This is a genomic window from Paraburkholderia sp. RL17-383-BIF-A, from assembly GCF_046028015.1.
Taxonomy (GTDB): domain Bacteria; phylum Pseudomonadota; class Gammaproteobacteria; order Burkholderiales; family Burkholderiaceae; genus Paraburkholderia.
Genome location: NZ_JARESR010000014.1, coordinates 57,672 through 115,342 on the forward strand (window position 1 = coordinate 57,672; position 57,671 = coordinate 115,342).

The 57,671-nt window shown below is 59.1% G+C and carries 43 protein-coding genes and 1 pseudogene (2 of these 44 cut by a window edge); 21 read left to right on the forward strand and 23 right to left on the reverse strand.

Features of this window, described 5'->3' with window-relative positions:
- The 3 genes in view from P0D71_RS17825 to imuA are tightly spaced (at most 38 nt apart) and all read right to left on the reverse strand, a layout consistent with a single transcriptional unit that may run on beyond the window.
- On the reverse strand, positions 1-1,300 hold the 5' end (the start) of the coding sequence (locus P0D71_RS17825) for an error-prone DNA polymerase (RefSeq protein ID WP_408481405.1). Its footprint begins 1,832 nt before the window's first position; 1,300 of the gene's 3,132 nt are visible here — the first part of the coding sequence; the start codon lies at positions 1,298-1,300; the stop codon falls past the left edge of the window.
- Positions 1,301-1,338: 38 nt separating this feature from the next.
- The gene (locus tag P0D71_RS17830) at positions 1,339-2,802 is read right to left on the reverse strand and encodes a Y-family DNA polymerase (RefSeq protein WP_408481332.1); all 1,464 of its coding nucleotides are present in this window, start codon (positions 2,800-2,802) and stop codon (positions 1,339-1,341) included.
- Positions 2,732-3,439, reverse strand: coding sequence for a translesion DNA synthesis-associated protein ImuA (imuA, locus tag P0D71_RS17835; RefSeq protein WP_408481334.1), 708 nt, complete (start codon positions 3,437-3,439; stop codon positions 2,732-2,734). The genes P0D71_RS17830 and imuA overlap by 71 nt, the downstream gene beginning before the upstream one ends.
- Before the next feature lie 374 nt (positions 3,440-3,813).
- Between imuA and P0D71_RS17840 the strand changes: the two genes are divergently transcribed.
- Positions 3,814-4,773: an SOS response-associated peptidase family protein gene (locus P0D71_RS17840; protein ID WP_408481336.1), complete on the forward strand. Its 960-nt coding sequence runs from the start codon at positions 3,814-3,816 to the stop codon at positions 4,771-4,773.
- A gap of 71 nt (positions 4,774-4,844) precedes the next feature.
- Here P0D71_RS17840 and P0D71_RS17845 read toward each other — a convergent pair whose 3' ends face one another.
- Positions 4,845-5,573: an AbiV family abortive infection protein gene (locus P0D71_RS17845; protein ID WP_408481338.1), complete on the reverse strand. Its 729-nt coding sequence runs from the start codon at positions 5,571-5,573 to the stop codon at positions 4,845-4,847.
- A 109-nt stretch (positions 5,574-5,682) separates the two neighbouring features.
- On the opposite strand from P0D71_RS17845, the gene P0D71_RS17850 reads away from it, so the two are divergent.
- The 3 genes from P0D71_RS17850 (at position 5,683) to P0D71_RS17860 (ending at position 10,349) form a co-directional block, all read left to right on the forward strand.
- The gene (locus P0D71_RS17850) at positions 5,683-6,144 is read left to right on the forward strand and encodes a DUF2726 domain-containing protein (protein WP_408481407.1); all 462 of its coding nucleotides are present in this window, start codon (positions 5,683-5,685) and stop codon (positions 6,142-6,144) included.
- A gap of 43 nt (positions 6,145-6,187) precedes the next feature.
- Positions 6,188-9,481 carry a DEAD/DEAH box helicase gene (locus P0D71_RS17855; protein WP_408481340.1) on the forward strand — a complete coding sequence of 1,098 codons (3,294 nt, stop codon included), beginning with the start codon at positions 6,188-6,190 and terminating at the stop codon, positions 9,479-9,481.
- Between the two features lie 97 nt (positions 9,482-9,578).
- A complete protein-coding gene (locus tag P0D71_RS17860) occupies positions 9,579-10,349 on the forward strand; it encodes a DUF3431 domain-containing protein (RefSeq protein ID WP_408481342.1) in 771 nt (256 codons plus the stop codon).
- Positions 10,350-10,434: 85 nt separating this feature from the next.
- Here P0D71_RS17860 and P0D71_RS17865 read toward each other — a convergent pair whose 3' ends face one another.
- Both P0D71_RS17865 and P0D71_RS17870 read right to left on the reverse strand, forming a co-directional pair.
- Positions 10,435-10,803 (reverse strand): helix-turn-helix domain-containing protein, encoded by a 369-nt coding sequence (locus tag P0D71_RS17865; protein ID WP_408481344.1) that lies wholly within the window; start codon positions 10,801-10,803, stop codon positions 10,435-10,437.
- A 137-nt stretch (positions 10,804-10,940) separates the two neighbouring features.
- Positions 10,941-11,789: a hypothetical protein gene (locus tag P0D71_RS17870; RefSeq protein ID WP_408481345.1), complete on the reverse strand. Its 849-nt coding sequence runs from the start codon at positions 11,787-11,789 to the stop codon at positions 10,941-10,943.
- 539 nt (positions 11,790-12,328) lie between these two features.
- Between P0D71_RS17870 and proA the strand changes: the two genes are divergently transcribed.
- From proA to P0D71_RS17890, 4 genes are all read left to right on the forward strand, one after another.
- Positions 12,329-18,955: an anti-phage protein ProA gene (proA, locus tag P0D71_RS17875; RefSeq protein ID WP_408481347.1), complete on the forward strand. Its 6,627-nt coding sequence runs from the start codon at positions 12,329-12,331 to the stop codon at positions 18,953-18,955.
- A 111-nt stretch (positions 18,956-19,066) separates the two neighbouring features.
- The gene (locus P0D71_RS17880; protein WP_408481348.1) at positions 19,067-20,791 is read left to right on the forward strand and encodes an Ivy family c-type lysozyme inhibitor; all 1,725 of its coding nucleotides are present in this window, start codon (positions 19,067-19,069) and stop codon (positions 20,789-20,791) included.
- A gap of 273 nt (positions 20,792-21,064) precedes the next feature.
- Entirely contained in the window at positions 21,065-21,268 is a 204-nt protein-coding gene (locus P0D71_RS17885) for a hypothetical protein (protein ID WP_175151234.1), read from the forward strand.
- Positions 21,269-21,663: 395 nt separating this feature from the next.
- Positions 21,664-22,815 carry a GNAT family N-acetyltransferase gene (locus P0D71_RS17890; RefSeq protein WP_408481350.1) on the forward strand — a complete coding sequence of 384 codons (1,152 nt, stop codon included), beginning with the start codon at positions 21,664-21,666 and terminating at the stop codon, positions 22,813-22,815.
- Here the strand turns inward: P0D71_RS17890 and P0D71_RS17895 are convergent.
- The 6 genes and pseudogenes from P0D71_RS17895 to P0D71_RS17920 all read right to left on the reverse strand — a co-directional run.
- Positions 22,781-24,184: a site-specific integrase gene (locus P0D71_RS17895; protein ID WP_408481352.1), complete on the reverse strand. Its 1,404-nt coding sequence runs from the start codon at positions 24,182-24,184 to the stop codon at positions 22,781-22,783. The two genes, P0D71_RS17890 and P0D71_RS17895, sit on opposite strands and share 35 nt — an antisense overlap.
- A complete protein-coding gene (locus P0D71_RS17900; RefSeq protein ID WP_408481354.1) occupies positions 24,181-26,286 on the reverse strand; it encodes a helix-hairpin-helix domain-containing protein in 2,106 nt (701 codons plus the stop codon). Before P0D71_RS17900 ends, P0D71_RS17895 begins: the two co-directional genes overlap by 4 nt.
- Positions 26,287-26,689: 403 nt before the next feature.
- Entirely contained in the window at positions 26,690-27,148 is a 459-nt protein-coding gene (locus tag P0D71_RS17905) for a hypothetical protein (RefSeq protein WP_408481356.1), read from the reverse strand.
- 146 nt (positions 27,149-27,294) lie between these two features.
- Positions 27,295-29,631, reverse strand: coding sequence for a hypothetical protein (locus tag P0D71_RS17910; protein ID WP_408481357.1), 2,337 nt, complete (start codon positions 29,629-29,631; stop codon positions 27,295-27,297).
- Complete coding sequence (locus P0D71_RS17915) at positions 29,624-31,612, reverse strand: hypothetical protein (protein WP_408481359.1); 1,989 nt, start codon at positions 31,610-31,612, stop codon at positions 29,624-29,626. Before P0D71_RS17915 ends, P0D71_RS17910 begins: the two co-directional genes overlap by 8 nt.
- A 155-nt stretch (positions 31,613-31,767) precedes the next feature.
- Positions 31,768-32,034 (reverse strand): annotated as a pseudogene (locus P0D71_RS17920) (peptidogalycan biosysnthesis protein); the annotation flags it as partial.
- A 133-nt stretch (positions 32,035-32,167) separates the two neighbouring features.
- Between P0D71_RS17920 and P0D71_RS17925 the strand changes: the two are divergent.
- Both P0D71_RS17925 and glnK read left to right on the forward strand, forming a co-directional pair.
- Positions 32,168-33,856 carry an NAD+ synthase gene (locus P0D71_RS17925; RefSeq protein ID WP_091796247.1) on the forward strand — a complete coding sequence of 563 codons (1,689 nt, stop codon included), beginning with the start codon at positions 32,168-32,170 and terminating at the stop codon, positions 33,854-33,856.
- Positions 33,857-33,992: 136 nt separating this feature from the next.
- A complete protein-coding gene (glnK, locus tag P0D71_RS17930; RefSeq protein ID WP_006048444.1) occupies positions 33,993-34,331 on the forward strand; it encodes a P-II family nitrogen regulator in 339 nt (112 codons plus the stop codon).
- Between the two features lie 261 nt (positions 34,332-34,592).
- Here the strand turns inward: glnK and P0D71_RS17935 are convergent, their stop codons facing one another.
- From P0D71_RS17935 to P0D71_RS17955, 5 genes are all read right to left on the reverse strand, one after another.
- Complete coding sequence (locus tag P0D71_RS17935) at positions 34,593-35,744, reverse strand: porin (protein WP_408186081.1); 1,152 nt, start codon at positions 35,742-35,744, stop codon at positions 34,593-34,595.
- A 590-nt stretch (positions 35,745-36,334) separates the two neighbouring features.
- Complete coding sequence (locus tag P0D71_RS17940) at positions 36,335-37,114, reverse strand: ABC transporter ATP-binding protein (RefSeq protein ID WP_091796244.1); 780 nt, start codon at positions 37,112-37,114, stop codon at positions 36,335-36,337.
- A 45-nt stretch (positions 37,115-37,159) separates the two neighbouring features.
- Positions 37,160-37,873 (reverse strand): ABC transporter permease, encoded by a 714-nt coding sequence (locus P0D71_RS17945; RefSeq protein WP_091796242.1) that lies wholly within the window; start codon positions 37,871-37,873, stop codon positions 37,160-37,162.
- A complete protein-coding gene (locus tag P0D71_RS17950) occupies positions 37,870-38,559 on the reverse strand; it encodes an ABC transporter permease (protein ID WP_091796240.1) in 690 nt (229 codons plus the stop codon). The genes P0D71_RS17945 and P0D71_RS17950 overlap by 4 nt, the downstream gene beginning before the upstream one ends.
- A 300-nt stretch (positions 38,560-38,859) precedes the next feature.
- Positions 38,860-39,636: an ABC transporter substrate-binding protein gene (locus P0D71_RS17955; protein ID WP_408481361.1), complete on the reverse strand. Its 777-nt coding sequence runs from the start codon at positions 39,634-39,636 to the stop codon at positions 38,860-38,862.
- A 612-nt stretch (positions 39,637-40,248) separates the two neighbouring features.
- On the opposite strand from P0D71_RS17955, the gene P0D71_RS17960 reads away from it, so the two are divergent.
- Positions 40,249-40,959, forward strand: coding sequence for a pirin family protein (locus P0D71_RS17960; RefSeq protein WP_408481362.1), 711 nt, complete (start codon positions 40,249-40,251; stop codon positions 40,957-40,959).
- Between the two features lie 171 nt (positions 40,960-41,130).
- On the opposite strand, the gene P0D71_RS17965 is transcribed toward P0D71_RS17960, so the two are convergent.
- Positions 41,131-41,676: a Spy/CpxP family protein refolding chaperone gene (locus tag P0D71_RS17965; RefSeq protein WP_091796234.1), complete on the reverse strand. Its 546-nt coding sequence runs from the start codon at positions 41,674-41,676 to the stop codon at positions 41,131-41,133.
- Between the two features lie 220 nt (positions 41,677-41,896).
- On the opposite strand from P0D71_RS17965, the gene P0D71_RS17970 reads away from it, so the two are divergent.
- Together P0D71_RS17970 and P0D71_RS17975 are read left to right on the forward strand one after the other, a co-directional pair.
- On the forward strand, positions 41,897-42,622 hold the full coding sequence (locus P0D71_RS17970) for a response regulator (protein WP_091796232.1): 726 nt from the start codon (positions 41,897-41,899) through the stop codon (positions 42,620-42,622).
- Positions 42,606-43,925 (forward strand): ATP-binding protein, encoded by a 1,320-nt coding sequence (locus P0D71_RS17975; protein ID WP_408481363.1) that lies wholly within the window; start codon positions 42,606-42,608, stop codon positions 43,923-43,925. The genes P0D71_RS17970 and P0D71_RS17975 overlap by 17 nt, the downstream gene beginning before the upstream one ends.
- Before the next feature lie 115 nt (positions 43,926-44,040).
- On the opposite strand, the gene P0D71_RS17980 is transcribed toward P0D71_RS17975, so the two are convergent.
- On the reverse strand, positions 44,041-44,307 hold the full coding sequence (locus P0D71_RS17980) for a double-stranded DNA-specific endonuclease (protein WP_007175813.1): 267 nt from the start codon (positions 44,305-44,307) through the stop codon (positions 44,041-44,043).
- 144 nt (positions 44,308-44,451) lie between these two features.
- Positions 44,452-46,143, reverse strand: a complete 1,692-nt coding sequence (locus tag P0D71_RS17985) for a sensor domain-containing diguanylate cyclase (protein WP_408481365.1) — start codon at positions 46,141-46,143, stop codon at positions 44,452-44,454.
- A 709-nt stretch (positions 46,144-46,852) separates the two neighbouring features.
- Here P0D71_RS17985 and P0D71_RS17990 point away from each other — a divergent pair.
- Positions 46,853-48,604: an ABC transporter permease gene (locus tag P0D71_RS17990; RefSeq protein ID WP_091796226.1), complete on the forward strand. Its 1,752-nt coding sequence runs from the start codon at positions 46,853-46,855 to the stop codon at positions 48,602-48,604.
- Positions 48,605-48,623: 19 nt separating this feature from the next.
- Complete coding sequence (locus P0D71_RS17995; protein ID WP_091796224.1) at positions 48,624-49,970, forward strand: ABC transporter ATP-binding protein; 1,347 nt, start codon at positions 48,624-48,626, stop codon at positions 49,968-49,970.
- Between the two features lie 103 nt (positions 49,971-50,073).
- On the opposite strand, the gene P0D71_RS18000 is transcribed toward P0D71_RS17995, so the two are convergent.
- The 3 genes from P0D71_RS18000 to P0D71_RS18010 all read right to left on the reverse strand — a co-directional run bounded on the left by P0D71_RS18000 (position 50,074) and on the right by P0D71_RS18010 (position 52,600).
- Positions 50,074-50,643, reverse strand: a complete 570-nt coding sequence (locus P0D71_RS18000; RefSeq protein ID WP_408481367.1) for a hypothetical protein — start codon at positions 50,641-50,643, stop codon at positions 50,074-50,076.
- Complete coding sequence (locus P0D71_RS18005) at positions 50,640-51,218, reverse strand: hypothetical protein (RefSeq protein ID WP_408481368.1); 579 nt, start codon at positions 51,216-51,218, stop codon at positions 50,640-50,642. The genes P0D71_RS18000 and P0D71_RS18005 overlap by 4 nt, the downstream gene beginning before the upstream one ends.
- Before the next feature lie 323 nt (positions 51,219-51,541).
- Entirely contained in the window at positions 51,542-52,600 is a 1,059-nt protein-coding gene (locus P0D71_RS18010) for a sigma-54 interaction domain-containing protein (protein WP_091796218.1), read from the reverse strand.
- 372 nt (positions 52,601-52,972) lie between these two features.
- Here P0D71_RS18010 and P0D71_RS18015 point away from each other — a divergent pair, with 372 nt between their 5' ends.
- The 6 genes from P0D71_RS18015 to otsA all read left to right on the forward strand — a co-directional run.
- Complete coding sequence (locus P0D71_RS18015) at positions 52,973-53,290, forward strand: ElaB/YgaM/YqjD family protein (RefSeq protein WP_091796216.1); 318 nt, start codon at positions 52,973-52,975, stop codon at positions 53,288-53,290.
- Positions 53,291-53,337: 47 nt separating this feature from the next.
- Positions 53,338-53,607: a hypothetical protein gene (locus tag P0D71_RS18020; protein ID WP_091796214.1), complete on the forward strand. Its 270-nt coding sequence runs from the start codon at positions 53,338-53,340 to the stop codon at positions 53,605-53,607.
- Positions 53,608-53,914: 307 nt separating this feature from the next.
- The gene (locus P0D71_RS18025; RefSeq protein ID WP_091796213.1) at positions 53,915-55,315 is read left to right on the forward strand and encodes a sigma-54-dependent transcriptional regulator; all 1,401 of its coding nucleotides are present in this window, start codon (positions 53,915-53,917) and stop codon (positions 55,313-55,315) included.
- 134 nt (positions 55,316-55,449) lie between these two features.
- Entirely contained in the window at positions 55,450-55,719 is a 270-nt protein-coding gene (locus P0D71_RS18030; protein ID WP_408481369.1) for a hypothetical protein, read from the forward strand.
- A 153-nt stretch (positions 55,720-55,872) separates the two neighbouring features.
- A complete protein-coding gene (locus P0D71_RS18035; RefSeq protein WP_091796209.1) occupies positions 55,873-56,085 on the forward strand; it encodes a hypothetical protein in 213 nt (70 codons plus the stop codon).
- A 212-nt stretch (positions 56,086-56,297) separates the two neighbouring features.
- Positions 56,298-57,671: the 5' portion of an alpha,alpha-trehalose-phosphate synthase (UDP-forming) gene (gene otsA / locus P0D71_RS18040; RefSeq protein ID WP_091796207.1), read on the forward strand. Its footprint extends 54 nt past the window's final position; the window shows 1,374 of its 1,428 coding nt (coding positions 1-1,374); its start codon is at positions 56,298-56,300; its stop codon lies beyond the right edge, outside the window.

Sequence of the window (57,671 nt, forward strand, 5' to 3'; positions counted from 1 at the left end):
TCCCGCTTTCACGCAGCGCGCCGCGCGGTCGGTATGTGGATACCGCCGCTGCAATGGCCGCCCGGTCACGCCCGTACTTCCGGTAGATGTACTGGATGACTTCTTCGCGACGCTGGTGCTCGAAGTCGACGTCTATGTCGGGCGGCTCGCCGCGTTCCTTGCTGATGAAGCGCTCGAACAGCATGTTGCCGCGCGCAGGGTCCACCTCAGTCACCCCAAGGCAATAGCAGACCGCACTGTTTGCAGCGGACCCGCGCCCCTGACACAGGATGTGCTGGCTGCGCGCGAAGCGAACGATGTCGTAGACCGTGAGGAAGTACGCTTCGTATTCCAGTTCGCGGATAAGCTGCAGCTCATGCTCAATCTGCTCCTGCACGTTGTGCGGAATGCCATTGGGATAGCGCCGGTGCGCGCCGATGTACGTCTCCTGGCGCAGATACGCTTCGTGCGTGAAGCCTCCCGGCACAAGCTCGTCCGGATATTCATACCGAAGCTCGTCGAGCGAGAAATGGCATCGCTCGAGAACGTTGAGCGTCTCGTACAGCGCGCGCGTCGGATACAGGTTGCCCAGCCGGAACCGCGAGCGCAGGTGCCCTTCGGCATTAGGCGCAAGGTCATAGCCGCATTCAGCAACGGTCTTCCGAAGCCTGATTGCCGTCATCGTGTCCTGCAGCGGCTTGCGCGAGCGGACGTGCATGACAACATTCCCTGTCGCCACGACCGGCACGCGATACCGGTCAGCCAGATGTTCGACGATGCCGCGGTGGATGTCGTCCATCGCGCGCTGGTGCATGGTGAGTCCGACCCATGCCCGACCTGCGAATACATCGTTCATCCATTCGAGCTGGACCGCGAGCACGGCCTCTTTCGCGGGGAAGTCCGGCACCAGTATGGCAAGGCAGTTCGGCATGCCGCGGAGATGTGTGTGGCCTTTCTCGGGCTTCGAGATGTCGTGCGGCGTGAGCAGGTATTCACCCTTCGTTGCGCGCATGCGTCCCAGCGTGATGAGCTCGGAGAGATTGCCGTAGCCGTCGCGGTTCTGCGCCAGCAGGATGAGGCCGAATGCTGGTGTCCGGTCCGCATGCACGAGCCGAAAATACGAACCGATGACCAACGGCAGCTTCTCTTTCTTCGCCTCGACATGGGCGCGCACGACACCGGCGAGCGAACATTCGTCGGTTATCGCAAGTCCCGAGTATCCAAGCTGGGATGCACGTTGCACCAGCTCTTCCCCGTGCGACGCGCCATGGAGAAACGTGAAGTTGGTGAATGCAAAAAGCTCCGCATAATCTGGAAGCATTGACGATGGAAAGTCCACGAGCGCACCGTCCTATCCGCTCAGCCAAACAGGCCGTGTAGGAACCAGCGGACTTCCTCAGTTTTCACGACGGGCCGTTCGCGAAAAATCCAGTAGCAGCTTTTGTCGGCAGCTTCGGCGACGTAGTAGTCGCGTGTGACTGCTTCACTGTCATGCCAACCTGCCTCAATGCGCTCGCCCATCGAGACGAGCCTGAGCGGCGAGCCGTAAAACGGTCGATGATTCTTCATCATAAGCTTGATGGGTTCCTCAAGCAGCCAGGTCGGTCGCGGTAGTTCAACGGGCAGCGCCTGCGTCTTCGCGTCGTTCTGGATGGGCACCCAGCGGTTCGCCATCTCCGGTCTATGGTCGGATGTTGGCGCCGCGCGCTCCACGTTCTCGGAGCCGAGCCGCGCGACCAGCAACTCGATGAGACGGTTGTGGTCTTCGGCTGAACCACCCGGGTCTGGGAAAAGCGAATCGCTTGGCGGCTCTGCGGGCTGCACGCGGGATGCGGTCAGGCGCACTGCGAGGACGGCGGCTGGGAGTTCGATGCGACCAAGGCGCTCCTTCAGCAAGCGGACGAGATGCTCCTCGTGCCATGTCGGTTCTGCGAGCGCGACTTCGAGGGTGGTTGGCTCGACGGCTTCGCGGCCACGCTCATGTTCGAGCGACATGGTGGCGTGAGTGAGCGCGAGTTGCTGAGCGCTCAACCAGCCACACATCTGGACGATGAGGCGCTTCGCCGAAAACAGGATGGCTTCGGCGTGCTCGACACGGTCCGGGAGCTCGGTGCGCGCGCTGAAGGTCGGTGGCATCTCGAGCCATTGATACAGCTCTGGCGACAGGCCATAGGCACGGTCGAGCGCATCGAGTAAGCCTGCACCGCAGCGCTTCTTCAGCCCGGCGCGCGGCAAGCGGCGGACCTCCCCCAGCACCCGGCAGCCAAGTCCCTGGAACCAGTCAGCAAACGGACGCAGTTCCTGTACGACCGTGAACGGCAACGCGTTCAGGTTTCGCTCAAGCGACAGCATCTTGAGCACGCGGCAGCGGCCGCGCTTTGCGAGCAGCCACGCGCCTTGGCCAGTTGGGGCGACGCTCATGCGCACAGTCACGCCGATGGACTTCACCACGTCGCGCATCAATTCGCAGACGTGGCGGATGCCGCCGAAAAGACGCAGGCTGGCCGTGACGTCCATGACGATGGTTTCCTCATCGCAGACCGCGACCTGCGGCGAGAAGCGCAGCAAACCGAACGCGACCTCGCGTTGCATCTCGCGCTCGCGCTCGACGCTCCGGTCGTACATCAACGCATCGGGCGAAAGTGTCGTCACTCCGCCCCGTTTCATGCCGGGCAGCACACCGGCTTCCCGCGCCATCGTATCCGCCACCACAACCTTGTCGCGCTCGAGCACGACGCACCCGTGCTCAGTGCTAGACGACCACCTCGGACGGAACACCTCCAGCGAAAGCCGGGGAAGGAAGATGGCGACGAACACGGCCATAGGGGCTGAGCAGAATCGGTGACGGTTGCAGGGTAATGGACAGCATTTCGCTTCGTATTGGGCCCCGTCGCTTGACGACGTCGACGACGAGGCCACCGTCAGCTGGTCTGACTCCCAGCCGCAGCGCGGCAGGCGAGGCGTCCTGTGCGCTGGCCAGCGGCCGGATGAGTACAAGCAACGTTTCCGACGCCTGCGCCGCGAGGTGTAATCGCCGCAGCGCCTCGGTCCGGATGTGCTGCTGCCATAGGATGAGCGCACCACAACTCGCAGCCTGCAACACGCGCTCCGCACACCAGAGCGCATCTGCCGTCTTCGGCGCCCGCAATCTCATAAGACGGTCCACCGGTACGCCGAGATAGCTGAACGCCAGTGAATTGGGGACATGCGGCGGTTGCAGCAGCGCAATCGGCCGCGCGCTTAGCTCGGCGAGCGCCGGCTTCAGAAGCCGTATCTCGCCAATCCCGGGTTGCTGGACCAGCAGTTCCACCAGTGCGCCCAACGGCCAACCTCCACCCGGTAGCTCGGCAGACAGGGCTGCATAGCCCGTATCCACTGTCCTGCCATGCGCGCGCGCAAGCTGCGCCCCGCGCCACAGCGCTGGATGAATCGACTCGACGTGTTGGGGCAAGGCAGCCATTGTCGGAGAATACTGTATGGATGTACAGTATCGTATATCAAAAACCTGCTTTGTGAAGTGTCCCTTTTTGGGCGCGACGGGAGACGACGATGGATATGCCTGTACGCAAGCACCCGATGCCGGAGATAGCAGCGTTCGTGGCCGAATTGCGTCATGCGTTCGGGGATGCGACTATTGACGAGGCAGTCGCGCGCGGCAGAGCGGGCGAGCCAACGTTTTTCGCAAGCGAGAACGACCGAACGGTGGGCACCAAGTCACCTGGCGCCGCGAACAGCTGGCAAGTCGACGACAGCGTGCGGAACCGGCACCTCTGCCGCGGATGTGACGGGTCATGCGTTGGAACCGACGTTCGGTGCAGTCAACGGAGATGATGCATGTGCTATTCGGCTCAAATCTTGGCGGACTATCGCCGGTACGTTCGGATGTTCGGCGCGCACATGGACATCGCCGAGTTTGCGCGTCTCTACTTCCTGCAAGCAGAAGGGAGCAGCGCGAAGACACCGAAGGCGCTTGATGATGCCTTTCGCGACCCACAGAACGATAGTGAGCGTGAGATTTGGCAGCTCATCAACAAGACGCGCGCCGAGCAGAAGACTCGGCTCGAGCAGGAACTCTTCAAGCAGCGTACCCGCCTGACAGAAGCCGAGCGCAAGCTGGAGTCGAAGGTGACGAAGGCGGCAACGGAAAGTCGACGCATCGCCACCGACAAAATCGAGGCTGCGCTACGCCGCATCGAAGACATCAACCGGACCGAATCGAAGCCGCGCGACTCGCGCATCTTTCCCGGCACCTACGCGCCGGTGCTCGTGATGGAGAACGGCGAATACGTGGTCAAGCCGATGCGATACCAGTGCCGGATTGCGGGCAAGCCCGCGAACTACGATGTGAAATACCCCGGCACATATAACGCCCGCCGCGACAATCTGGAGGGATTCTGGAAACCGTGCTTCGGCCACACGCACGGCGTGATGCTCGTCGAGGTCTTCTACGAGAATGTGAAGAAGGCGAAGATAGAAGGCACGTTGCTGGAGACGCATGACAAAGACGAGAACGTCGTCCTTGAATTCCGCCCCAGTAACCGGCAGCTGATGCACGTCGTCTGCCTCTGGTCGCGATGGACCAAGCCGGGTGAGCCAGACCTGTTGTCATTCGCAGCCATCACCGATGAGCCGCCGCCGGAGATTGAAGCGGCCGGCCACGACCGTTGCATCATCCCAATCAAGCCAGAGAACATCGAAGCGTGGCTGAATCCGGAAGCATCAAGCCTAGACGCGATGTATGCCATCCTCGATGACAGGGACCGGCCGTATTACGAGCACAAGCTCGCCGCTTGAGATGATGACGTTTGTAGGATTTCGTGTAGTGCGAGCCTAGCTGCCACGCCGAGCGGCGGCTTGGCCCGACACTACTTGCTGTCAGGATTCGCCTTGTCGCTGGGCTGATGTATAGAGTTGACCAACTCGTCGATTTTCGCGAGGATGCCATCGGCGAACGCGCGACGCTCATCGAGATTAGTATGGTCTAACCCGTCCAGTCCCAGCTGCTTCAACAGCTGTGTTTGTAGCTCGAAAGTAGCATCGATGTTCTTCGCCCAGCCTTGCACAACGCTCAATTTCTGATGCATCATCGACAGAAATTCGGCATTGCGCTTCCGAATCTCATCGAGGTTTTCCCGTGTGACAACATCCTTCGGCGAGACGAACTTTCCATCGAAATCCACGTACAGAGACGCATTCTTGAGCGTGTTTGAATCTTTGTGGAACTGCGTCTGTATGTCTTTAAATGCTTTAGTCGCAGCCTCAACGTCGTTGTTCGTGCGAGCTAGGTTTTCTTCCTCCGATGTAGGCAAGAAATACGCGTTTGTCCGGTTTTTGCCTTCATGGCGTGAAAACGCGCGTTTCAACTGCTTCATGTCGATTACAGTCCCTTGAAGTGCCGAAAATATCGCGACGCAAAGCATTTCTGCCTTGCCACACTCTTCGAGTGAGATTTGATGGAGAAGCACCGCGCGCGGTAGCGAACCGCGCTCAGCAAGATAAGTGGCTTCGTTATACAGCTCTTCGGCATTGTCGAAAGTTTTCAGCAATCCATCCGTCAGGAGCTGTACCTGTTCGTCTCTCGCGTCTTTTGTCATGCTGCTTATCCTCTGATATTCAATACTTAACACAGTGGCCCGTACGTGGGTCGGAAGTTGGCGATGGCTTCAAGGCGTGGAGTTTGAGGTGGATAGTGTGTACCTGCCCATGCTAGCTATCGAGGTGGACAGCCCTTGGCATGATACCGACCGTCAGCAGGAACGCGACCAGCACAAGGATAGGCTCTTTTCTACGGCGGGCATTCCCTTCCTACGCTTGCGCCCGCTTGGCCGACCGACACCGGAAGTCGTGCGCGCTGAAGTTGCGTTTCACATAGCCGAGTTGGTGAGTGCGCTGCGTTCTGACATCCCGGGCTACGACCAAGCGCAAGGGCTATTGCGCGACTTGGCGGTGGCCAAGGGACTAAGTTGGAGCGAAGTCACTAGAGACCTAATCTTCGGAGAGGGCACAGGATGCTGTCAGCGTCACTTTCTCCGTTTACTTGTCAGCGATTCGAGATGGTTTGAAAAAGGCAAATATAATCAAGCCTCGAAGAAATACGGTGCGCTCGCATCGGGCGGTGAGAGACGGCCTGCACTAGATACATGGTGCGATGCGAGAACACGATAATTTTGATTTGACCATCCGCTAAAAATATTCCAAAGGCATAAAAATGAAGGTGCGGCTTCCGGGGGTTTTTGCGCTTCAAGAAAGAGTTGGGAAGAATTGGATTCGTCAGTTGGCCTGGCGGGGCGAGGAGGTAGAAGCAGAGGCAGTTCGTTTTGTCACGGATGGTGCCGAAGGCTTCGAGGTCTCGTCCAGCGCGCTTTCGATACCCGTTCGAATCCTTAAAAGCACGCCTCGCCAGCTACCAGCACAAGACGAAGCGGCTGTGCTCAGGTATCCGGCAGTCGCCATCGAGCCTGACGGACTGGACGCAATTGCAGGAACGTGGTTGCAGCATCCCTTGTTGCCTGCTGCTGGTGGGTCAACGACCGGCTCGAACGCGAAGGCTGCGACCGATTCATGGCGTGGTGTATTCGCATACGTACAGGAGGACCGCTCGAAGGGGACCATCGGCTTGCGTCCGCCGCAGGCTGGAGCTCTTCATGCGATACACGCTCACTGGTCGGTGAGTACCGAAGTTGCATCGGTGGTCCTTCCTACTGGAACAGGAAAGACCGAAACAATGCTCGGTGTCTTGACGTCTGCCTGTTGTGAACGGGTCATTGTCGTCGTCCCGACAGACGCGTTACGCACCCAAATCGCGGACAAGTTCGTGACGCTGGGCCTGCTGAAAGCGCCCGGCAGCACTATCCTTCCAAAAGTCGCTCACTATCCAGTCGTTGGCGTACTTGAGCACAATATTGCGAGCCTTGAGGCGTTATCGACATTTTTCGAGGCATGCAATGTAGTCGTTACGACTAGCCACATCGCGGGCAGCCTCGCGCCCGCGTTCCAAGCGCGTATCGCCGAATTGTGTACGCACTTGTTCATTGACGAAGCGCACCATGCGGAAGCGCCCACGTGGAAGCGGTTCAAAGCAGAGTTCAGCAAACGCCGCGTGCTTCAGTTCACCGCGACACCGTTCCGTGACGACGACAAGCCCGTTGATGGGACAATAATCTATCGGTATCCGCTCAGGCAAGCTCAACTTGATGGTTATTTTCGACCCATCATCTTCCGGTCGATTTTTGAGTTTAACGAGAGCAAAGCCGATAAGGCCATCGCCAAAGCAACTATAAAAGAACTGGATAACGACGCAACAGGGCTTCATGTCGCCATGGCGCGCGCACTGGACATTCCGCGCGCGAAGCAGGTCTTCGAAATTTACGAATCCATCGGCCGTTACAACCCGATTTTGCTTCACAGCAGACTTAAGCCGGCCGAACGGCGAGATGCTTTAAATAAGTTGCTGTCTGGTCAATCACGACTTGTGGTCTGTGTCGACATGCTTGGAGAGGGCTTCGACATGCCGGAGTTGAAGATTGCAGCGTTTCACGACACGCGAAAGAGTCTTCCCGTTACGCTCCAGCTTGCTGGCCGGTTTACACGCGCCCGCGAAGATTTGGGGAACGCAACGTTCATAGCGAACGTCGCAAATCCAGGTGTACGCGAAGAGCTTGAAAAGCTGTACAGCCAGGACCCTGACTGGAACGAATTGCTCCCGGATTTGAGTGACGCAGCGATAGACAACGAAATCGAGGCGCGTACGTTTCTCGCAGGCTTCGAGCCGTTTGCAGGCGAAATTCCTCTTCAGGAAATCAGGCCGGCTACCAGCATGGTCATTTATCGGACCCGATGCAGTGTCTGGACACCGAAGAACTTCCGGAAGGGCATCCCGGGTCTCACAGCCTCCGACAAGGTTCGGCAGACGGTCAATCGCAAAGAGAACATGCTCGTAGTCGTGGTGGGAACGACCAAGCCGGTGCCATGGACTGACATTGAAGCAGTGCAGGACTGGGAGTGGGAGCTACTCGTTGCGATTTGGGACAAAGAAAGGGAGCTTTTGTACATTCATGGGTCGTCGAAAAGCGGCGAATATCGTTCGATGGCCAAGGCGCTATGCGGCGAGGACGTGCAACTCATCCAAGACCCGGAACTATATCGCTGCTTTCACGGCGTTAAGCGCTTGCTGCTCACGAATCTAGGAATGAACGAACAATTCGGGCGCCAAATTCGGTACATCGCCCGCATGGGCGCAGACGTTGCGGCACGCCTGTCCGAGTCGTCCAAGAAGACTGCGCGGCGCGCGGTGGTGTCCGGAATAGGGTTCGAGGCTGGCGCGACAGCGACTATCGGAGCAACGAAGCGCGGTCGGGTTTGGTCCTTCCAACGATTGCGGCTCGAGACCTTCGCAAAATGGTGCAAGAACGTTGGCGCAAAGGTTGTCGACGAGACCATCGACCCGGAAGGTGTGCTCAAAGGAACTTTAATCCCGAAGCTGGTTAAAGTGCGACCGGAGGTAATGCCCATTGCTGTCGAGTGGCCAGACTGCGTCTATCAAGAGCACGAAAGCGTATTTTCGGTTCAGCTGGGAAAGGGTGCTGCGACCGAATTTTGGTACCTTGGAATCGAGCTCGTAAGTCCGGCGGAGACTGGCGACATTGTGTTTCGATTGTTCGACGACTCGGCGGAATTGATGCTCCGACTTGAGCTTGTGCCCCTTGATGACGATGCTGTTTCGACCTACCGATTCGTACCGGTATCCGGGCTTGACGGCACTATAACGAAGCGCCAAAAAGCATGGACGCTGTCCGAATACTTCTTTGAGAACCCGCCGCTCATCACGTTTGCGGACGGTTCCTATCTCGAAGGCAACATGCTCGTAGCGCTGCCAGACATCTACGCGCCATATGACCGTGAGCGGATTGTGCCGTGGGACTGGTCACACGTTGACATAAAGAAGGAGGCTCAAGGGGCTACACGCGAGGCTGATTCAATTCAGTTCAAAGTCATTGAAGACCTCAAAAAGGCGGGCGGATTTGACATCATCTACGACGACGACGGGTCGGGAGAGTCGGCCGACGTAGTGACCATCAAGGTAACGGAAGATGATGCCCGGACAACAATCAACGTTGATTTTTACCACTGCAAGTATTCACAAGACAGTTCGTCAGGAAGCCGCGTTGGTGACTTGTATGAGGTGTGCGGGCAAGCCCAGAAAAGCATAAGCTGGCTGCAGAACCAACTACGTCACACTGAACTTTTTATCCATTTGCTTCGGCGTGACCCGAAGGTCCGAAAGGGCGTGGAACTGTCGAGATACCAAGTCGGTGACCGCGATACACTGGCGGCTATCAGGAACCGGAGCCGAATGTCAGCTTTGAAATTGCGTGTTTTCGTCGTGCAGCCCGGGCTATCTCGCTCTAAAGCGACACCTGACCAGCTATCCCTCTTGAGCGTCACGGAAAACTTCTTGCTCGAGACCTACGGCGTCCCGTTTTGTGTCATCGGAAGCGCGTAGCGATTCTTTGCCATATCGTCCTCTCGAGGACGAAGCGTACGCGCTGACTGTTGTTACGGCTGCGGAAAGTAAAACAACATATACGGACAAGTCATAAGTGAATTTCGAGCTTTTCGAGAAGTATGAATCCGCAATACGGGGCTACAAAGGCCCCCAAGGCGACCCGCAATCTGCATCTCTACGCATGCATCGAAACGGCGGCCTTGAGGTGTATTACGCCCCATTCGAGTGGGTGAATCTCTCGGCGAAGGTTGTGCTCGTAGGCATTACTCCCTGGAAAGCGCAGGCCGACATTGCGTTGACCGAGGCGCAACGCGCGTTAGTTGAGGGTCTTCCGGTACCAGAGGTGCTTCGGCGCGCCAAATTAGCAGCCGCGTTCGCGGGGAGGGCGCGACTACGCCTCGTATCGCTCCTCGACCATATTGGCCTGCATCGTTGGTTGGGGCTGCGCTCGAGCGAAGAGCTCTTCGGCGAAGCGAGCGACTTGCTTGAGGCGACGTCTCTTTTTCAATTTCCTATCTTTAACAAAGGCGAGAATTTCAGGGGAGGGAAACATCCCGAAAGAGACCCAATGCTGCGCGGGCAGATGCGAGAGCACTTCGGTAAGATGGCCAAAACGATGCCAGATGCCGTCTTCATACCTGTCGGAGCGACAACATCGAAAGGCGTCCATTGGCTCACCAAAGAGGGCTTTCTGAAAGAAGAACGAGTATTCCATGGCCTTCCGCATCCCGGCAAAGAGGACAGCGAACACACTGCATATTTCCTTGGCGAGAAGAGGCGCGCCGACCTGTCCGTCCACACAAACGCCGACAAGGTTGACGCGGCGCGGGACTACCTTCGGATGGCGGTGGCAGCACTGAGCTGATGCTGTGCCCGGCGCAGAGGTCGATGCCGAGCGCCGAACGCACGATGCGTAGTGAAATGAATCCATCCTTCGCCGCGCGGGCCCATCAGTGCCAGAGAGCAAGCACCAACTGGGAGCTGCCCGACCCGAACATGGGCTTCACTTTCGCGCGGATGCTGTTGTTGGTTGCATTGGCGGCGAGCGTGTACAACCCGACATTGTGCGGACGCCCACACTCGGACGGCTGGCATACCCACGAGGTGACGATGCGATAACCCTCTTTGCGCAGTTCAACCACTCGCGCCCGGGGGTCAATGACGTCGAGGTATCGCGTGGCCTCCAGTGTTGTAATCCCCGCGCACAGCCTCATCGCTTCGAGCAAGCGCGCCCGCTGGTGCTCGGCGGTGTTGGCCGGCCAGTTGGCGATGATGCGGTCGAAGGACTGGAAATTCTGCGGTTTGATGTGTTTTTGCATTCGATGCAGTGGGAGTTGTGACAGGACGTATTGTTCACCTGTCGGCTCGAAACACTGCTACCGAAATACCAAGCCCGTTCAGCCGCAAAAAATCCGGAGGAAATAGACCGGAAAACGGGCCCAATTTCCGCAGGTTTTCACTGCTCGGCCGAATCCGGCTCTAACCCAAGTTCGGCGCTGGCGGCGCTGAGCGCGTCGTAAAGCACGACTGCCGCAGTCTCATCCGCGCACCCGCCCACGATTTCGAGAGCCTGAGCTAGCCGCTGAGCGTCGGTTCGCGTGTCCGGCGTCTGCGCCGCACGGTTACGCGGAACACTTGCGCGGCTCAGTGCCAGATGTGCTGTGTTCTCAACGTCGGCTTGGTTCCTGCGCTTCGCTTCGACGTGCGCTCGAATACTTACGCGTTCGACAGCGGTCAGCACATCGTAGACTTGGCGTTCCAGGGTTTCTTCCCAAGCGCGTGCGACGACCGCCGTAATGACTCGGATGGGAATTTCGTCACAAGCCTCGCAGATGGCGTGGGCGAGCCGGATAATCAGCGTTCGACGCTGCGTCATCGGCAAGCGGCCTGCAGTTCGGGGCGGCACAATCGACGGCATCGTCTGGAGCGTCCGCAGCGGCTCTTGGAAACCGCGCGTCCGGGCGCCCGGAGCGAGCCAAGAAGGGCGCGCCGCAGTCAGCTTGGTTGCCAAGTCTGTGGCGCTCTTCATGATGTCGTTGACTTCAGACCCGGTCGGTGCCAAGTCCGGTTCGCCTTCCTCGATGCATTCGACAATCGCGCGGGCAACCTGGGAAATCACTGTGACCTGCAAGCTCGTGCCCTTCGCGAGCAGTTTCTTCTTCTTGAAGAAGCTGCGAACATCTTTGTCGTCACGAAAGCTTTTGAACCAATCCGACTGCGCGCGAGCCGCCTGGTCAAGGTTCAGGAAGGCGCTTGCCTGTTCATACATAGAGGCAAGACGCGAATTCGTGGTCAGAGTCGTCATCGGCAATAACAAAGGCGATTCACGTAAGTTGTAGGCATATTGTAGCTGCGTGCTATGCGCCGACCGAGCGCACAAAGGAATAATCCCACGCGTGAGAGAGCGCGCGGCACCCCATCCGGCGCGCTTTTGCGCAGTCGGCCGCGGCAAATAACCGTTGTATCGGCACGATAAGCATCGACCACAGATGCTCAGCCGCGCCCTTGTCATGGCCCGAATGCGCTAGGGAATGCTCTCCAGTGCATCGCAATCGTTTGCTTCTTGCTTCTATTCGGTATTCCGGGGCTCTTCTGGCTGAATCGATTCGTTTTAAACTGGCCGCCAAGTGGGTAAGCAAACGCGGTTTTTTTCGGTATGCGCCATAGCAAGCAGCTTCGCCGATATGAGATTATGCAACGGGGCGCGAAACCCGCCGGAAGGGGTGTCACTCGATTCCATAAATAGCCCATACTCTGAATGCCTGTTCGGCGTATTGGGCGCGGCGGGGCGACGGCATAATCAAATTGAGAGAAGACGTACAAGCGGAAGGCTTTGGGGGCCAGATGGATGAGACTATTGTTGAGCCGGCTGAAATGCCGGAGGAGCCACGTTGCGTGCAGATTAAAGCCACGCTCGCTGGCAAAATAAATCTGGCCGATTTCCAGAATGCCATCCCGGTTGTCCACGAACTTGCGCTTGCCAACGAGACGACCGATGACATTAAGGAGTTGAAGCTTACCGTATCCTCCGAGCCGTCATTTTTCAAGCCGAAGACATGGCACCTCGACCACATCGCGACCGGAAAGGATGTACGCATCAGCGACCTCGACCTTTCGCTGGACGGAGCGCTTCTCGGCCGGCTGACCGAGTCGGAAAAGGCACTCATCACTTTCAAGCTGACGGCGGAGTTGGAAAGTCCCGTTGAGCTTGCCTCATTTGAGACAACAGTCGAGTTATTGCCACGTAACCAGTGGGGCGGCCTATCGGCGCTCCCCGATTTGGTCGCGGCATTCGTTCAGCCGAACGAGCAGGCGGTGGAACGGGTCTTGAAGAAGGCCGCAGACGTCCTACACAGAGCAGGCAAGTCAGGGGCTATCAACGGGTATCAGGAAGGTGCAAAGCGAGCTTGGGAATTGGCATCCGCCATCTGGAATGCCATCGGCTCGATGGGCATTGACTACGCGGTACCGCCGGCAAGCTTCGAGCAGTTTGGGCAGAAGGTGCGTAGCCCCAGCCAGATAGCCGACTCGGGCCTTGGGACCTGTCTCGACCTCGCTTTGTTTGTGTGTGCCGCGCTCGAACAGGCCGGTCTCAACGCCGTGCTCATTTTCACGGATGGACACGCGTTCCCAGGCGTATGGCTGAAACCCGAAGAATTCTCGACGTCCGTTATTGATGATGTTACGGCGCTCCGGAAACGCGTGAAATTGAAGGAGATGGTGCTGTTTGAGTCGACGATGCTCACGCATCGCCCCCATCCGGCATTCAGCTTTGCTATTGCGAACGGCGAGGAGCAGATTTCCGAAGAGGCGGAGCGAAAATTCCATTTGGCTGTCGACATCCGCCGCGCGCGAATGCAGCGTATCAAGCCGCTTGCCAGCGAGCAGGCGATTGAACGTAGCACTGTCGGGACGGAGGAGGTCAATCTCGAGAGAGGGTTCGAGGTCGCTCCGGATTTGCCAGAGGAACTGGACCGCTCCTCGGAAGACAAGGCTGTCGAGCGCCCGGAGGACCGGCTGACCCGTTGGCAACGTAAGCTGCTTGACCTGTCACTTCGCAATAATCTGCTCAGCTTCAAAGCCGGCAAGAAATCGCTGAAGTTAGACGCGCCAGACCCCGGCCAACTGGAAGATATTCTGGCCGAGGGGCACGCCATCAAGCTGCTCACGCGTCCCGACCTAATGGACGGCAATGACCCACGTAGCCAGGCAATCCACGAAGCACGGGAGCGCGAAAACATTCGTCGTTCCCATGCGATTGACGCATTGAAGCGAAGAGAAGTTTTCGTCGGGCTCTCACAAGACGAGATGGATACTCGCCTAGTTGAGCTTTTCCGGACTTCACGCACAAACCTGCAGGAGGGTGGTTCCAACACCTTGTATCTGGCGCTGGGCTTTCTTTCTTGGACACGTGAAGCGAAGGACGACAAGAAGTATCGGGCGCCACTCATTCTTGTTCCTGTGTCGCTTGAACGGCGAAGCGCGCGCTCAGGGTTCAGCCTGACTTTGCACGATGACGAGCCGCGCTTCAATCCGACACTGATTGAGATGCTTCGCCAGGATTTCGAACTGGAGCTGGGCATCCAGGACACCGAGCTGCCGAAGGATGATTCTGGCTTAGATGTCGCGGGAATCTGGAAAACCGTATCGAGTGCGGTCAAGGACATCAAGGGTTGGGAGGTAGTCGAAGAAGTCGTTCTCGCTACGTTCTCGTTCGCAAAGTATTTGATGTGGAAGGACTTGACTGAGCGAACCGAGCAGCTCAAACAGAACGCGGTCGTACGGCACCTCATTGAAACGCCTCGCGATTCCTATGAGAGCACGATTGAGTTTCCTGACGCCAGAAGGCTCGACGCAGAACTGCCGGTGAAAAACACCTTTTGCCCATTGCCGGCCGATTCGTCGCAACTTTCCGCGGTCGTGGCTGGAAGCAAAGGAAAAGACTTCGTCCTGATTGGCCCTCCTGGAACCGGGAAGAGCCAGACCATCTCGAATTTGATTGCGCAGTGTCTGGCGGAAAAAAAGCGTGTGCTATTCGTCTCAGAGAAGATGGCGGCGCTTGATGTCGTGTACCGGCGCCTCGCCGATGTTGGTCTTGGCAACTTCTGCCTCGAATTGCATTCCAGCAAAGCACGTAAGACGGAAGTGCTTGAGCAGCTACGTACTTCGTGGGATTCCGCTGCGGCCATGGAACCCGATGAATGGCATGCAGAAGCCGCTCGGCTGGAGGGATTGCGCAACCAGTTGAACGGGTATGTTGAACGTCTGCACCTGAGATACCCGAACGGGCTCAGTGTGTATGAGGCTATCGGCCGCGTTGTCGCCGGGCATGACTTGCCCGTCCTGCAGCTGTCATGGCCGTCCGCTCGGGTTCACGATTCAGTCGCTATGCGAACGCTGCGCGAGACGGCCGAGTTGCTAGATGTTCACGCGAAAGTGATGGGAGAGGGGCAGTTGACGTCCAGCCCGCTCGCTCACGTGGTTCAAACTGAATGGTCGCCGCTGTGGCAAGCCGCGCTGCTCGATTCGGCCCGCGCTATTGGCCCAGTGGTTGCCCGTTTTCAAGCCGCGACCGAGCAACTGCGTGCGGCCGTCGGTCTGCCGTCATCTGTTCTCGACACGCGTGGTAGGGAAGGCCTGCGTCTCTTGGCTGCGACTTTGCCGTCTGCGTCTGGGCACGATTGGCAGTTCGTTCTGCGTCCGGATGCAAAAACGATTGCAGACAACCTGCGTTTCGCGAAACCATTGGTCGAACGACACCGCGAGCTGCACGCTTCGCTGTCAGCGCCGCGGGGCAACCAGGTCCTGGAAGATTTACGACAAGGCATCGTTCAGCTCACTCGTTATCACGAACTTCATTCGCAGCTTTCGCAGCCGTGGAACGAATCGCTAAGGTCACGGCTTTCCGCTGGCATTGAGCTGCTGCGAAAGCGTCAGGACGTGATTAGCCAACTGTCGCTCAAATACAAAGACGGTATTTCGACGGCAACGGTTCAGCAACTCCAGCTCGATTGGAGGGAACTGCAGGATTCGTCCTGGCCGATGAGCATGATGCGCCGCCGCTCGCTTTCGAAGAAGCTCGTGGACCTGTCGACCGGCGGAGGCGAGCCAGACATTGGCGGTGACATCGAACGTCTCAAGCAGATTGATTCACTTCAGGAAGAAATCAAAGCGCTCGACGACCTGTCGCTACCAACATCGAACGCATGGCTGGGACTAAAAACGGAACTCGATGTCGCGCGGGCTTCGCTTGGTTTCCAGACCGCCCTCGAACAGGCTCGAGTACGCGCGGCTTGGGAAGATGTTGGGCTTGACCCAGTCAGCCGGGGGCAGTGTGGCGAGACGGCGCGCGAAGACCTCGCTCGCATCAGAGAACTTCGTCAGATTGACCAGATAATCCATCGCCTCTCCGGACTCGAAGAAGAGACAGACGCCGTATGGGTTGGATATAAAACGGATTTGGCTGTCGCGAAGACGTACGTCGTCTTTCAGGGTGCGCTGGCAGCAGCAGTGGCTGGCAGCTATTGGCAGGACGAGGGTTTCAGCGTTATCGAGCGGGGCAGTGCGGGTGCCGTCGCGTCGGCGGACCTCAAGAAGATGCGCGAGCTGGTTGCGCTCGGTGCTCGTCTCAAGGAGTTTGACGACCTCCCCGCGAAGACCGGCGGACTCTGGAACGGTTTGCAGACAAAACTGGAGGCCATCGAACCAGCGCTTGATTTCTTCGAGGCGCTGTCGGGCGCGCTTGCATTGATGGCAAATTCGCCTGAAGCGCTGGCGGCAGTAAAGAGCCCGATTGCTTTGCTGCTGGGCGATAGCAATGTTCTGCTTGAGCCGACGGGCGCGATTGCGGGCGCCGGGCGTATGTATGCCGAGGCACTACAGGCGTTTAATCAGGCAGTGACGCAATTCACGGTCGCGAGCGGCTTGCCGAGCTCTGATGTCGCGACTCTGGGTGCACTTCTCCCTGCCGCACTGGCCGCACGTGCAAGCGACGTCCTGGCTAGCTCGAACCGGTTGAATGCCTGGTGTGCGTGGCGCAAGACCCGCGCGGCGGCTCTTGCGTTGGGGCTTGCTCCCGTCGTCGCTGGCGTTGAACAGGGCGCAATCCAGCTCGGACGCGTAAAAGAAGCGTTCGAGACCGACTACTGTCGCTGGTGGTTGAATGCAGTTGTCGATGTGGACGACGTGTTGCGCACATTTGTTTCCGCAGAGCACGAGAAACGCATTCGGGATTTCCGGAAGCTTGACGAACGGTTCATCGGCTTGACACAAGCCTGGGTGCGTGCGCAGCTTTCGGCCGGGCATCCGTCGCCTGACCGTGTCTCACGAGGCTCTGAATGGGGCCTGCTGAGATATGAAATGCAAAAGAAGACTCGCCATCTGCCCCTTCGCGAGTTGATGTCTCAAGCTTCGGGCGCGGTGATGCGCCTGACGCCGTGCCTTCTAATGAGCCCGCTGTCGATTGCACAATATCTGCCGGCTGAGACGGCGAACTTTGATGTCGTCATCTTCGACGAGGCATCACAGATTCCAGTGTGGGACGCCATTGGCGCAATGGCGCGTGCGAAACAGGTCATCATGGTTGGTGACCCGAAACAGTTGCCACCGACAAGTTTCTTCGACCGCGCGGAATCGGACATTGATGACACTGATGTCGAGACTGAGCTCGAGAGCATTCTTGAGGAGTGTATCGGCGCCAACCTGCCGACAATGAAGCTGTCGTGGCACTATCGTAGCCGCCATGAAAGTCTGATTGCGTTCTCGAATCATCGTTACTACGACGGGGACCTGGTGACGTTCCCAAGTCCAGTCACGAACGACCGTGCCGTCAGCTTTAATCATGTCGCGAATGGCCAATACGAGCGCGGTGGGGCGCGAACAAATAAGCCAGAAGCGAAAGCGCTGGTATCCGACTTGGTCGGCAAAATGAAAGCGCCCGGCTTCCGTGACAGTGGCTTGACCATCGGCGTGGTGACCTTCAACTCTGAACAGCAATCTCTCATCGAAGACTTGCTCGACGAAGAACGTCGTAAAGACCCATCCATTGAGCACTTCTTCCTGGAAACGCAGCTTGAGCCCGTGTTTGTAAAGAACTTAGAGAGCGTGCAGGGTGACGAGCGGGACATCATGTATTTTTCAACCACCTATGGCCCGGGGGTTGACGGCACCATGCCGATGAATTTCGGCCCGATGAACCAGCAGGGCGGAGAGCGTCGTCTGAATGTTGCCATTACCCGTGCAAGGCAGGAGCTTCGAGTCTTCGGTAGCTTCCGTCCAGAGCAGATGGACTTGGCGAGAACTCAGGCGCTTGGAGTGCGTGACTTGAAGCACTTCCTGGAGTTTGCGGACCGCGGTGCACGCGCGCTCGGCGAGGCGGTTACAGGTAGCGTCGGAGACTTCGACAGCCCGTTTGAAAAAGCTGTCTCGAACGCGCTTACCGAGAGAGGCTGGACCTTGCATCCGCAGGTCGGTGTGTCGGCTTTCCGCATTGACCTCGGTGTAGTCGACCCGGACGCACCTGGACGATACCTTGCCGGTGTTGAATGTGATGGTGCGACCTATCATCGTTCTGCAACAGCCCGCGACCGCGACAAGCTGCGTGAGCAGGTCTTGCGTGGCCTCGGTTGGGACATCCTGCGCATCTGGTCGACCGATTGGTGGATTGACATGCAGGGGACGGTCGAGAAGATTCATCGTCAGCTCGAGGAGTTGCTCGCGGAACAGCGGGCAAAGCGAGCGCAGACCGAGCAGGACGCGACAGTCCTCGCGGAACAGGTTATCGCGGACGTAATGGCGATGCCGGATGAGCAGATGGACCAGTCGACAGACGCGACAACCGAGCCGTCGAGCGAGGTGAAAATCGTAACGGACGCTACCACGCTGCCCGTCACCTACGCTCGCAACGCCGTCGTTGCTCATTCCAGCGACCAAGTCGAGGGACGTTTTGCGGAGGTGGATTTGACGCTTGAGGGATACGCGGTCGATGCCAACTCGTTTTTCGACGTCGTCTATAACCCAACGCTTCTTCGGTTGATTGAGCACGTAGTACGTGTGGAAGGACCGGTTCGGGACGAAGTGCTGGCGCGTCGTATTGCGCGGGCGCATGGCTGGGTACGGACAGGCGCAAAAATCCAGGACCGGGTCGTCCGGTTGGCGTCGCAACACTTCCGCAGCGACCCAGAGGATGTGGGGACGTTTTTCCGAGCTAAAGGTGAATCGGCTGACGTGCAGATTCAATTCCGGCGGCCCATTGATGGCACCGCACGGTCAGTCGACGAAATTTCTCTTGCCGAACTCCGAGCACTCGCGTTCGACATGATGCAGGCAGGACATGACGAAGAGTCGGGCGTGCCGGCGATGGCCCGAGAAGTGGGCCTTCGCAAGCTTAACGCAGGCAGCAGAATGCGTCTGGAAATGGCTTGGTCAAATGCGACGAAGGCCACTTCTCCGGACGTTGACTCTCAAAACTAAAACAGCTTGACGGTCGGCATGACAGGTGTCCGGCCGGCTGCACAACTGGCAAAAATTTCCTTTCCGTACGGGCGACTTTAGTTCGCTCAACAAGGCATTCCGGGGGGCAACATGGGTTGGGGCTTCAGGAAAAGCATAAAAATCGCGCCCGGTATCCGCATCAATCTCAGCAAGAGCGGAATCAGCACATCCATTGGTGGAAAGGGCTTTACGTACAACACCCGTGGCCGCATCACCACAAGTATTCCGGGAACCGGAATCAGATATACGACAAGTTTGAAGGGCAGGAAATCGGGCCGTCGGAACAGTCACGGCACATCTGCGAGCACCGGGCCTGAATATATGAATACCGACAACTTATCAAAGAGAGAGCAGGCAACGCAGGACTTCGTCTATAAGGTGCAGTCACGCACAACGAATGCGCTACGACAGTATTTCATCTCCCATGGTGTTTATGTCGAAGATGATGACATCGGTGAAGCGGTCAAGCTCGAGGCGTTTCAACCGTTTCTCAATACGCTCGCTCACGATTTGGCGCTCACAACGAAAGCTATCAAGTTAGCCGTGGACATCGGTACGGTCTCGCTCGCAGAAAAAGAAAAGGCGATGCTGGCGGTCTACGAGATGGAGCACAAATGTGCCGCGGCGCAAGGACCTCGCGGTGAACTGCAGACAGCCGCAAGCGCTTTGATGGCTAGAGTGCAGGCATGGCCGAGTGCTCCTGGATTCGTTGGTCCTCTCTTTGCTGCGCTGTTAGGTTGCTTTCTCATGGCCGTGCTTAGCGTTCCCGTGGGGTTTGCTTTGACTGGATTCGCGCTTGCCTACGGTGGATACAAGACCCTCAGTTTCATGCGCAAGAAGTCCGTTTCCTCCCAAGCCATCAAGGAGGCGAACGAGTGGTTTCAGTCCAAACTAGCTGTGGAGGTCACGCCGCGACCAGCCATCCGTTCGAGTAATGACTATGTTGCCCTCAAGGCAGCGGCATCCGCAACAGTCACTGCGATGGCGGTCATCTACACCGTCATCGGCTATCCTCATCACTTAGCGTCGAATGGCAATGGCGAACAGAAAACGCTTCAGTCCGCCACAAGCGCAGTTGGTTCGAATGGCGTCGTGCCGGCCGCAGCTACTGCGACGACATTGAATACAGCTCATCCGGTTCCGGACTTTAGCTGGCTTGTGGGTAAGTATCCATCTGATGTCGTGAATGACAAACGATTCCGTTCTGCTTTCAACGGCGTCTCGCGAGCGGACTGGAAAAAAATCTCGGAGCGCCTTGCTGTGGTCAACTCTTCCGGGATTCAGATGCAAGACGGTTATCTGGTCGCGCAAGGGTGCAAAGAACATGAGTGCAGTACGGAGCAAGCCGCGTTTGCCATCAATGCAACATCCGGCAAAGGCGTGATGCTCGTCAAGCAAACCTCAAACTCTTCGGGTAGCGCCTCCATAAAGATGTTCCAGTGGCCTGACTTGCCCGTCGGTGTGACACCACTATCAAGCTGGGCGCAGGAGGGTGCAGGTACAGACGCCGCGCCTTCGGCCCAAACGGCTTCATTCCAGCAGACCAGCTTTGATTGTTCGAAGGCTCGTTCCGACGCAGAGCACATCATTTGTAGCGACGCTGAGCTGGCCTCAGATGACGTTCAGTTGGCTGCAATCTACGCCAGGGCCAAGGCAGTTGCAGACGACCCCGTAGCATTCAAAGAGCGGACTCGGGCGCAATGGAATTACCGCGAGCAGCAATGCCATGAGCGCGAATGCCTTATTCGGTGGTATGCCGACCAGAATGTTGCGCTGGCAGAGATGGCCGCGACCGGTAAGGTTGCTCAACAGTAAAGGAGCTCGACAAAGTCAGAAAGTTCGCCAAAGGAGTATTCATAGGCATGCGTCGATTGCGAGGGGCAGTTCCGGGCGAGAACGAGCACGCTCTAGCGGTCGATTGTGGAAAGCCCATGCATCGTCGGTCCGTTTGAAAGTGTAGGTCGTCTCATCGTGTTGACAGTCTCAAAAACGTTTTGTGTCGCCTGCAGTTGCCTCACGACCTGAGCATTTGCGCGGGAAATGAGGTCGTCCTGCAGTTCCCATGTCAGAATCAACTGGAGAGCAAACATGAAGCAGCCAGGACTCGATGGTCGCCATCGCGACAAGGACGGAAAAATTGACCAGAAGCACGGCAATACGATGAACAAGAATCTGCCGAAACCCATCGAGGGCTTCGGGCCAAATACGACTCTGAAGACCATGCGCGATAAAACTGGTGCTGTCAGCGAGAAAGACATTCGAGCTGCGGTAGCGAAGAAGCGAGGGCGATAAATTTTTTGCGGATGCTGTTCGACCGCTTTCTAGGACAAATGCGGTAGGCGTTCGGCCGATGTGTCCAAGATAACGTTGAACAGCAACACTTGGCGTCCGCCCTAGCGGTCGACCGGATGTTGCTCTGACGCATCACAGTTGGCATAGCCGCCAAAGTGCCATGGTCGGTCGAATCCGAAGGAACCTTCCTCGCCATACGGTCGCGTCTATGAAGACCAAGGTCGCGTTGACGCGTTGTCCGCTCACCTTGGCGCGCGGCGCTAGCAGCTCGAAGACTGAAATCCGGCACCCGGCTGCTCAGCGACTTTTGTTTAGCCGCCTGACGACTTTTCCTGTATGCGCGACAATGCTGCTTTGCGGCGTCGCGCCGCGTCGGAAAAATCGTCGGGGGCCGGGTGAGCAGCAAGGTCGAGATTCTGGTTGTCGATTCGCTTTCAGATGTGCCTGCGGAGGAGTGGAACGCGCTCGCTGCAGGCAATCCCTTCGTGGCGCATGAATACCTGTCAGCGATGCACGTTACGAATTGTGCATCCAAGTCGACAGGGTGGCAGCCGACCTACCTGCTCATGCGGCGCGGCGGCGAGCTTGTTGGCGCCATGCCGATGTACCTGAAATCACATAGCCGAGGCGAGTACGTCTTCGACCACGTCTGGGCGGATGCTTTCGCTCGGCATGGCATCCAGTATTACCCTAAGCTACTCTCTGCAGTCCCTTTCACACCTGTCACGGGTCCACGGCTACTAGCGCCGACTCACACTGACAGGGTGCTGCTGGCGCGGGGCGCCATCGAGTTCGCAAAGCAGCTCGAGGTCTCGTCAATCCACGTCTTGTTCTCACACGAAAACGACCTTGAAGCGCTGACCGACGCCGGCTTCATGCTGCGAGAAGGCGTCCAGTTCCACTGGGAAAATTTTGGGTACAAGACCTTCGACGAGTTTCTATCGAAGATGTCACACGATAAACGGAAAAAGGTCAAGCAAGACCGGCGAAAGGTTCACGACGCCGGCGTCACCTTTCGCTGGCTACGAGGACAGGAAATTGGCCAGGACGACCTCGATTTCTTTTACGAATGCTACGAGAACACCTACCGCGAACACTGGAATGCCCCGTATCTGACCCGCAAATTTTTTGGGCTTGTTCATCGGACGATGCCTGATGCACTGATGCTCGTTATTGCTGAGGCAGATGGCAAGCCGCTAGCGGTAGCACTGAACGTCGTGCAGGGCGATACCATGTACGGTCGCTACTGGGGCACCAAGGAGTTCGTCTCAGGCCTTCATTTTGAAACCTGCTACATGCAGGGTATTGAATATGGCATAGCCAACGGGTTGAAGAGCTTCGAGGGCGGGGCGCAAGGTGTGCATAAGATGTCGCGCGGACTCATGCCGACTCCAACATGGTCTGCGCACTGGATTGCTGACCACAGGTTTGCGCACGCCATCAGCGAGTTCCTGGACCAAGAGACGGCCGCAATGGACGAGCACATTGACGAACTCGAGGCACATACGCCGTTCAAGCGCCATCAATCTCGGCTATCAGAGTCATGACGTCGTGACGTAATGGAGAGTTTAGCTCTAAGGTCGCGTATGCTGTCGTCTCAAAACACTTTGCAAGAGTGTCGCGAAGCTTCGCAATCGTGCTCATCTGCATCGCGACTGTGTCATTGAGTTGCGCAATCTTGTTCTTCAGCACCTGTTCCACGCTAACCTTTCGCATCCTATTTAGGACTCTGTGATAAGCGTCCTGAGAAACAATCGACGCGTGGCCTAGGATGTCAGCTACGGCCATTGCGACATCCTCGTACGCCAAAGAAAGGCCCTGACGCTGGCGATATTCAATCTCCTCAGCCCATGTGGATTCAGCAAATTTGCGGCGGAAGGAATGTGTATTGGCGCCAATATCGCTACCAATCGCGCGAAACGCGGCTCGAAAGATTTCAGAGACCGCCGAATGTGTAAGGGGTAGTCCCGTATTCATCGAGAGAAACAATCGCCCCTGATGTATCTCAGTGGTATCTTCCATCAGGCCACGCTTTTTGAGCAACTCAGAACGTTCCTCCCGGATGTATCGCTGGATGGCCAAGGCAAGGTTTATTGGCACAGGAAAAGCCCGTTGATAGCCGAATTTTTGCTCGGGCGGTGTTATCGAAATATGGGTCTCGCCTGAGCCAACTGCCTTGTCAATAATTGCGTCTGAAAATTGGTTGACGGTGAGGCTGTTGACGCTCGCACGTCGCCAGCCGACGCCCTCAAATAAACGTAAGAACAGGTCGTTCCGCGAGGCGGTATCTGCACCACCCGTTGACCAGAAGAATTGGCGAATTGCTTCAAAATCTTCATCGGTTGCCCAATATTGCCTGTCACTCATACGTGATGAGGTGCCAACATTTTCGAATAGTTTCGGGTATTTTTGCTTGTCGCCTTGCAATTTCTTGTGGCTGACATTCCGAAGTTTCGGCAGTGATGACCGTATCGGGACGGTCGCCGTGTTACCGACAAGCGACTTGATGAGTAGCGCGTCCTCTTGCGCCCATGTCAAAAATTCGTAGATGACCCGTAACCGTGAGTTGGCTGTTCGTTCCGCACTCTCATCGTTTCTCGAACTCGGCTTATGCCTGGCTTCGTCTTTAACCCAGTTGCGGAATTCAACAAGACTGTCATCGGTAAGTTCTTGCCACGTTAGGTGCTTCCACGCGAGGAAGCGCGCAAGAGCGAGCAAGGCATAACCAACGTGTTCCATGGCGGAGCGGAAGGCTCCTTCCTTAGCGTTTGCGTCATGACGGTCGCGCGCGATTCGCAGTATGTAGTCGAGGAAGGGCTCCACTATATCGAGGCGTGCGTCCCTGATAACGGGAATATGTCGGCCTTCTTTCCAGTTGGCCCACATCATCGAAACGGGAAAAGTTTGCGATTTCATGTCTTGACAAGATTTAGAGAGGGTACATAGTTCGATTTTGACTCCCGACGCCCTAATGCATCTTCAAATGCTCTCTTCGGGGCCACCACTTCTATTTCTCCGTCGGCGCGTGATAGAGCACGCCAGCACCAAGAGTGATTCAGATTCTTAGACGGCTCCATCGAAACAATCACCTTGTTCCATCGCGAGAGTGCTGCGTGTTGGACCTGAACGGCGTGCCCTAACGACATCAATTCACATTCCTTGAGGCTGATGTCCACGTAGCCCGCCGTGTCGAACAGCACGCGCGCTACTGCTGCCGAGATTATGGAGGACCTGCGACGTCCGTCCGAACTTATCTGGGCGATTATTCCGCGGCTTCCAGGAAACAACCCTTTCGAATAGTCGCGGCCGAGATAGATGACCATATCTCCGACCGTGGCTTCCTGCTTATTTCGCAGCTTTATTATTGGAGGCTCAGGCTCCGTCGCTGTCGCTCTAACGTATTCGAGAAGTTCACCATGGATGCGATGGTTAATTTCCATCACCAGACTATGTTTGGATGCCACGATGATGCCATCATGAGGTGAGTCCTCGAAGACGGCCCTATAGGACTGGAGAGTAAAATCGATTAACTCATCGTGAGTGCTTGCCTCCACGCGCTGCACCAAGGCATAGCAATAGTCGTCGAGTGTCGAGAGTCCAGACAAAATTTCTGGGAGGCGTACGAGCGGGGATGCTCGTTCGTATTGTCCAAGAAAGGAGTTGACGTTCTCGTGAACTACATTGGGTTCGGACAAAAGCGCCGTGAATATCTCTCGTAGACCAGAGGTCCGACTCGATTCAGAGCTGCCGATGAAAATCAGGCGGCCGGCTTGTCGCACGTTGCGAAGCAGTTTGTTGACCAGCAACAGGTCAATCGACGAGCTGTCGTGGATGACAACGGTCGCTCCTGCTACGTCCTGACATGCTATGTCCTCGTTGCCGATAAATTCGCGCAAGAGGTACCAGTCGAGTTGAACTTTTCCGACCTTGGCAAACGTTGCGCCCGTTGGCGCAATGTGAATGGCTTTTGGGAAGCACTTTGCCAAGACTTGGGCCGCTACGATGCTCTCGGCGCCGGAAGCCTCGACGGTGGCTACATTCGCGCGGGTGAATGCCGCGAGGAATCGGAGCTCCTGCTCGTTCAGTTTGGCATTATGCTTGACTGCGTTTGATTGAAGGCGTTGTTCGGATTCCCGATAAAGAACCGACATGAGGTTATAACGCACGCATGACTCGATTTCCGCCATGCCAGCACCTTGGACAAAATCAGACCCACCCGTACGCACCAATCGAACGGTCCCTGTCCCAATGCTTGAGGCTATGGCGTCCTTCGGAGCGGTGACCATCCCCATATGTGCTTGGAAAACCTGTTCAAAGTCGTGAAGAGCCAGTGCCGATTTCCCACGGAGTACGGCCATATTGCAAATGGATTCACAGCATCCGCGGATTCTTCGCGGGCAATCAAGGTCAACAGCGAAGTACCGAATCGCGGCTGCGTCGACCGTGCCCCAATCGCTAAGGGCGGTCAACACGTATGGGTCAGCCGACACGACGTCGATTGCAGAGCTACCCCATAGGTCGACGGCTAGATTCGCAATTGTCGAGGTGATGCCATGTTCAAGCAAGAACCTGCAGGCTTGAACGCGAGTCTTATAGCTGTTCCATGCATCGATGATTAAATAGGCTGTTGCGGTTCCTATCCCTGCACTTTCGAGTGCAGAAAAGTCGCTGTTGTCGAGGACCGATAGTGTTTGCCTTCCAAACTTTTCCGAAATCGCGCGGATTCGGCGTTTGGCAATAGTTGTGAACGCGGGATGATTCAACAACAGTTCCGTCGTCGAAGATGTGTTGGGTAGTTCTGGAAGCGCGAATGTAATTAGAAATTGCTCTCCATACACGCCAAATTTGAAGCTACCCGTGAGCGTTAAACGCTCGCCGGGGTAAGGGGCGTCTTGCAGTACCGAGTAATCGGCTTTAACGCGAACTGGCTCATTCCGGGAGTCAGCTTGCAAGCGAAAGATTGCTCCCCCTGTTTGAGGAGCAGAGATAACGCGGCGGACTGTACCGGTAATGTTCATTGGTGGGCGCTACTCACGGATTGATAGACCCGTATCGTCCCGCCATTCGAGGCGTCGTACCTTGGCTCGGAGTGCCGCAATCTCGCCTTGGAGCGCGAGAAGCAGTTGCCGACATCCACTGCTATCGGGCTCCTTAATACGGTTGTCTCGAGAAGCCGGTGTCGCGGCCTCTCTGTTGAGCAGCGCAGTGTCGAGACCCTCAAACAACGCAGCGATTCGGGGATTACTCTGAGCAGTGGACCGTGAGGCGCCAATCAGCTTCATAATGGCCGTTCGCGATGCTCCACCAACCTGATTAGTTGGAACATTGTCTAGCTTTGTGGCAATAATCCATTCGCGCAGGCGCTTTTCGTTTGCTGAGGCCGTTGCAAAGGTGGAGGGTCGATGGGTGCCCATATGTGCCTCATCCCTTGAGTGGTGCAACCTTGGATAAAAGGTTGGTCAAGTTCGCTATCTTTGCGTTGAGGAGGTCCACTACCCGTGTGTGCTCGGAGGCATTATTTTCCAGTGCCAGAGTAGAGGCGCGTAGCTCTACCTCCGTTTTTGCCATTCGCTCTCTGAGCGCAACGATGTCGCTCTCCTGCTTCCTCGCTAGCATTTCCCAAGTATGGGCTTGCGACTCAAGCTTTTCCAAGAGCGATGTCTTGTTCGTCATCAGTAGCTGCTCATGACCTTTTGCACGGAGCACTTCGAGGACAGCATCGAGCTTATCTTGCAGGTCGGAATGAGAACCGGCTAACGTTGAGCGTCGTGTGGTTTTAAATGAGGATAGGCTCGGGAATAGAGCATGTGTCGCTTGACAGTTCTGCGTCCCGTCCCACGCCTCAAAATGAACCGAGCGCGTTGGGTAGAAGTCCAGCATTCGCTCTCCGTCTGCGTCGCGTACGTATCTTCCTTCGGTGTCCTGCAGCCACGGTATACCTTTGGCTGCCCATGTTTGCAAAACTTCTAGTTTGGCGTTGACGGCGGACCTGAACTGCTCTTTGGACCTCTGTGAGATATGGGAAGTCATTTTTTGGATTCCTCCTGAAGCTCCGACCAGTGCTTAACCAACTTTATGACGATTTCTTGGTTGCCAGTGGCGATTGTCTCGTCCGCTTCAAGGACCGAGTCAATCTCTTGCGCGTCTTTACGCAGACACCTTCGATGTTCCCGAGACAGTGACATGTTGTTCGCTTCTTCGAGTAGGGTGTCGCGTTCGGACCGAAGATGTTGCCGATAGCCTTCCGCAGTAAGTAGATTGATGCAACCATCGCAGAGCTTGGGACTAGCGCGCTCTGGATGGACCATCACGCCGTCTGAGCAGTGAGCTTTACGCATGGTGTGTCTTGCTGCCCCGGCAACGCACATGCCGTGCGCTTTCTCAACGCAGGCGAACCCACGCTTGTCCACCGTGTCTACGACAATCCCTGCTTTAACAGAGATAGGGCTAGCGACGAATTCCGCATCGGCGGAAAGGCGTGCCATCAGCTTGAGAAGGAGGCGCGCAAAAGAGCCACCAATGTTCTCGCCTCTAAGCAGGCGGACGACCTTATCGGCAAGATGCTCTTTTCTTACTTCAGATAGCGTCTTTTCAAAAGCTAGGTCAGCGTTTTTGAGACGCTTGAGGAGTTCGGCTGCCTTCTTACCCGGTTGTCGCCCGTGCGGGTCGAGTCCATAAATAGCTGTCTGGTGCACGCTGGAGTGGTCAAGATGATTACAGAGGGCAGCCAAGACGGGATGGTCATACCGGTTGACGTATACGATGCAATAGAATCGCCGAAGAATGTTCCGATTTCGGCCGAATATATCCTTACCGTTAACGCCAGCAAGTTTGAAGAAGAGAGCACTTCTTTTTGGGAGGTCGAAACCGATAACCCGTTCTTGCATGAAGCCCACATACGTAAAGTTCACAGATGAAAAGAGCTTACGGCCGCGAGCCATTTCCACGTTGTCTACGTATTGGTACTCTTCGGTAAAAAGTGGTCGAAACACTTGGGCGAGAGCCTCAAGCGCGAGAATGGATTCTGCTGCGATATTGGGTGCCCAATATTCTACGTAGTCGAAATGGGTTTTTTCTATATAAACGTCGTATTTGTATTCGTCAGAGTCATTGCTAATACGGCGCAAACATCCAAAATATAGGCCGTATTCCTTGTTGTGACCAACCAATTCATTTCTGCGTCGGGCGGTGCACGCATCAATGTTGAAGAACATCGCGACCTGAAACGTAGCCACAAGAGTTCGTATCGACGTCTCGCCAAATACCGGTCGCAAAGGTCCGCTGAGAGGTAAGTGATGGATTGACTGAAACTCCTGGAATACATCTTCGCACAGGCGATTCAAATATCTATAGTAATCAGATGAACCAATTCGAGCGGTCTCTGCAAAATCCTCAAGGCTAGTGCGTACCCGTTGCAGCATCGAGATGAGCGATGGGCCATAGTCGTACAGCCAACGCAAGGATTGCTCGATGATTTGGACGACCGTGGGGAGAGACAAATTGTCTGTTCGTCCATCACGGGCTGATGGTCTGCCGAAGAAGCTGTCGGCGATGCTGGCGGGTCGAGGGTACGGCTTGAAGCATAGAGAATCGAAGTTGCGCGCGCTGAAATACAGCTTATTGATTGCACCGAAGACCAGTTGGCATGACCCGTGCGACGAGCCAATGACAGCCAAATCATTTGTCTCTATGGGGCGCTTGTCTCCAGTGATTTCTACGAAAATGCGGTAAAACCAACGTGGAATCAATTGCGCTGGAATGGGAAGTCCGATAATTTGTTCCAATTCATCGACGCAAAGCGTTACGAAGCTAGTATGTCGGCTCTTTCCGATAATTCGGAGCTGTAGGGTTTGGTCAGTCTTAATAATTCGAATTGCGCGCCGGAGCATCATGTTATAGCAGCTTGCTTTCCACCATCCATGAAGTAAAATTCGGCGCTTGTAGAGTTCGACAGTTTCTCTATTCACATCGGATAGACGATAGATTCCGCGTCCAAGTAAAAAACTAAAGAATCTTAAGCAATGGTTGACGGCAGTTGTTACTTCAGTCTTTATCTCGACAGTTCTTTCCCAAAGGACGCGTCTGACGACTACTTTAACGGCTATGGCGAACTGCGGGAAGTCCACAAGGGGAACCACTCTTCGACGGTACATTCCCATGTCGCCTATACTGCATAGATACATAGCGTTTAGGTCAATAGTCTCGACTTTCGAGTTTCTGCTGCCCACATCTTTTGCCTCGAATCGGATCACGTTATCATCCCAATCACTCAGGTATCTCGCGTCCAGTGAGACTAAATCGTGTTTTTGTTCGGTTGAATTCGTAGACGATTCATCGAATTTTTCGAGGGTTGTCTTATCCATTGAAGTTTGCCTCGCAGGACCGAAGTTGGCCGCCAAGTGGGCTGCTCAGTATGAATCTATATAACGCCTCGCAAAATAGAATTCGGGGAAGGTGGTAGTGCTGGAATCTTTTCTCATCCGACGAGATAAGCTTTGCGGTGTTCTTCCGGTAATACTCGCGCTGATACATGCAATGCTTGATTTCTGGCAAACCGATTGAAAACGGTATTGCTCCATGCGACTCAAGCCACTTATCCGCCACGGAGTTTCCATCTTCCGGATGTTGCGGGGAGGATGGAAATAGCAATAAGGTTCGGGCGAGCTTTCTTTTCCGCTCAGAGGAATTGTCGTTGAAATGTAGCCGCCCGGCGGAATATTTGAATGCGGCCGAAAGGATGTCGCCGTAGTCTTTGATATTTGCTTCATGTGATAAGCGAAGCGCTGTTCCATCGACATAGCGAGTCGTGGTGCGTGGACTTGCGTGATTGGCTTTGGCCTGGGTAATTCTAATGTCTTGTCTATTTGCCAGATGGTATTGCGAATGAAACTGCTTTCTCAGGTCGTCAGCACGAAAGAGAGGATGATGGATGAAGTCGCAAAATTCCTTGATTTCCTCATGACCGAGGGCTACCCGAAAATGTCGGGAGCGCAGTCGGTCTAGTGCCAGCGTCACAAATAGGCTTGCAGTATCTGATTCACCGTATTTGTCTACGTTTGCACGATGCCGTAGAAGCATTTCGATAACCCTGACGGATGGAATGTCGTATATATCGAGAGCGTCATCCTCTTTTGGCTCGGCCAGGGTATCGAGCAGATTTTGAGTTTTTATTGGAGAGGCAGACGTATGCTGCTTTCTCCCTATGTCGACGTTTGCATCAACTATGTCCGTTTCATTTTGCCCTGACCGCGCTTTTAACCCTGACAGTTTGTACCCGTTGGGAATTTTTTGTACCCGGGCTTTGGATAGTGTAAGGACAGTGCTTTTATTCCAACCTGTCGAAAGCATTAAAATTGCAAAGCATGCAATGACTACAACCCGAGGAAGATAATATTCGCTTAACAATATGCTGAAGCGTTCTTCGTAGGTGTCGCGAATTAACAGAGGAGTAAATTGCTTTATTTCTGTCAGTTCAAGCTTCACGTGGTCATTCGGTCTGCACAGTTCATATACTTGAAGCATGTGTATTGCAAGGGCCAGTTGCGCAGATTCGGGAATATTCTTTGGCTTGTGTTGTTTGTACGCGGTTCCGCTTTTAAGCGCAGTCCAGGTCTTGGGGTGTATTAGGTCGTCAAGACCTCCCGACTTTCTCGTCTCGTTGATGCAAGCGACAATGCTGTCGTGTGCGTCGAGAACGCCGACGCATGACGACACAAGGATTTCTATCCTGCCGGTGAAATGGGCAAGTTGCTTCCTCTCGAGGTCCGCCATGTCAGCGAATTCGAGAGCGCTTGCGGGTGCCGCTAATTCGGAGTCTTTCAGTGTCGGGTGAGGGCGGTCGCTGAGGGTGTCGTTTGCTTTTGGCGATGGACGTGTCAGAGCGGTCTTGTACTCTACGTCGCAGAGCAAAGTTCCGTTGCCGATGGCACTGACGGGTTTGAGGAGAAAATGGCGACTGGTTTGCGCATACGTCACCGAGACGGGGAAACGAGAACGTACAGCGTGGTACGCGTCGACAGCGGCGAGGACGGTGACTACGTCCTCTTCAAGCAGTTGCTTTACTTCGGTATTTAGCAGGGTCAGCACTCCGCCGCTTTCAGCAAGGGCGACCAGCGTTTTGGTGAGCGGTGCTGCTTGCACGAAATGTAACTGATTCGGTGCAGCGTCAATTGCCTCGCTCAGCCACCCCCCGGGGACTAGCCCTAAGGCATGAGCGTCAACGATGAAAGTCCTATAGGTCGTTCGTCCATCAATGGTTTGCTTGGCGGCGATGCGCAGCTGACCGTCATCGCGCCAGCAATGTCTTTCAAGTGCGCCGGGCTCGGTCCAGTGTAGTGCCCCCATCTTCCACGCCTCCAGCCAAGCTTGTGCTCCAACGTATTCTGGCAAGAAATGCACGGAAAAGAAAGATAAGGATAAGGCCTATTTTTATGTGTAATATCAAATACTTATGGGCAATCAATCAGTCGCGCAATTTTTTGGCGCCCACATAATCAAAAGTACTCGCCGTACGAATGCCCCTTCAGGTATACCGGCGCGGCGGCCACCAGCTTGTCCGTGCGCGGGTCCGTCAGCGTGACGAATTGCGGCGCCCAGCCGGTATCGGCGACCGCGCAACGGGTCGCATGCAGCGCGCTCAGGAACTCGTGCCGCAAAAACGGCGTGGGTTGCGACTGCTGGGCGAGGAGGGCATTCCATTCGGCGGCGTCCACCTCGGAGGGCGACGCCAGAATGCCCGTGCGATAATCAAAGCGTTCCTGGTTCAATCTGTGTGACTGTTCCCAATGAGCGGCGCGGCGCATCAGGCGCTACGTCGTTCGTTTATCCGATTTGTCCATTCCGTCGAGCTAACCAGCCGCGGTACTCGCAAGCCACGTCGGCTTGCCTGTCGATCCTGCCATGAAGACCCGAATCGCTCTTGCCCAAATCAATGTCACCGTCGGCGACTTCGCCGGCAATGTCGAAAAGATTGTCGCCGCCGCGCGCACCGCGCACAACGGTGGTGCGAAGCTGCTGATCGCGCCTGAACTCGCGCTCTCCGGCTATCCGCCCGAAGATCTGCTGCTGCGTCCCGCGTTCTATGCCGCGAGCGCGGCGGCGCTGGCCGACCTCGCTGTGCAACTGAAACCGTTCGCCGGCCTGCATGTGATCGTCGGCCATCCTTTCCGTGACGTGGCGCACGGCCATGGTAATGCAAACGCGCCGATCGAGCGCGGCGTGCCGCCGGTCGATACGTTCAACGCGGCGTCGCTGATCGTGGATGGCGAAGTGCGCGGCACGTATCGCAAGCAGGATTTGCCCAATACCGAGGTATTCGACGAGAAGCGCTACTTCGCGTCCGACCCGCAGCCGTTCGTGTTCGAACTCGACGGCGTGAAGTACGGCGTGGTGATCTGCGAGGACGCATGGCATGCGTCGGCTGCGCAAATGGCGAAGGCGGCGGGCGCGCAAGTCGTGCTGATTCCGAACGGCTCGCCGTATCACCTGAACAAGGAAGCGGTGCGATTCGACATTCTGCGCGCGCGGATTCGCGAGACCGGCCTGCCGATGGTCTACGTGAATATGGTCGGCGCGCAGGACGAACTGGTGTTCGACGGCGGCTCGTTCGTGCTCGACGCGCAAGGCGAACTGGTCGCCAAGATGGCGCAGTTCGAGGAAGCGACCGCGATCGTCGAATTCGAAAACGGCAAGCCGTTGCCCGCGGCGATCGCGCCGGATCTGTCGATCGAGGCTCAGGTTTATGCGGCGCTCGTCATGGGCGTGCGCGACTACATCAACAAGAACGGCTTTCCGGGCGCGCTGATCGGCCTGTCGGGCGGCGTGGATTCGGCGCTGGTGCTGGCGGTTGCGTGCGACGCGCTCGGCGCGGACCGCGTGCGCGCGGTGATGATGCCGTCGCGCTACACGGCTGACATTTCCACGACGGACGCCGCCGAGATGGCGCGCCGCGTCGGCGTGCGCTACGACGAAATCGCGATCGCGCCGATGTTCGACGCGTTCCGCAGCTCGCTCGCGGAGGAATTCGCGGGCCGCGCCGAAGACGCCACCGAAGAAAACATTCAGGCGCGCATTCGCGGCACCTTGCTGATGGCGCTGTCGAACAAGTTCGGCTCGATCGTGCTGACCACCGGCAACAAGAGCGAGATGGCGGTGGGCTACTGCACGCTGTACGGCGACATGGCCGGCGGCTTCGCGGTCATCAAGGACATCGCGAAGACGCTCGTTTATCGGCTGTGCCACTACCGCAACCAGGCGACCACCTTCAGCAAGCAGGACATCATTCCCGAGCGAATCCTGACGCGCGCGCCGTCGGCGGAACTGCGCGAGAACCAGACCGATCAGGACAGCTTGCCCGAGTACGAAGTCCTCGACGCGATCATGCGCATGTACATGGAAGAGGACCGCTCGCTCGCCGAAATCATCGCGGCGGGCTACGCGGTGGAAGACGTGAAACGCGTCACGCGCCTCATCAAGATCAACGAGTACAAGCGCCGCCAGGCGCCGATCGGCATTCGCGTCACGCATCGCGCGTTCGGGCGCGACTGGCGTTATCCGATCACGTCGCGCTACACCGAACCGGTGGAGTGAGCCGCGCCGAATTCTCGGCCGATCGCTGCGGACTCAACCAAACCACGCGCCGGATTGCCGCAACGCATCCGGCGCGGCGTAGAATAAAAATCATCCATTTCCCTTTCACTCTTCCAGACACGAGACGAGGTCCGCCATGAAGCGCATCACTGCAGTCATCAAACCGTTCAAACTCGACGAAGTGCGCGAGGCGCTCGCTGAAGTCGGCCTCACCGGGCTGACCGTGACCGAGGTCAAGGGTTTCGGCCGGCAGAAAGGCCATACCGAGCTCTATCGTGGTGCAGAGTACGTGGTCGACTTTCTGCCGAAAGTGAAAATCGAAGTGGTGGTGGCGGATAACCAGTGCGATCAGGTGATCGACGCGATCATCGGCGCGGCGCGCACCGGCAAGATCGGCGACGGCAAGATTTTCGTCGCCGACGTGGAGCGCGTCATCCGTATCCGCACCGGCGAAGAAAACGAAGCGGCGGTTTGAACCGCCTGACTTCGTCGCTTCGAAGCAGGGACTGGGCGCGGCGGAATCAACCCACTGCGCTCACAAGCGCGACGTGAGCCAGGCATGCACCGAGGCGGTGCGCCAAGGCAGAAGGCAAAACCGTCCGCTCAAATAAAAAACGGTGCGATACCCTTGCGGACATCGCACCGATACGCGCCTCTCGCAGCAGCGTGAAAAAGATTCTCTTGAAGAATTCTTGACTACACCCCGGAGGAAGTCCCTCCGGGGAACACCGTTCGATTAGAACGAGTGTTGAATACCTGCGTACACGCCAGTCTGGCTATGACCCGGCAGCGGATTGTCCGTGCTGGTTGCCGTACCTGCGTTGTTGGCATTCAGGCCGTAGTTAGCCGTCTTGCTGTTTTGCGTCGTTGCAACCTGGAGGTCCAGCAGTGTGCGCTTGGACAGGTTGTACGAGCCGCCGACCGTGTAGATCGTCGCGTTGCCCGCGCCATTGTTGCCGTTCACGTGGTAGACCGCAGCGATCAGCGCCGCTGCCGGCGTTGCTTGCCACGTCACACCGCCCCATTCGTGATCGAGCGTGGTCGGCTGGCCCGGCAGAACGTTCTGTGCACCTGCCGAACGGACAGCCTGGTAAGCAGCCTGAATCTTGAACTGACCCAGGAACACGTTCACGAGAGCCGAATATTCACGCGATGCCGCGAACACGCCGTTACCGACGTTGGCCGTATTGACTGCGCTCGGGTTCGGGCCGTACAGGGTACCGTTAGTCGGATTGCGGATTTCGTCGTAAATACCGCGAACCTGGAACAGCGAGTTCGTGTAGGTGACTTGTGCGCCAGCTTCACGACCTTGCGGGGTCGTGCCGTTGCCGTTCCAGCTCGTTGCGTTCGACAGCGCGTATTGACCGTAGAAGTCAAAGCCTGCGATCTTCGGCGACTGGTACGCGAAGTTGTTGCTCGATTGCGGCCAGTTGCGGCCACGCACCAGCGATGCCGACGACCAGTTCGATTGACCGAACGGGTCGAAGTCCCACACGCCGTTCGAGATGTACAGCATGCGACCCATCGTGAACGTACCGTACTGGTCGTTCGACAGGCCGACAGTTGCCCAACGATTGAAGAGACCGCCGCCGCCAGGGCCTGCACCCGTCATGGTGTTGAAGGAGCCTTCCAACTGGAACAGGACCTTGTTGCCGCCACCAATGTCCTCAACGCCCTTCAAGCCCCAAAGGCTGGTACCCCAGTCGCCGCTTTCAGCGCGCCAGCGGTTCGTGCTGCCAGTTGCCTGACCATTTGCACCCACGCCTTGCGGAACGCCCGTCATGTATTCGATACCGGCGTCAAGGCGGCCGTACAGCGTCACGCTGCTTTGGGCGTGCGCAACAACACCGGCTGTCATCAGCGCAGCGGCGAGCAAAGCTTTCTTCATCTTCTCCTCCATACCCTGTCAAAAAGTGAAACCCAGTACTGCGAATGGTGCTCGGCCGCGAATTGCGCCGAACAGAAATCGGTACCAGGGAGATTAGCGGGTGGATTGGGTCTCCTGCCGTGACGTGTAGCCTTGGGGCTATCTGGTCGTCATGCCGATCCCTCGCCGACCGGTTCTCCTCTGTGCTTTGAAGTAAAACTACTTTTAATGAACTTTGTTTTGCTACTTTGGTTACTAATTTATCAAAAATACACTTCACTGGGAGAAGAAATTAGTACCGGCCTCGATTGATGTCTCCAAATTGCAATAAGAATATGGGCGACGACCCGTCGCAACACCGGCGAAAATCGTGAAAACCCTTATGCGACAAGGGAATCACGGTTCGGCACGGGTAGCGTTAAGGATTGCCACTATTGACGCCTTAGATGCGGCAGAGTAAGGCGGAAAGGCGAGGGTTCGAGGCGGGTGGGAGGCGGTTTTCGTGGCCGAAAACGCCAGAATGCACAGGTCACCGAAACAAAAAAGGCGCCGGTAAGCGCCTTGTAATACTACTTCGACTACAGCCCAGATAATGGGTTATTCGTGGGCCGTTATTTGAGGCTGCCGGAGAGGAATTGTTTGAGCCGTTCGCTCTTCGTGTTCCTGAACACTTCGTCGGGATGGCCTTCTTCTTCCACGCGGCCTTGATGCAGAAACATCACGTGATTCGACACGTTGCGCGCGAACGCCATTTCATGCGTGACGACGATCATCGTGCGGCCTTCTTCGGCGAGCGTCTGCATGACCTTGAGCACTTCGCCGACCAGTTCGGGGTCGAGCGCGGAGGTCGGTTCGTCGAACAGCATCACATCCGGATGCATGGCCAAGGCGCGCGCGATCGCCACGCGCTGCTGCTGGCCGCCCGACAGATGCGACGGGTACTGTTTTTCGAGGCGCGGCGCGAGGCCGACCTTTTCCAGGTATTCGCGCGCGCGCTCTTCGGCTTCCTTGCGCTTCAGTCCCAGCACGTTCACGGGCGCTTCGATGATGTTCTCGAGCACGTTCATGTGCGACCACAGGTTGAAGTGCTGGAACACCATCGAGAGCCGGGTGCGCACACGCTGCAACTGCTTCGGGTCCGACACGCGCAACGCGCCGTTCTTGCCGATCTGCGTGCGGACTTCTTCGCCATCCACGAAGATGCGGCCGGAGTTCGGCTGTTCGAGGAAGTTGATACAGCGAAGCATCGTGCTCTTGCCCGAACCCGACGAGCCGATCACGCTGATCACGTCGCCGGCGTTGGCCCGGAGCGACACGCCCTTGAGAACTTCGTTGTCGCCGTACTGTTTGTGAAGCTCATCGACGAAGAGCTTTTGCTTCTTGGTGTTCATCTGAATCCTTGGGCGTGCTGACTTACTGAGGCGCGGTGCCTTGGGTTACTTGCCTTGCGGCCGCAGGTAAGCGAGCCAGCGGCGCTCGGCGCGGCGGAACAGCCACACGAGCGCGAACGAAATGCACAGATAGAGCAGGGCGGCGATACCGAACGCATTGAACGACTGATACGTGGCGGAGTTCACGTCGCGCGCGATCTTGAGGATGTCCGGCACGGTCGCGGTAAACGCGACGGTGGTGGCATGCAGCATCAGGATCACTTCGTTGCTGTAGTACGGCAACGCGCGGCGCAATGCCGAAGGCAGAATCACGCGCCGGTACAGCGTGAACGACGACATGCCGTAAGCGCGTGCCGCTTCGATTTCTCCATACGGCGTCGCCTTGATCGCGCCGGCGAAAATCTCGGTGGTGTACGCGCAGGTGTTCAGCGTGAAAGCGAGCAGCGTGCAATGCATGCCGTCGCGGAAGAACGCGTTGGTGAGCTCGTGATTGCGGATGATCTCGAGGCTGTACAAGCCGGTGTAGCAGAGCAGCAGCTGCACATACAGCGGCGTGCCGCGGAAGATATACGTATACAGCCACACGAGACCGGCGAGCCACTTCTTCTTCGACACGCGGGCTACCGAGAGCGGAATCGACAGGCAGAAGCCGAGCCCGATCGACACCACCAGCAGCCACAGCGTGATCGCCACGCCGGTGATGCGGTAGCCGTCGGTATAGAGGTAATTGCGCCAGTATTCCTGAATGATCTCGATCATAGATCCGCCTTTCGCACGCCGGTCGAGTAACGCTTTTCGAGGTACATCAGCACGAAGTTGGACACTGTGGTGATGACGAGATAGATCGCCCCTGCGAACAGGGTGAAGAAGAAGAACCGCAGCGTGCCCTTGCCCGCGTCCTGCGAAGCCTTGACCACGTCGGCGAGGCCGATGATCGACACCAGCGCGGTGGCCTTGACCATCACCTGCCAGTTGTTGCCGATGCCGGGCAGCGCGAAGCGCATCATTTGCGGGAACATCACGCGGGTGAACACCTGCCAGCCGGTCATGCCGTAAGCCGAGCCGGCTTCGAGCTGACCGCGCGGCACGGCGAGAAACGCGCCGCGGAAGGTCTCGGTGAAGTACGCGCCGTAAATGAAGCCGAGCACCGCAACGCCGGCCACGAACGGATCGATGTCGATCTGATCCCAGCCGAGCAGGTCGGTCAGGTTGTTCAGCCAGATCTGGATGCTATAGAACAGCAGCAGCATTAACACCAGATCGGGCACGCCGCGCACGAGCGTGGTGTAGACGGTGCCTACGCCGTTCGAGATGCGGTTTTTCGACAGTTTCGCCGCCGCGCCGAGCAGGCCCAGCACGAAAGCGAACGCCAGCGACAACACCGCCAGTTTGACGGTTTGCCAGGTGCCGTTGAGGAGCAGCGGGCCGTAGCCTTGAAGGAACATAGGGGGTCCTTGACGATGCGTTTGCGACACACCGCGAAAGACGCGGCCAACTCTGCGCCGCGTTTGCCGCGAGCTGGTGGCTCGCTGTGACCGGCGGCGCACAGCGCACCGCTGTGCAAATCATGACTGCATGGCCGTTGCCGGTCTTGCAGCGCGCTTTTCGACTCTTGGGGTGAAGCTACGGGTGAATCTACTGCCGACTGTATTACGAAGCCTCGTGAAAGCCCATGCGGGCGTGCCCCGAGTTTCGTGGGTGCTGCTTCCGGTGTCCGGGCTCTGTGTCAGAGCCCGGCTTCGGACTCAATGCCCAGGATAGATGTCGAAGTCGAAGTACTGCTTCTCGAGCTTCCTGAACGTTCCGTCCTGATGAACCTGCGCCAGCGCCTGGTTGAACATCGCCTTCAGCTCGGCGTCGTCCTTGCGCAGGCCGATGGCCGTGCCTTCGCCGATCGTCTTCGGATCCTTCACTTCGGGGCCGGCCCAGCCGAAGCCTTTGCCGCGCGGCGTCTTCAGAAAGCCGGCGTCGGCCTGCACTTCGTCCTGCAACGCGGCGTCGAGACGCCCCGAGGCGAGGTCGGCGTACACCTGATCCTGATTCTGGTAGGGCACCACGGTCACGCCTTTGGGCTCCCACCATGCCTTGGCATAGGCTTCCTGCGTCGAACCCTGCTCGACGCCGACGTGCTTGCCCTTTAGCGAGGCCGCCGTGGGCAGCAGCGGTGAACCTGTCCGGGCGATCATGCGGGCGGGGGCGTCGAACAGCTTGTCGGAGAAGTCGATCTGCTCGCGGCGCTTGTCCGTGATGGTCAGCGACGACACGATCGCGTCGAACTTCCTGCCCTTCAACGCGGGAATGATGCCGTCGAGATCCTGTTCGACCCACACGCATTTCACGTTCATCTTCGCGCACAGGGCGCGGGTCAGGTCGGCGTCGAAGCCGACCACCTGGCCGTTGGGGGCCATGGATTCGAACGGCGGATAGCTGGCGTCCACCCCGATTCGCACGGTCTTCCACTCTTTGGCCATCGCGCCGGTGGCCATGACCGCCAAGGCCACGCACAGTGCGAGCTTCTTCATGTTTCTCCTGGGTCAAACTGATCGTCGTGGTGCTCCGATCTCGACGACCGCCGGTTCGTGGCCGGCCGTCGCTATTCTAGGCGGTCAAAATTGTCGCGCCGCCCGCTGATCCTGCTTCGCGGTGGGCCGCGTCCATTTGATGCCGCGATGGAGTCTGGCGCGGGTCTGAAACCCGCCGCTCATCCATCACGGTCCGCCGTGGCGGGCCCGCTGACGTGCCTTCGGCGCCCACGCAATCTCGAAAAGCGCGGTATTTTACCCGAACAGGGACGGGGCGCCAGTGCGGGGCGCCTGCGGCAGTGAACTGGCGGGTGCGGACGTTGTGCCAGCGCGACGCCGCTGTTCTTTGTAGACCGTGACCGGTCGTGCTTGCCACGAAACCGCGACGCGTGGGTCCCGCGGTCTGCGGGGCGCGTGGCGCAATTCAGCCCAGATTCGGCCTCGCAATCGCGCTATGACGTACCCTGCGCAACAACGAAACAGCGACGCCCACCGCCAACTGAGCCGATTGCACTCATTGATGAAACGATCCGGTGCACTCACGCCGATTGTTTAGCGCAGGCTCTGCCCATACATTCTCGACATCGCCATTTACTCACCGGGAGTTCCTCCATGTTCGAGATTCGCCGCTCCGAAGAACGCGGTCACGCCAACCACGGCTGGCTCGACTCGTATCACAGCTTCTCGTTTGCCGACTACCGCGATCCCCAGCACGTCCACTTCGGCCCGCTGCGGGTCATCAACGAAGACCGCATCGCCGGCGGACAGGGTTTCGGCACGCACGGCCATCGCGACATGGAGATCGTCACGTATGTGCTCGAAGGGGCGCTCGCCCACCGCGACAGCATGGGCAACGGCTCGACCATCCGCCCCGGCGACGTGCAGCGCATGAGCGCCGGCACGGGCGTGCAGCACAGCGAGTTCAACGCGTCGCAGGACGAACCGGCGCACCTGTTGCAGATCTGGGTGATTCCGCAACGCGCGGGCGACCAGCCGGGCTACGAGGAAAAGCGCTTCGACGCCGCCGACAAGCGCGGCCGTCTGCGCGTGGTCGCTTCGCCCGACGGTCGCGACGGCTCGGTGACGATTCACGCGGACGCGTCGATTTACGCGGCGCTGCTCGACGGCGCGGAAACGGCGAGTTTCTCGCTGCCCAAAGGACGGCTCGCGTATGTGCATGTGGCGCGGGGCGCGGTGACGGTGAACGGCGAAGCGCTGCGCGCGGGCGACGCCGCCAAGCTCAGCGAAACCGACACGGTGACACTGGAGAAGGGCGATAACGCCGAAGTGCTGCTGTTTGATCTTGGGCCGCTGAACGGCTAAGTCGCAAGCTGCCGGCTAGCGTGGCCGTCTTCGCATAAAGGACGATCGACGCGCGCGCTGCGAGCCCGCTGTGTAACAAAAGAAACGCCACGGAAGGCAACCTCCGTGGCGTTTTTGCATCTGGCAGAGCAGGCGGCCGCGCCAGCCGCTTGCCTGCCGTGAACTGTCTACTTACTGATTGGCCGCAGGCGCCGATGCCGGCCCCTTGCGATGCTCCCAGCGCTCGTGCATCTTTTCATGACGCGACTCCATCTTCGCAAAGCGCTGTTTGAGTGCCGTGCTGACGGTGGTCTTCTGCTGGTCGTTCAGGCCGTTATAGAACTTGAGCCACGCGTCCGTGGTTTGCTGACGCAGTTGCGTGTCTTTCTGCTCGACCTGCTGGTGTGCGGCGGCCATGGCGTTCAGGTCCAGAATCGGCTGCTGCTGCGCGGCCTTGAACTGGTCCTTGATCTGGTCATGGTTGGCGCGCATGGCCTCGTGGTTCTGCTTCATGGTGTCCAGCGCGGCTTGCCACTGCTTTTCCTGATCCGCGTTCAGCTTCAACTGGTCGTGCAGTTGAGTCAGTTCCTTCATGAAGTGGCCGTGCCAGCCGCCGGGACCGCCGGGGCCGCCGGGGCCGCCATGGTCAGCGGGTTGTGCGGCATAAGCAGCGCCCGCGCCGATGGCGAGAGCGGTGGCGGCAACGGCGAGAACGCGCGACATCTTTTTGGTGGACATGTGAGACTCCCTGTAATGGAATAGCCGACGATGCAACCGGTTAAAGTGAACGGCCTGCATTCGGTAAGACACAGCGTAGAGAACTGCGCGATTCGCTGTGTTACGTGGCTGGACGCGGACGTTACGGCACATTACGCATGCCTTTCACCGTAACACCCGGTAACCCTTGAGGCCCGTCTGAAATCGAAAACCCTTCCTGCTGCGCGTTAAACTTCATCCCATGGCTACTCAAATACTTGTTGTCGACGACGACGTCGAATTGCGTGATCTGCTGCGCGACTATCTGGCCCGTCAGGGCATCGAGGTATCGGTGCTGCACGACGCGGGCTCGCTCGAGCGCAGGCTCGAACGCGAGCGTCCCGATCTGATCGTGCTCGACCTGATGATGCCGGGCGTCGACGGGCTCACCGCGCTGCGCAAGCTGCGCGCGTCGGGCGACGACATCCCCGTGATCATGCTCACGGCGCGCGCGGACGACGTGGATCGCATCGTTGGTCTGGAGCTCGGCGCGGACGACTACCTCGGCAAGCCGTTCAATCCGCGCGAGTTGCTGGCGCGCGTGCAGGCGGTGCTGCGCCGCCGCCGCACGCTGCCGTCGGCGGCGGCGCCGGAACAGCGCGAGCCGTTCAACTTCGGCCGCTTCACGCTGGATTTCCAGTCGCGCACGCTGCATCTGGAAGACAAGCCGCTCACGTTGTCGGGCAGCGAATTCGCGCTGCTGAAGATTTTCGTCAATCACCCCATGCGCACGCTCACGCGCGAGCGCCTGCTCGAACTGCTGCACGGTCCGGAATACGACGGCACCGACCGCGGCATCGACGTGCAGGTCTGGCGTCTGCGCCGCATTCTCGAAACCGACCCGTCCACGCCGCGCTTCATTCAAACGGTGCGCGGCCGCGGCTACGTGTTCGTGCCCGACGGCGAACAGCATGCGCCGTCCCATTGATTCGCTGTTCGGACGGCTGGCGCTGCTAGTCGTCGCGGTCCTGCTGCTGTCGCATTTCGCGTGGTACTCGCTCATGCGCCTCGAGCGCAGTCAACTGCAAACACGCTACGCGGTCGAGGAAGCCACCTTCCTCGTCGACGCGGTGCGTCAGCACGTCGCGCGAACACCGGATCAGCCGTTGCCGTCACGTGTGAAGCTGGTCGACCCGGCGAGCCCGGAAGTGCCGCCGGAGAGCGCGGACATGCCGCCGCCGCTCGAACGTTTCCTCGAAGACGTGCGCGACCGCATGCCGTCCGGCACGCAGGTGCGCGTCGGTGTGCCGGGCCTTCCGCCCACGCTGTGGGTGCGTGCCATCTCCGATCGCAGCTGGATCGTGGTGCCGGTGCAGCCGTTGCGCACGCCGCGCTCGCTCGATCGCACGGTGTTGTGGCTTGCCATCATTTTCTCGTTCGCGGTCATGGCGGCGCTCTTCGCCGCGTGGGCGCTGCAGCAGCCTTTGCGCTCGCTCGCCCAGGCGGTGGCGCGCTTCGGCCGCGGCCTGCCGGTGCCGCCGGTGCCGGAGCGCGGCCCGCGCGAGTTGCGTCAGCTGACCCACGGTTTCAATCAGATGGTCCAGGAAGTGGCGCGCACGGAGAACGACCGCGCAGTCATGCTCGCAGGTGTCGCGCACGATCTGAAAACGCCGCTTGCGCGTTTGCGGCTGCGCGCCGAGATGATGGACGAAGTAAAGGTGCGCGACGGCGTGGTGCGCGACGTCGATTCCATGACGCATATCGTCGACCAGTTTCTGGTGTTTGCGCACGACGGCGCCGATCGCAGCGAGCCCGTCGAAGTGGATGCGCAGTGCGAGCGCGTGGTGCGCAGTTATCGGGCGGTGGCGTCCGGCGCGCCCACCGTGCAGACCGAACTCAACGCGGGGCCGGCGTTCCTGTTGCCTGCCGCCACGCTCGACCGGATTCTGTCGAACCTGCTCGACAACGCGCACGCGTACGGCGCGCCGCCGATCGTCGTGGCCACGGCGCGTACTGCGCAAGGCTTCACCTTGTCGGTGAGCGACAACGGCGGCGGCATCGCGGCGCAGGATTTGATCAACGCCAGTCGGCCGTTCGTGCGGCTCGATCCGGCGCGCGGCGGCAACGGCCATAGCGGCCTCGGGCTCGCCATTGTCGAGCGGCTGGTGCGGCGTGCGGGCGGGGAATGGGAGATCGGCAACCACGGCGGCCGTGGTTTGCGAGTCTTGATGAGCTTTCCGTTCGAAGTGTTGCCGCGGGTAGCAGCAACCTCGGAGAATGCCTGGTCGTGAATGGCGACTGGCGACTGGCGCCTGGCGATTGGCGGCGCGGCTCGGACTTGAGCCGCCCGCACCGCGCGCCGCGATCCCAACGCAAGGTTCGCAGGCGCGGACAGACGGTGGCGCGTTAATCTGAAAACAACGTATTCAGCGCATTCGCCGCGTCGCTATCCACGGTATTCCACGTCACCGTTTCGGCTTCGAAAATGTAATGCGTGGTGTACTTGCCGAGCCGCGCCAGGATCTCCTCCTGAATCAGTTCCGGCGCCACGTCCAGCTTCAGATACCACGCGGTGGACGACAGGCGCGTCTGGAACGCGCCGTATTCGGCGAGCAAATGGTCGAACGCGTCAGCATCCTGATCGCGACAGACGATGACCAGATTTCCCTTCATGCGAATCTCCGTAAGAGCGGTAGCGGCAACCTCGATATCAAGGTCGATCATACCTGCTTCACTACGAGACGCCCGAAGGCGGATCTTGCGTTGCGTCAGTTTCTTGCGTACTGGCCGAGGCGCCGGCGGCCACCGGCGAGCGCGTTACCAGACGTTGGCCACGGTGCGGGCGGGCGGCGCGGTGTCGTCGGGCGGCAAGGCTTCGGTGCGGTCGCGGCCGCCCGATTTCGCCGCGTAGAGGGCCGTGTCGGCGCGGCTCATGATGCGCTCGGGCAGATCGTCGGGCGAGAGTTCGGTGATGCCGATGCTCACGCTCAAGCCCACGGAAGCGGGCAACTTCGGCGAAGGCATTGCTTTCAGGCGCAGCCGCAGGCGCTCGACGACTTCGCGGCCGCCGGCCAGATCCGTGGCGGGCAACAGCAGGCCGAACTCTTCGCCGCCCAGCCGGCCGATCGCATCGGCGCCGCGCAACTCGGCGCGGCAGGTGTCGACGAAATGCTCCAGCGCACGGTCGCCGGCTGCGTGGCCGAAGCGGTCGTTGATCTGCTTGAAGTGGTCGAGGTCGGCGATCGCCATGCACAACGGCTCGTTGCTCACGTGCGCGCGTTCGATCTCATGACGCAGCAAGTCGAGGAAGTAGCGCCGCGACAGCGCGCCGGTCAGCACGTCGTGACGGGCCTCGGCCGAAAGCAGCGTGTTGGCGGATTGCAATTGTTCGGCAAGATCGCGGGTCGCGCGATGGTGGCGCCGCTCGCGCACGTACGACACCGTGATGACCCACGCCAGAGCGACCGTGCCGGCCAGCGTGAGGAACACCAGCAAATGATCGCGCTTGTGATTGCGCAGCAGTTCCGGCCAGGCCGCGAGCGGATCGACCAGATGCGCCGACAGCCCGGAGTTCAGGCCGCCGCGCGCCTGATAGAGCGACGGCACGGGGCGCTCGGACATGCCGAACAGTTGTCCGGCCACGGCGGACGGCACCCACGGCGCCTGTTCGCGCACCTGGGCGTCCACTCTGATCTGGATGTCGGGGAAGCTGTCGCGCAGATAGATGGTCTTGCGCTCGGCGGGACTCATCTGCGCGACGCGTGAGTTCGGCAACGCGCGGCCTTCGAGCGCGCTGTTGTGCGCCATGATGATGACGCCATTGTCGTCGGTGACGAAGGTGCCGGCATGCGCGACCCAGTGGCGCAGCCGCGCGATCCCGACCTTGGCGACGACCACGCCGACCAGCAGACCGTCCGCATAAGCCGGCGCGGCGATGAAAATGCCGGGCTCGCCGCTCGAGCGGCCGACGCCATAGGCCTCGGAGAAGGCGCCGAGCAGAGCGTTGGTCAGGTAGCCGCGCACGCGCATGTCGGTGCCGACGAACGAGCGCTCGGCCGCGAACGGGTTGTTGATCGAGTTGCTGGAGGCGACGCAGATGCCGTTTGAATTGACGAGCCAGATCTGGTCGAGTCCGGAGAAACCTTGTGCGTCGTGCAGGAAGTTGCTGACGGCGGTCATCTTCGCGTCTTTTAGCAGCGCGGCGCGCAGGACGGGTTCCGTCGTTTGGTCGTTCACGGCATAATTCTGGGATTGCACCAGAGCGCGCTGGACCACGTCCATTTCGGCCATGGTCGCGGGGATGGCCCGAGACATCGCGAGGTCGCTGGCGATCACCTCCGCCATGTTGTCGACGATCGACGTGGACATTTGCCGCTGCGCACGCAGGGCCGCGTCCAGCTCTTGCTGTACCATCCGGTCCGCGACCATGCCGGCCACGAACCAGCAAACCAGTACGATCAGCATAAAGCTGACCGGCCCGGTTGCCTGGCGCAAGGTTGTCCTGTTCATCGACTCTCTGATCCGTCTGGCTGTGACATGCAACTAGCTCATTCGTGGCAGCGCGCCGGCGCTGTTTCGCCCCTGCGCAAGCGCTCGGCAAAACGCCGCCGCTGTGGCCCGGGATAAATCGACGGCAGGCGTCGTCTTCTGATTTTAACCGTCATGGGGCCAGACGCCATTGTTATTGCGGGAAAGCGAACTACCCGCACCGCGCCCATCAGGTTCTTAACGGCGGCCCGGCCGGTTTCTTAATGGCAGTACGGGTTTTCCGGGGGCCGCCGATGCGATCCGGGTCGCCGCCGCCCCGGCTGAAGATGTGGCCTGCGCGCGACGACGAACGGCCTGCCGCTTGACGTGCGCGCGCGGCCCTCAAGGACGATAGCGGCACGTCCCCCGTTATTTATCGCGATTTACCGCGAAAGGTTGTGCCTGAAACATAGGATGGTGTAGTGTCGTGCCGTCCAAAACAAGGAAAGCTTGCCAGCCTACGGGCGGCGCCCGCGGCGACAGGAGTCGGGTTTGAGGGTTGCGGTCCTGGGCGGCTCGTCCACGGACACATCCTTCACCGGTCCACGTGTCTCCAACGCTAACGATTTACCGCGCACACGCGTTTTGCCATGCCTGATTTCCGCTTTCCGGACCGATCTTCAGACCGCCGCGCCGAAGCCGCGGCCTCCTTGTTGTTTGCGAACTGCTGGCTCGACGGGGAGGGCATCTGATGGATTTCAGCTTCAACCTCAAGCGCACCGCCAATGCGTCGGCATGGCGGGTGCTGCCCAATCGCTGGGACTTCGTCGCCTTCCCGCTGATCATCTGCGTGATCGCCATGGCGGCGATCGGTTTTCACGAGACCTTGGCGCCCATGTCGACGCTCAAGACTCAAACCATCTCGCTCGATCCGGCGAATCTGCCTGAGTACGCCATGCGCACTACGCTGCGCATGCTGGCGGCCATGGTCGCCTCGCTGATCTTCACGCTGGTGTACGGCACGCTGGCGGCCAAGAGCCGCCGCGCCGGGCTCGTGCTGGTGCCGATTCTGGACATCCTTCAGTCGGTGCCCGTGCTCGGCTACATATCGTTTACGGTCACCTTCTTCCTCGCGCTGTTTCCCGGCCGGGTGCTCGGCGCCGAGCTGGCGGCGATTTTCGCGATCTTCACGAGCCAGGCGTGGAACATGACGTTCAGCTTCTATCAGTCGCTGCGCACGGTGCCACGCGATCTGGACGAAGTCTCGCGCGGCTTCCACCTCACTTCATGGCAGCGCTTCTGGAAACTGGAAGTGCCGTTCTCGATGCCGGGCCTCATCTGGAACATGATGATGTCGATGTCGGGTGGCTGGTTCTTCGTGGTGGCCTCAGAAGCGATCACGGTCGGCAACCGCACGATCACGCTGCCGGGCATCGGCGCGTATCTGGCGCAGGCGATCTCGGACAAGAACCTGCATGCGATCGGCTGGGTGATCCTCGCCATGACAGTCGTGATTCTCGCGTACGACCAGTTCCTGTTCCGGCCGCTCGTCGCGTGGGCGGACAAGTTCCGCATGGAAAACACCAGTTCGGGCGACGCGCCGGAATCGTGGCTGCTCGATCTGATTCGCCGCACCCGCCTGATCCACCGGCTGCTGGTGCCGCTCGGCTGGATGTTCGCGCGAGCCGCGCGCGTGCCGCTGCGGCTGCCGGCCATCCAGGGTCCGCGCTTCCAGATCCCGCAGATGCAGAAAAGCTCGCGCGTCGGCGATATCGTATGGGCGGCGCTGGTGCTGCTCACCACCGTCTACGTGGTGTACCGCGTCTTCATGTATGTGCGCACCGGCGTCTCGCTGGATGAAGTCTGGCACGTGTTCGTGCTCGGACTCATTACGCTCTTGCGCGTGGTGGTGCTGATCGCGCTGGCCTCGGTCGTGTGGGTGCCGGTTGGTGTGCTGATCGGCTTGCGCCCGGCGCTCGCCGAAAAGATCCAGCCGCTCGCGCAGTTTCTCGCCGCGTTCCCGGCCAATCTGCTTTTCCCGGTGTTCGTGATCGCGATCGTGCGCTTCCACCTGAACCCGGACATCTGGCTGTCGCCGCTGATCGTGCTCGGCACCCAGTGGTATATCCTGTTCAACGTGATTGCCGGCGCGACCTCGTATCCGAACGACTATCGCGAGGCGGCCAAGAACTTCCATATCCGCGGCTGGCAGTGGTGGCGTCAGGCGATTCTGCCGGGCATTTTTCCGTATTACGTGACGGGCGCGATCACCGCGTCGGGCGGCGCGTGGAACGCGAGCATCGTCGCGGAATTCGTGCAGTGGGGCGACACCAAAGTGGCCGCGCACGGCTTGGGCGCTTACATCGCGCAGTCCACCGCCGCGGGCGACTATCCGAAGATCATCGTGGGCATCGCCGTGATGTCCCTGTTCGTGACACTGTTCAACCGCCTGCTGTGGCGTCCGATGTACGCCTACGCCGAAGCCAAGCTCCGGCTTGATTGAAATTTGAAGGCAAAACGCGATGCAAAATCCTAAAGCTGCTATGACCGCCGCGCCGATCCAGACGCCGCCGAAGCCGCCGCGCCTCGGCGAAGAGATCCTGCGCGTCAAGGACGTGTGCCGCGGTTTCAACAAGTCGCAGGGCGAACTGCTCGTCCTCGACGACGCGAACCTGTCGTTGCGCGAAGGTGAGATCGTCGGCTTGCTGGGCCGTTCGGGCTCGGGCAAGTCGACGCTGTTGCGCATCATCGCCGGTCTGATCGAGCCGACCGATGGCGAAGTCACGTATATGGGCAAGCCGCTCAACGGTCCCGCAAAGGGCGTCGCGATGGTGTTTCAGACCTTCGCGCTGTTCCCGTGGCTGACCGTGCTGCAAAACGTGGAAGCGGGCCTCGAAGCGCAAGGCGTCGGCGCGAGCGAGCGGCGCACGCGCGCGCTCGCCGCGATCGACCTGATCGGTCTGGACGGTTTCGAAAACGCTTACCCGCGCGAACTGTCGGGCGGTATGCGCCAGCGCGTCGGCTTTGCGCGCGCGCTGGTGGTCGACCCCACGCTGCTGCTGATGGACGAACCGTTCTCCGCGCTCGACGTGCTGACCGCCGAAACGCTGCGTACCGACCTGCTCGATCTGTGGACGCAAGGCCGCATGCCGATCAAGGCGGTGTTGATCGTCACGCACAACATCGAGGAAGCGGTGTTCATGTGCGACCGGATCCTGGTGCTGTCGTCGAATCCGGGCCGCGTGATCGCCGAGATCAAGGTGCCGTTCAAGCATCCGCGTAATCGTCTGGACCCGGCGTTCCGCCGGCTGGTGGACGAGATCTACGCGAAGATGACCGCGCGTCAGACCGACGAAAAGACCAAGAAGGGCCTCGAGTTGCACAGCTGGCTGCCGCATGTGTCGACCAACCTGATGGCCGGTCTGATCGAAACATTGGCCGCGGCGCCGTACCACGGCCGCGCCGACATGCCGGAAATCGCCCGTTCGCTGCATCTGGAGGTGGACGATCTGTTCCCGGTCGCCGAAGTGCTGCAGCATCTCGGTTTCGCCGACGTGCGCGAAGGCGATATTTTCCTGACGCCGCCTGCGCGCGTGTTCGCCGAGTTCGGCACGCAGGAGCGCAAGATGATGTTCGCCGAGCATCTGCTGCGGCATGTGCCGCTCGCCGCGCGAATCAAGAAGGTGCTCAACGAACGGCCGGGGCATCGCGCGCCGCGTGTGCGCTTCGAGCAGGAGCTGGAGGATTTTCTGTCGGACAGCGCCGCGGAAGAGACGCTCGACGCGGTCATCAACTGGGGCCGTTATGGCGAGATCTTCTCGTATAACGACCAGACCGAAATCTTCAGTCTGGAAGACGTGGAGTCTTGAGCGCGCTTGAGTAGCGTTCGAGCCGATCGGATCGAACGTCGCGCCTCGCGCTGAAGCGAAACAGGAACGGCAGGAGACCCTGCCGTTTTTTATTGCCGCGCGCCTATTGCAGATTGCCCCAGCGCGGAACGGCCGGTTCGGCGGACGCCCACTTCCAGCCCTTGTCCTGTTGGCACGCGCTCGCCGTGTACCAGTCCTCATGCGCGCTCGGGCCGTCGCCGTCCTGCACCGAGAACACGAATTCCTTGCAGAGCGCGAGGGCCGAACCGAATGCGCGCGTCACGCGAACCTGGCCGTGGCCGTTCTCGATCGGCAGCGTGTGCTTGACGGCCCAGGGGCGCGTCTCGCCGACCGGCATGGCGCCCGCCAACGCGGCGATCATGTTCTGCTGATCGGTGTGCATGGTGCGCATATAGTGGCCCACGGCCTCGTCGGTCGCCGCCTGTACGGCAATGCCGACACCGATGCCGATCGCCGGATTGGACGTCACGAGACCCGACGCGACACCGGCCGCCGCGCCGCTTGCCGCGCCGACCGACGAGCAGCCGCTCGTCATGACACTCGCGCCGACGCACAGCGCGCCCGCCAGCACGAGCCGCAACCGGCTGCTGGACCACGTCGCGAGGCGCACGCGGCGCGCCTTGAATCCAGCCGTATGCGAACGCGCCGTCATTGCAACGCGCCCCAACGTTCGGTGGCGGGTTCGGCCGATGCCCATTTCCAGTTCTCGCCGTCGCGGCAGATCGAGGCGACATAAAACGCGCTGCTGGCCGGCACATTCTTGGTGGCCGTCTGGTCGACGGAGAAGACGATTTCCTTGCAGTCGAGCGCGCCCGTGCTGATCATGCGGCTCACGGTGACGCGGCCGTGTTCGTCGTCTTCGATCGGCACAGAGTGGGTGACGCTCCATGGCGCCACTGCGCCGACGTCGAGCGGCCCGGCGATTTTGGCGATACCGTCCTGCGTATTCGTGTGAACCACGCGTTCCGAATACTGCACGCCGGCCCGCGCCGCGGCGACTGCGCCGAGGCCGATGCCGGTCGCGACAGCCGCGTTGTTCGTCACTTTTGCCGCGAGCGCGGCGCCTGCGATACCGGCGCCGGCGGTGGCGCCTTCCGAGTAGAGCGAGCTACAGCCGCTCAACGCCGACGAGATCGCCACGACGAGAGCAACGAGTGCCGTGGCATTGGGACGACTACGCCCGGCGGTTTGTTTTGCCCATTCGGCCCAGACCATACTTTTTTGCATTTACCTGTCTCTGCTCCTGCAAGTGCCTTTCGTTCACGCTCGATAAACACCGAATGAACGAGTAACACGCGTTCCCCACCTAGCAATGCGTGTGCCGCATTTTGCAGGATGCTATTCGTAATTGGCAGAGGGAAAATGCAAGCAATTGCAAAAGATGGTGCGAGCAAAATCGGTTTCTGTTGGGCGTAAATCGATTTTGATTGGTGGTGCGAAGGGATTGGATTCGGAATTCAACGCGCGCAAGCAAGGGCTTTTTGCAAGCGTTGTCGATGCACGATATCGGTACTCACGCGGCTTTTCCACGTGAGTACCGTGTCACGAAGTTATTGCTCGGACTCGTCTTCCGCGCTTTCGTCGCCGTATGCGCTCAAGCGGTTGTACAGCGTCTTGAGACTCACGCCAAGGGCTTTGGCCGCACGCCGTTTGTCGCCGCCGCAATATTTCAGCGTGCCGAGAATGATCTGTTTTTGCGCGTCGGCGAGCGGCGTGCCGATCCATACGCTCATCGCATCGCCTTGGGTCATGGGCTTTTTCACCCGCGACGCGAGATGCGGATGCGGCAGCTCCACCGTCTTCTCCGCGAGAATGAAGGCGCGATACACCGCGTTCTTCAACTCGCGCACGTTGCCTGGCCACGACCAGGTGCGCAGCGTTTCGATCGATTTTTTGCTGAAGCTTTTGCTCGTGCCTTCCTGCTGATTGAGCAGCGCGAGGAAGTGCTGCGCGAGCAGTTCGCGATCGTTCTCACGCTCGCGCAGTGGCGGCGCGCGTAGCGGGAAAACCGCGAGCCGGTACATGAGGTCTTCACGCAGACCGTTTTCCTTGACCGCGACCGCCGGGTCGCGATTGGTCGCGGCGATCACGCGCACGTTGCCGCTGATCAGGTCATTGCCGCCCACGCGATAAAAGGTGCCCGTTTCGAGCGCGCGCAGAAGCTTGACCTGACGCACCGGCGCCATTTCGGTAATCTCGTCGAGGAACAGCGTGCCGCCGTTCGCATGTTCGAAGTAGCCGATGCGGCCTTGCACCGCGCCAGTAAAACTGCCTTTTTCGTGGCCGAACAGTTCGGCTTCGATGAGTTCGTCGGGAATCGCGCCGCAGTTCACGGCGACGAATGGCGCGTCCTTACGGCCGCTTTGATCGTGAATCGTGCGGGCGATCAATTCCTTGCCCGTGCCCGATTCGCCGATGATCAGCGCGGTCGCGTCGGTGCCGGCGACGCGTTCGATCTGCTCGTACAGATCCAGCATCACCGGCGACGAGCCGTACAGCAGGCCGTACGACTTCAGTCCCGCGATGCCGTCCGCGACGCGCTGCTTCGCCTGTGCCGAACCATTGCCGCCGGCGGAGACGGCGGGCGAGTCCAGGTCGATTGACGCCATAAACGGGGGTCCTGTGCAAATGTGTTCGTTGTTGCGGCGCGCAGGCCTGGGAACGAGATAAACCAGTCAAGCCGCTATCTCTCAAAGATTGATTTAACCACTTTGGCACCGTTTTCGGCAATCGATGTGAAGGCCTGCGGATACATTCGTTTCTGGTCGGTCGAAAGTCCCTCGCGCAGCGACCGCCTTCGGATTTAAGGTCAAAGTTACCGGGCACGGTGTTTGCGAATTCCACCCGACACGCGTGTGCTTTTTCTCGCGATCCGATGCCATTCGATGGCTCGTCACTGCGGGTGGCGCTTGCCGATCCGCAGGCCCGGCAGGCTCGCCGGAAAGCACACGCGAACGCCGAACTCAGACCAGGAGTGAATGATGACTGACACCACGCAACAGCTTGCACTCGGCGGCCAGAAGATTGTCGAAGATCTGCGGGTGCTGCTGAAAGACTCGGAAGAAATGCTGCGGCTTGCCGCCAACGTGCCTGGCGAGGGCGTCGACGCTCTCCGTGACAAGCTGGGTACGCACGTCGAAACCCTGCAATCGGCGCTGGGCGACGCGCAGCAGAATGCGCAGCGTCGTTACCGGACAGCCACCGTCAATACCGAACGCTACGTGCGCCACAATCCTTGGCGTTCGATCGGCATTGCCGCGGGCGTCGGCTTCGTGCTCGGCGTCCTGACGACGCGCTAAACGCGCGTTCCGGTACCAATCCGCTTCATGAAGACAAGGAGTTCACGATGGCACGACCTAAAATCGGCATCTTCGGCGCGCTGATGGCGCTCGGTGGCTTTCTGGCTATCCGTTATGTGCAGCGCAGCCGCGCGGCTCAGATTCCGGTGGCGCGTGAATTGAGCCGTTGGGAAAACGAAGGCGGTACGGTGGCGGCGCCGGCAACCCCCGCGGCCAATGCGGCTCCGGCGGCCGATGTGAGCCCGGGCGCGCATGGCGCCAACGGCTCCGCGTATCCGAACGGCAACGGCGGCGCATGGCCGTTTCCTCGCAGCTGACGGCACTGTTTAAACAGCGTCGCCGGTGTGCCGCCCTAGCGGGCGGCGCCCGGGTGCCTTGTTAATTTTGCCTCGATAAAGCCGTATAATAGGTAAATAGACAACAATGTCGGTTTATACCGGGGGTTTTGGCTCGATATTGTTGCAATATTGAATCAAGTCGGTGGTTGGCGTGTTTCGTTCAGGTTGGTGGGCGCTCACATTGGAGCACCTGGCAGCCCGGCAAAGCGCCAGGCCGTCGGCGCGCTTTTAAGCATGCGCCTTAGCATGTATTCCCACACCCACGCTTGCAGGCTTTCGAGACGCGATGCCACATGTACTGATTGTCGATGACGATGCCGGTACCCGCGAGGCGCTTTCCGCCATCATCGGGGAAGACGGCCTGACCACTGCCACCGCGGGCGATTTGCGCGAAGCGCGCATTCAATTGGTCCGGCAGATGCCGGACGTTGTCTTTACGGACCTGAAGCTGCCGGACGGCAGCGGGGTCGATCTGTTCGAAGATCTGGATCCGCGCTCCGGCGTGGAAGTGATCGTGATTACCGGCCACGCCACGGTCGAGTCGGCGGTCAACGCGCTGAAAATGGGCGCCACCGACTATCTGGTCAAACCGATCAACATGCAGCGCGTGAAGGCGATCCTCTCGCGCCTGCCGCGCGCCGGCGACCTGAAAGCGGAAATCGGCACGTTGCGCGGCGAGCTGCGCCGCATGGGCCGCTTCGGTCTGATGCTCGGCAATTCGCCGGCCATGCAGGAGGTCTATGACCAGATCGGCCGCGTCGCGCCGACCGCGGCTTCGGTCATGCTGGTGGGCGAGTCGGGCACCGGCAAGGAAGTCGCCGCGCAGACGCTGCACCAGCTCAGCTTGCGCCGTAAGCACGCGTTTCTCGCGGTGAACTGCGGCGCGATTTCGCCGAACCTGATCGAATCGGAGATGTTCGGCCACGAGCGCGGCTCGTTCACCGGCGCGGACCGTCAGCACAAGGGTTATTTCGAGCGCGCGAACGGCGGCACGCTGTTCCTCGACGAAATCACCGAAATGCCGATCGAGTTGCAGGTCAAGCTGTTGCGCGTACTGGAAACCGGCATGTTCATGCGGGTCGGCACGACCAAGGAAATCGAAACGGACGTGCGCCTGATCGCGGCGACCAACCGCGATCCCGAGCAGGCCGTGCTGGAAGGCAAGCTGCGGCTCGACCTTTACCATCGGTTGAACGTGTTTCCGATCAGTTTGCCGCCGTTGCGCGAACGCGGTAAGGACGTGGAACTGCTGGCGCAGGCTTTCCTCGACGAACTCAACGAACGCCACAGTACCAAAAAGCATTTCCCCGCAGCCGTGAAGGACATGCTGATGTCGTACCCGTGGCCGGGCAATGTGCGCGAGTTGAAGAACTACGTGCAGCGCGCGCACATCATGTCGGGTTCGGATTCGGACAGCACGGCGACCGTGCCGCTGCAGATCACGCTGTCCAAGCCCGCAGCCGGCACCGCGATTACGATTCCGTTCGGCACGTCGCTTGCCGAAGCGGACCGTCAACTGATTCTGGCGACGCTCGAGCAGTGCGGCGGCGTGAAGACGCGGGCCGCCGAGATCCTCGGCATCAGCCTGAAGACGCTGTACAACCGCCTCGTCGAGTATGGCAACGACGCGCGCGAAGACGGCGATGCCGCCGACGAATCGCGCGCACTGGGCGGCGCGGACGCTTAATCGTCACTGCGTGTCAGCGGCGTGCCGCCTGCGCCGCTGACACCGTTCAGACCGCCGATGTGGTCCTGCCGGGCGCATCCGTAACGGCACAGGCCTTGCTGCATTCCAGTGGAACGCAAACGAGGACAAACAACATGCTGGAATACGCTGCCGCTCCCGTGCTTCCCCTGCCGATGCATGCTCACCGCCCCGAGCCGATCGAGCCGCCATCAGCTCCTCCGATTGCGCCACCGAGTCCCGGCGAGCCCGACACCATTCCTGTTCCGAGTCCCGATCCGGGGCCGCAACCGATCGAACCCATCGAACCAGTCGCTCCGCCGATTGGCGATCCGCCGCCGCAGCCCACGCAAACGCCACAAGCCAGTCAGGGGTGGCCGTCACCGTCGCCATGCATGCAACTCTGACGCGTTCCGTGCGTTGCGGCACAGTCCGACGTCGAGAAGTTATGTACTTGTTACAAAGCCGGCGCATCTTTTACCGGCAAATTACCTTGGCGGCCCCTAGACTGTATTGATGCCGCAAAACTGGCGGCAGGCTTCCCCTTGGAGGCGTGGATCATGAGACATCCAGCACTGCGACGTTCAGCGCGTCATTCGAAGCGCGATTCCCGGCCGGGCGGCAGCAAGGACAGCGCAACGGCGTCGCCCGATCCGGCAGGGCAGAACCGCGTCGCGCCCGATGCGCCGCCAGACGGCGAGCACAACCAGGGCGGCGTGCGGCCGGAAGGGCTTGAATATCAGCGCGACCTGGGCTCGGAGCAGGACGCCTGAGACGGTTCGACGACCGGTAAGAGGCGTTCCGGTTTCGTCAGATAAAGCAGAAAAAATTTCTTCGTGGCGGAGCGGCGCTGCGCGTTCTTGCTCGCTCGTCACATTTGCATACATTTTTATTTCCAACATCTCAAAAAACGGCACGCGACTTGCATGCACCTTTTTGGCACATATCCGTATGCAACGAAACAACTGAACTAGGTGGAGCACCAATGAGCAGACTGATCGTGGTATCGAATCGTGTCGCGCCGACCCAGGAAGGCCGTCCCGCAGCGGGTGGCCTCGCTATCGGCGTGCTGGACGCGTTGAAGGAAACCGGCGGGGTCTGGTTCGGCTGGAGCGGCGAGACGGTGAGTGAGCCGAGCGCTCCGGTGATCGAGAAACAAGGCAACGTGACGTACGCGACGGTGGGTCTCACCAAGCGCGACTACGACCAGTATTACCGCGGTTTTTCCAATGCGACGCTGTGGCCGACGTTCCACTATCGCAATGACCTGTCGCGCTACGACCGGCAGGAATATGCGGGCTACCAGCGTGTGAACGCGACGCTCGCGAAGCAACTCAAGGAGTTGCTCAAACCCGATGACATCATCTGGGTCCACGACTATCACCTGCTGCCGTTCGCGCGTTGTCTGCGTGAACTGGGCGTGAAGAATCCGATCGGCTTCTTCCTGCATATTCCGTTTCCGGTGCCGGAAGTATTGCGGACCATTCCGCCGCACGAAGAACTGGTCAAGGCCATGTGCAGCTATGACGTGATCGGCTTTCAGACGGAGGCGGATCGCCAGTCGTTCGTCGACTTCATCGAGCGCGGCCAGCACGGCACCTCGAGCGAGGACGGCATGGTGCACGCGTACAACCGCTTCCTCAAAGTGGGCGCGTATCCGATCGGAATCTATCCGGACGCGATTGCCAAGGCCGCCGAACAGTTCACCGACCGTAAGCCGGTGCGCAGCCTGCGCGACGGCATGCGCGGGCGCAAGCTGATCATGAGCGTGGACCGTCTCGATTATTCGAAGGGTCTGGTGGAACGCTTCCAGGCCTTCGAGCGGCTGCTGCTGAACGCGCCGGGTTGGCACGGTCGCGTGTCGCTGGTGCAGATCGCGCCGCCGACGCGCGCGGACGTGACGACTTACCAGCGGATTCGGCAAACGCTCGAGGGCGAAGCCGGCCGCATCAACGGCCGGTTCGCGCAACTCGACTGGACCCCGATTCAGTATCTGAATCGCAAATACGAGCGCAATCTGTTGATGGCGCTATTCCGCCAATCTCAGGTCGGCTACGTGACGCCGCTGCGCGACGGCATGAATCTCGTCGCGAAGGAATATGTCGCCTCGCAGGATCCCGCCGATCCTGGCGTACTGGTGCTGTCGCAATTCGCCGGCGCCGCCGAGCAGTTGCCGGGCGCGCTGGTCGTCAATCCGTTCGATCTGTCGCAGATGGCCGAAGCACTGGAGCGCGCACTGTCGATGCCGCTCGCCGAGCGTCAGGCGCGGCATGCCGACATGATGGCGCCGATGCGCGAGAACAATCTGTCCGTCTGGCGCGATACGTTCCTCGCCGATCTGCGCAACGTCGCGACGGCC

Excerpts from the sequence above, each read along its gene's own strand:
- P0D71_RS17970 (WP_091796232.1), top strand. The coding sequence starts at position 41,897 with ATGGCTACTCAAATACTTGTTGTCGACGACGACGTCGAATTGCGTGAT.
- P0D71_RS17845 (WP_408481338.1), bottom strand. The coding sequence starts at position 5,573 with ATGACAAAAGACGCGAGAGACGAACAGGTACAGCTCCTGACGGATGGA.
- P0D71_RS17990 (WP_091796226.1), top strand. The coding sequence starts at position 46,853 with ATGGATTTCAGCTTCAACCTCAAGCGCACCGCCAATGCGTCGGCATGG.
- P0D71_RS17940 (WP_091796244.1), bottom strand. The coding sequence starts at position 37,114 with ATGAACACCAAGAAGCAAAAGCTCTTCGTCGATGAGCTTCACAAACAG.
- P0D71_RS17955 (WP_408481361.1), bottom strand. The coding sequence starts at position 39,636 with ATGAAGAAGCTCGCACTGTGCGTGGCCTTGGCGGTCATGGCCACCGGC.
- P0D71_RS18025 (WP_091796213.1), top strand. The coding sequence starts at position 53,915 with ATGCCACATGTACTGATTGTCGATGACGATGCCGGTACCCGCGAGGCG.
- P0D71_RS17935 (WP_408186081.1), bottom strand. The coding sequence starts at position 35,744 with ATGAAGAAAGCTTTGCTCGCCGCTGCGCTGATGACAGCCGGTGTTGTT.
- P0D71_RS17880 (WP_408481348.1), top strand. The coding sequence starts at position 19,067 with ATGGGTTGGGGCTTCAGGAAAAGCATAAAAATCGCGCCCGGTATCCGC.
- P0D71_RS17945 (WP_091796242.1), bottom strand. The coding sequence starts at position 37,873 with ATGATCGAGATCATTCAGGAATACTGGCGCAATTACCTCTATACCGAC.
- P0D71_RS17965 (WP_091796234.1), bottom strand. The coding sequence starts at position 41,676 with ATGTCCACCAAAAAGATGTCGCGCGTTCTCGCCGTTGCCGCCACCGCT.
- P0D71_RS18010 (WP_091796218.1), bottom strand. The coding sequence starts at position 52,600 with ATGGCGTCAATCGACCTGGACTCGCCCGCCGTCTCCGCCGGCGGCAAT.
- P0D71_RS17850 (WP_408481407.1), top strand. The coding sequence starts at position 5,683 with ATGCTAGCTATCGAGGTGGACAGCCCTTGGCATGATACCGACCGTCAG.
- P0D71_RS17910 (WP_408481357.1), bottom strand. The coding sequence starts at position 29,631 with ATGGATAAGACAACCCTCGAAAAATTCGATGAATCGTCTACGAATTCA.
- P0D71_RS17865 (WP_408481344.1), bottom strand. The coding sequence starts at position 10,803 with ATGCAAAAACACATCAAACCGCAGAATTTCCAGTCCTTCGACCGCATC.
- glnK (WP_006048444.1), top strand. The coding sequence starts at position 33,993 with ATGAAGCGCATCACTGCAGTCATCAAACCGTTCAAACTCGACGAAGTG.
- P0D71_RS18005 (WP_408481368.1), bottom strand. The coding sequence starts at position 51,218 with ATGCAAAAAAGTATGGTCTGGGCCGAATGGGCAAAACAAACCGCCGGG.
- P0D71_RS18035 (WP_091796209.1), top strand. The coding sequence starts at position 55,873 with ATGAGACATCCAGCACTGCGACGTTCAGCGCGTCATTCGAAGCGCGAT.
- P0D71_RS17915 (WP_408481359.1), bottom strand. The coding sequence starts at position 31,612 with ATGGGGGCACTACACTGGACCGAGCCCGGCGCACTTGAAAGACATTGC.
- P0D71_RS18030 (WP_408481369.1), top strand. The coding sequence starts at position 55,450 with ATGCTGGAATACGCTGCCGCTCCCGTGCTTCCCCTGCCGATGCATGCT.
- P0D71_RS17960 (WP_408481362.1), top strand. The coding sequence starts at position 40,249 with ATGTTCGAGATTCGCCGCTCCGAAGAACGCGGTCACGCCAACCACGGC.
- P0D71_RS18000 (WP_408481367.1), bottom strand. The coding sequence starts at position 50,643 with ATGACGGCGCGTTCGCATACGGCTGGATTCAAGGCGCGCCGCGTGCGC.
- P0D71_RS17995 (WP_091796224.1), top strand. The coding sequence starts at position 48,624 with ATGCAAAATCCTAAAGCTGCTATGACCGCCGCGCCGATCCAGACGCCG.
- P0D71_RS17830 (WP_408481332.1), bottom strand. The coding sequence starts at position 2,802 with ATGGCCGTGTTCGTCGCCATCTTCCTTCCCCGGCTTTCGCTGGAGGTG.
- imuA (WP_408481334.1), bottom strand. The coding sequence starts at position 3,439 with ATGGCTGCCTTGCCCCAACACGTCGAGTCGATTCATCCAGCGCTGTGG.
- P0D71_RS17985 (WP_408481365.1), bottom strand. The coding sequence starts at position 46,143 with ATGAACAGGACAACCTTGCGCCAGGCAACCGGGCCGGTCAGCTTTATG.
- P0D71_RS17895 (WP_408481352.1), bottom strand. The coding sequence starts at position 24,184 with ATGAAATCGCAAACTTTTCCCGTTTCGATGATGTGGGCCAACTGGAAA.
- P0D71_RS17870 (WP_408481345.1), bottom strand. The coding sequence starts at position 11,789 with ATGACGACTCTGACCACGAATTCGCGTCTTGCCTCTATGTATGAACAG.
- P0D71_RS17840 (WP_408481336.1), top strand. The coding sequence starts at position 3,814 with ATGTGCTATTCGGCTCAAATCTTGGCGGACTATCGCCGGTACGTTCGG.
- P0D71_RS17950 (WP_091796240.1), bottom strand. The coding sequence starts at position 38,559 with ATGTTCCTTCAAGGCTACGGCCCGCTGCTCCTCAACGGCACCTGGCAA.
- proA (WP_408481347.1), top strand. The coding sequence starts at position 12,329 with ATGGATGAGACTATTGTTGAGCCGGCTGAAATGCCGGAGGAGCCACGT.
- P0D71_RS17925 (WP_091796247.1), top strand. The coding sequence starts at position 32,168 with ATGAAGACCCGAATCGCTCTTGCCCAAATCAATGTCACCGTCGGCGAC.
- P0D71_RS18015 (WP_091796216.1), top strand. The coding sequence starts at position 52,973 with ATGACTGACACCACGCAACAGCTTGCACTCGGCGGCCAGAAGATTGTC.
- P0D71_RS17980 (WP_007175813.1), bottom strand. The coding sequence starts at position 44,307 with ATGAAGGGAAATCTGGTCATCGTCTGTCGCGATCAGGATGCTGACGCG.
- P0D71_RS17905 (WP_408481356.1), bottom strand. The coding sequence starts at position 27,148 with ATGCTGGACTTCTACCCAACGCGCTCGGTTCATTTTGAGGCGTGGGAC.
- P0D71_RS18020 (WP_091796214.1), top strand. The coding sequence starts at position 53,338 with ATGGCACGACCTAAAATCGGCATCTTCGGCGCGCTGATGGCGCTCGGT.
- P0D71_RS17900 (WP_408481354.1), bottom strand. The coding sequence starts at position 26,286 with ATGAACATTACCGGTACAGTCCGCCGCGTTATCTCTGCTCCTCAAACA.
- P0D71_RS17975 (WP_408481363.1), top strand. The coding sequence starts at position 42,606 with ATGCGCCGTCCCATTGATTCGCTGTTCGGACGGCTGGCGCTGCTAGTC.
- P0D71_RS17855 (WP_408481340.1), top strand. The coding sequence starts at position 6,188 with ATGAAGGTGCGGCTTCCGGGGGTTTTTGCGCTTCAAGAAAGAGTTGGG.
- P0D71_RS17885 (WP_175151234.1), top strand. The coding sequence starts at position 21,065 with ATGAAGCAGCCAGGACTCGATGGTCGCCATCGCGACAAGGACGGAAAA.